Annotated in this window: 57 protein-coding genes and 3 pseudogenes (1 of these 60 only partly in view); 36 read left to right on the plus strand and 24 right to left on the minus strand. The window is 62.2% G+C overall.

Features of this window, described 5'->3' with window-relative positions:
- The 5 genes and pseudogenes from uvrB to EN990_RS09445 all read left to right on the plus strand — a co-directional run.
- The coding region (uvrB, locus tag EN990_RS09425) for an excinuclease ABC subunit UvrB (RefSeq protein ID WP_281056250.1) at positions 1-3020 on the plus strand (3020 nt) is incomplete at its 5' end.
- A gap of 344 nt (positions 3021-3364) precedes the next feature.
- Positions 3365-4891, plus strand: coding sequence for an ABC-F family ATP-binding cassette domain-containing protein (locus EN990_RS09430; protein WP_127384779.1), 1527 nt, complete (start codon positions 3365-3367; stop codon positions 4889-4891).
- A 128-nt stretch (positions 4892-5019) separates the two neighbouring features.
- Positions 5020-5299: pseudogene (locus EN990_RS09435) on the plus strand (type II toxin-antitoxin system RelE/ParE family toxin).
- Positions 5300-5311: 12 nt separating this feature from the next.
- Positions 5312-5545 (plus strand): annotated as a pseudogene (locus EN990_RS36075) (HigA family addiction module antitoxin); the annotation flags it as partial.
- Between the two features lie 209 nt (positions 5546-5754).
- Positions 5755-5913, plus strand: coding sequence for a hypothetical protein (locus tag EN990_RS09445; protein ID WP_013530026.1), 159 nt, complete (start codon positions 5755-5757; stop codon positions 5911-5913).
- 16 nt (positions 5914-5929) lie between these two features.
- Here the strand turns inward: EN990_RS09445 and EN990_RS09450 are convergent, their stop codons facing one another.
- Positions 5930-6544 carry a glutathione S-transferase gene (locus EN990_RS09450; protein WP_127368779.1) on the minus strand — a complete coding sequence of 205 codons (615 nt, stop codon included), beginning with the start codon at positions 6542-6544 and terminating at the stop codon, positions 5930-5932.
- 237 nt (positions 6545-6781) lie between these two features.
- On the opposite strand from EN990_RS09450, the gene EN990_RS09455 reads away from it, so the two are divergent.
- Both EN990_RS09455 and EN990_RS09460 read left to right on the plus strand, forming a co-directional pair.
- Positions 6782-7210: a glyoxalase/bleomycin resistance/extradiol dioxygenase family protein gene (locus tag EN990_RS09455; RefSeq protein WP_013530024.1), complete on the plus strand. Its 429-nt coding sequence runs from the start codon at positions 6782-6784 to the stop codon at positions 7208-7210.
- Between the two features lie 74 nt (positions 7211-7284).
- A complete protein-coding gene (locus tag EN990_RS09460) occupies positions 7285-7638 on the plus strand; it encodes a DUF1428 domain-containing protein (protein ID WP_127384780.1) in 354 nt (117 codons plus the stop codon).
- A gap of 145 nt (positions 7639-7783) precedes the next feature.
- On the opposite strand, the gene EN990_RS09465 is transcribed toward EN990_RS09460, so the two are convergent.
- On the minus strand, positions 7784-9406 hold the full coding sequence (locus EN990_RS09465; RefSeq protein ID WP_245460944.1) for a sulfotransferase: 1623 nt from the start codon (positions 9404-9406) through the stop codon (positions 7784-7786).
- Positions 9407-9601: 195 nt separating this feature from the next.
- Here EN990_RS09465 and EN990_RS09470 point away from each other — a divergent pair.
- A pseudogene (locus EN990_RS09470) lies at positions 9602-10028 on the plus strand (EAL domain-containing protein); the annotation flags it as partial.
- A 45-nt stretch (positions 10029-10073) separates the two neighbouring features.
- On the opposite strand, the gene EN990_RS09475 reads toward EN990_RS09470, so the two are convergent.
- Complete coding sequence (locus EN990_RS09475) at positions 10074-10493, minus strand: Kazal-type serine protease inhibitor domain-containing protein (protein WP_013530021.1); 420 nt, start codon at positions 10491-10493, stop codon at positions 10074-10076.
- A 501-nt stretch (positions 10494-10994) separates the two neighbouring features.
- Between EN990_RS09475 and EN990_RS09480 the strand changes: the two genes are divergently transcribed.
- From EN990_RS09480 to EN990_RS09490, 3 genes are all read left to right on the plus strand, one after another.
- Positions 10995-11207 (plus strand): cold-shock protein, encoded by a 213-nt coding sequence (locus EN990_RS09480; protein WP_006202520.1) that lies wholly within the window; start codon positions 10995-10997, stop codon positions 11205-11207.
- Positions 11208-11527: 320 nt separating this feature from the next.
- The gene (locus EN990_RS09485; protein ID WP_013530020.1) at positions 11528-11740 is read left to right on the plus strand and encodes a cold-shock protein; all 213 of its coding nucleotides are present in this window, start codon (positions 11528-11530) and stop codon (positions 11738-11740) included.
- Positions 11741-11923: 183 nt separating this feature from the next.
- Complete coding sequence (locus EN990_RS09490) at positions 11924-12355, plus strand: BA14K family protein (RefSeq protein WP_127368778.1); 432 nt, start codon at positions 11924-11926, stop codon at positions 12353-12355.
- A gap of 127 nt (positions 12356-12482) precedes the next feature.
- Here the strand turns inward: EN990_RS09490 and EN990_RS09495 are convergent, their stop codons facing one another.
- From EN990_RS09495 to EN990_RS09505, 3 genes are all read right to left on the minus strand, one after another.
- Positions 12483-13121: an MBL fold metallo-hydrolase gene (locus tag EN990_RS09495; RefSeq protein WP_024505622.1), complete on the minus strand. Its 639-nt coding sequence runs from the start codon at positions 13119-13121 to the stop codon at positions 12483-12485.
- A 137-nt stretch (positions 13122-13258) separates the two neighbouring features.
- The gene (locus tag EN990_RS09500; RefSeq protein ID WP_013530017.1) at positions 13259-13576 is read right to left on the minus strand and encodes a hypothetical protein; all 318 of its coding nucleotides are present in this window, start codon (positions 13574-13576) and stop codon (positions 13259-13261) included.
- 145 nt (positions 13577-13721) lie between these two features.
- The gene (locus tag EN990_RS09505; RefSeq protein ID WP_013530016.1) at positions 13722-14615 is read right to left on the minus strand and encodes a branched-chain amino acid aminotransferase; all 894 of its coding nucleotides are present in this window, start codon (positions 14613-14615) and stop codon (positions 13722-13724) included.
- 246 nt (positions 14616-14861) lie between these two features.
- On the opposite strand from EN990_RS09505, the gene EN990_RS09510 reads away from it, so the two are divergent.
- From EN990_RS09510 to EN990_RS09530, 5 genes are all read left to right on the plus strand, one after another.
- Positions 14862-15395, plus strand: a complete 534-nt coding sequence (locus tag EN990_RS09510) for a MarR family transcriptional regulator (protein ID WP_024505623.1) — start codon at positions 14862-14864, stop codon at positions 15393-15395.
- Positions 15382-16101, plus strand: a complete 720-nt coding sequence (locus EN990_RS09515) for a response regulator transcription factor (RefSeq protein WP_013530014.1) — start codon at positions 15382-15384, stop codon at positions 16099-16101. Before EN990_RS09510 ends, EN990_RS09515 begins: the two co-directional genes overlap by 14 nt.
- Positions 16102-16150: 49 nt before the next feature.
- Positions 16151-17566, plus strand: a complete 1416-nt coding sequence (locus tag EN990_RS09520; protein WP_013530013.1) for an ATP-binding protein — start codon at positions 16151-16153, stop codon at positions 17564-17566.
- A gap of 220 nt (positions 17567-17786) precedes the next feature.
- Positions 17787-18809: a glycosyltransferase family 1 protein gene (locus EN990_RS09525; RefSeq protein ID WP_027162148.1), complete on the plus strand. Its 1023-nt coding sequence runs from the start codon at positions 17787-17789 to the stop codon at positions 18807-18809.
- Between the two features lie 288 nt (positions 18810-19097).
- Entirely contained in the window at positions 19098-20672 is a 1575-nt protein-coding gene (locus tag EN990_RS09530) for a hypothetical protein (protein ID WP_127369482.1), read from the plus strand.
- A 115-nt stretch (positions 20673-20787) separates the two neighbouring features.
- Here the strand turns inward: EN990_RS09530 and EN990_RS09535 are convergent, their stop codons facing one another.
- The 3 genes from EN990_RS09535 to EN990_RS09545 form a co-directional block, all read right to left on the minus strand.
- Positions 20788-21147: a tRNA-binding protein gene (locus tag EN990_RS09535; protein ID WP_013530010.1), complete on the minus strand. Its 360-nt coding sequence runs from the start codon at positions 21145-21147 to the stop codon at positions 20788-20790.
- 27 nt (positions 21148-21174) lie between these two features.
- Positions 21175-21675 (minus strand): YbjN domain-containing protein, encoded by a 501-nt coding sequence (locus tag EN990_RS09540; RefSeq protein ID WP_013530009.1) that lies wholly within the window; start codon positions 21673-21675, stop codon positions 21175-21177.
- Between the two features lie 344 nt (positions 21676-22019).
- On the minus strand, positions 22020-22322 hold the full coding sequence (locus tag EN990_RS09545; RefSeq protein WP_013530008.1) for an accessory factor UbiK family protein: 303 nt from the start codon (positions 22320-22322) through the stop codon (positions 22020-22022).
- 169 nt (positions 22323-22491) lie between these two features.
- On the opposite strand from EN990_RS09545, the gene lgt reads away from it, so the two are divergent.
- The 6 genes from lgt (at position 22492) to EN990_RS09575 (ending at position 28328) form a co-directional block, all read left to right on the plus strand.
- Complete coding sequence (lgt, locus tag EN990_RS09550; protein WP_082827483.1) at positions 22492-23346, plus strand: prolipoprotein diacylglyceryl transferase; 855 nt, start codon at positions 22492-22494, stop codon at positions 23344-23346.
- Positions 23343-24431 (plus strand): class I SAM-dependent methyltransferase, encoded by a 1089-nt coding sequence (locus tag EN990_RS09555; protein ID WP_127388289.1) that lies wholly within the window; start codon positions 23343-23345, stop codon positions 24429-24431. The genes lgt and EN990_RS09555 overlap by 4 nt, the downstream gene beginning before the upstream one ends.
- A gap of 105 nt (positions 24432-24536) precedes the next feature.
- Positions 24537-25331 (plus strand): peptidoglycan editing factor PgeF, encoded by a 795-nt coding sequence (gene pgeF, locus EN990_RS09560; RefSeq protein WP_127370313.1) that lies wholly within the window; start codon positions 24537-24539, stop codon positions 25329-25331.
- Positions 25331-26482 (plus strand): Xaa-Pro peptidase family protein, encoded by a 1152-nt coding sequence (locus tag EN990_RS09565; protein ID WP_013530004.1) that lies wholly within the window; start codon positions 25331-25333, stop codon positions 26480-26482. Before pgeF ends, EN990_RS09565 begins: the two co-directional genes overlap by 1 nt.
- Positions 26483-26525: 43 nt before the next feature.
- Positions 26526-27155: a hypothetical protein gene (locus EN990_RS09570; RefSeq protein WP_063168841.1), complete on the plus strand. Its 630-nt coding sequence runs from the start codon at positions 26526-26528 to the stop codon at positions 27153-27155.
- A 237-nt stretch (positions 27156-27392) separates the two neighbouring features.
- Positions 27393-28328 (plus strand): ribose-phosphate pyrophosphokinase, encoded by a 936-nt coding sequence (locus tag EN990_RS09575; protein ID WP_013530002.1) that lies wholly within the window; start codon positions 27393-27395, stop codon positions 28326-28328.
- Positions 28329-28340: 12 nt separating this feature from the next.
- On the opposite strand, the gene EN990_RS09580 is transcribed toward EN990_RS09575, so the two are convergent.
- Positions 28341-29225 carry a helix-turn-helix transcriptional regulator gene (locus EN990_RS09580; RefSeq protein ID WP_013530001.1) on the minus strand — a complete coding sequence of 295 codons (885 nt, stop codon included), beginning with the start codon at positions 29223-29225 and terminating at the stop codon, positions 28341-28343.
- A 151-nt stretch (positions 29226-29376) separates the two neighbouring features.
- Here EN990_RS09580 and EN990_RS09585 point away from each other — a divergent pair, with 151 nt between their 5' ends.
- Positions 29377-30618 carry an MFS transporter gene (locus tag EN990_RS09585; protein ID WP_063170320.1) on the plus strand — a complete coding sequence of 414 codons (1242 nt, stop codon included), beginning with the start codon at positions 29377-29379 and terminating at the stop codon, positions 30616-30618.
- 68 nt (positions 30619-30686) lie between these two features.
- Here EN990_RS09585 and EN990_RS09590 read toward each other — a convergent pair whose 3' ends face one another.
- Entirely contained in the window at positions 30687-31544 is an 858-nt protein-coding gene (locus EN990_RS09590; RefSeq protein ID WP_127368923.1) for an alpha/beta hydrolase, read from the minus strand.
- Between the two features lie 151 nt (positions 31545-31695).
- Here EN990_RS09590 and EN990_RS09595 point away from each other — a divergent pair, with 151 nt between their 5' ends.
- A complete protein-coding gene (locus tag EN990_RS09595; protein ID WP_013529998.1) occupies positions 31696-32124 on the plus strand; it encodes a MarR family transcriptional regulator in 429 nt (142 codons plus the stop codon).
- Between the two features lie 43 nt (positions 32125-32167).
- Here EN990_RS09595 and EN990_RS09600 read toward each other — a convergent pair whose 3' ends face one another.
- The gene (locus tag EN990_RS09600) at positions 32168-34174 is read right to left on the minus strand and encodes an EAL domain-containing protein (RefSeq protein ID WP_032808605.1); all 2007 of its coding nucleotides are present in this window, start codon (positions 34172-34174) and stop codon (positions 32168-32170) included.
- A 295-nt stretch (positions 34175-34469) separates the two neighbouring features.
- Between EN990_RS09600 and EN990_RS09605 the strand changes: the two genes are divergently transcribed.
- From EN990_RS09605 to EN990_RS09640, 8 genes are all read left to right on the plus strand, one after another.
- Positions 34470-35504, plus strand: a complete 1035-nt coding sequence (locus EN990_RS09605; protein ID WP_127368922.1) for a class I SAM-dependent methyltransferase — start codon at positions 34470-34472, stop codon at positions 35502-35504.
- A 248-nt stretch (positions 35505-35752) separates the two neighbouring features.
- On the plus strand, positions 35753-36394 hold the full coding sequence (locus tag EN990_RS09610; RefSeq protein WP_013529995.1) for a 50S ribosomal protein L25/general stress protein Ctc: 642 nt from the start codon (positions 35753-35755) through the stop codon (positions 36392-36394).
- Positions 36395-36417: 23 nt separating this feature from the next.
- The gene (pth, locus tag EN990_RS09615; RefSeq protein ID WP_127385019.1) at positions 36418-37143 is read left to right on the plus strand and encodes an aminoacyl-tRNA hydrolase; all 726 of its coding nucleotides are present in this window, start codon (positions 36418-36420) and stop codon (positions 37141-37143) included.
- 89 nt (positions 37144-37232) lie between these two features.
- Entirely contained in the window at positions 37233-38336 is a 1104-nt protein-coding gene (gene ychF, locus EN990_RS09620; protein WP_024505635.1) for a redox-regulated ATPase YchF, read from the plus strand.
- A gap of 66 nt (positions 38337-38402) precedes the next feature.
- Positions 38403-39074 carry an HAD family phosphatase gene (locus EN990_RS09625; RefSeq protein ID WP_032808607.1) on the plus strand — a complete coding sequence of 224 codons (672 nt, stop codon included), beginning with the start codon at positions 38403-38405 and terminating at the stop codon, positions 39072-39074.
- A gap of 189 nt (positions 39075-39263) precedes the next feature.
- Positions 39264-40238: a magnesium/cobalt transporter CorA gene (gene corA / locus EN990_RS09630; RefSeq protein WP_013529992.1), complete on the plus strand. Its 975-nt coding sequence runs from the start codon at positions 39264-39266 to the stop codon at positions 40236-40238.
- Between the two features lie 123 nt (positions 40239-40361).
- Positions 40362-40838 (plus strand): MaoC family dehydratase, encoded by a 477-nt coding sequence (locus tag EN990_RS09635; RefSeq protein WP_013529991.1) that lies wholly within the window; start codon positions 40362-40364, stop codon positions 40836-40838.
- Positions 40835-41305, plus strand: a complete 471-nt coding sequence (locus tag EN990_RS09640; RefSeq protein WP_027162159.1) for a MaoC family dehydratase — start codon at positions 40835-40837, stop codon at positions 41303-41305. The genes EN990_RS09635 and EN990_RS09640 overlap by 4 nt, the downstream gene beginning before the upstream one ends.
- Before the next feature lie 45 nt (positions 41306-41350).
- Here the strand turns inward: EN990_RS09640 and EN990_RS09645 are convergent, their stop codons facing one another.
- The 6 genes from EN990_RS09645 to petA all read right to left on the minus strand — a co-directional run bounded on the left by EN990_RS09645 (position 41351) and on the right by petA (position 46831).
- The gene (locus EN990_RS09645) at positions 41351-41896 is read right to left on the minus strand and encodes an adenine phosphoribosyltransferase (protein ID WP_013529989.1); all 546 of its coding nucleotides are present in this window, start codon (positions 41894-41896) and stop codon (positions 41351-41353) included.
- 9 nt (positions 41897-41905) lie between these two features.
- Positions 41906-43051 carry an alpha-hydroxy acid oxidase gene (locus EN990_RS09650; protein WP_164766102.1) on the minus strand — a complete coding sequence of 382 codons (1146 nt, stop codon included), beginning with the start codon at positions 43049-43051 and terminating at the stop codon, positions 41906-41908.
- 176 nt (positions 43052-43227) lie between these two features.
- The gene (locus tag EN990_RS09655; RefSeq protein WP_013529987.1) at positions 43228-43923 is read right to left on the minus strand and encodes a phosphatase PAP2 family protein; all 696 of its coding nucleotides are present in this window, start codon (positions 43921-43923) and stop codon (positions 43228-43230) included.
- Positions 43924-44050: 127 nt separating this feature from the next.
- The gene (locus EN990_RS09660) at positions 44051-44923 is read right to left on the minus strand and encodes a cytochrome c1 (RefSeq protein ID WP_127369323.1); all 873 of its coding nucleotides are present in this window, start codon (positions 44921-44923) and stop codon (positions 44051-44053) included.
- A gap of 28 nt (positions 44924-44951) precedes the next feature.
- Positions 44952-46253, minus strand: coding sequence for a cytochrome b N-terminal domain-containing protein (locus EN990_RS09665; protein ID WP_013529985.1), 1302 nt, complete (start codon positions 46251-46253; stop codon positions 44952-44954).
- A 17-nt stretch (positions 46254-46270) separates the two neighbouring features.
- On the minus strand, positions 46271-46831 hold the full coding sequence (gene petA / locus EN990_RS09670) for a ubiquinol-cytochrome c reductase iron-sulfur subunit (protein ID WP_013529984.1): 561 nt from the start codon (positions 46829-46831) through the stop codon (positions 46271-46273).
- Between the two features lie 314 nt (positions 46832-47145).
- On the opposite strand from petA, the gene EN990_RS09675 reads away from it, so the two are divergent.
- Positions 47146-47490 carry a cupin domain-containing protein gene (locus EN990_RS09675; protein ID WP_013529983.1) on the plus strand — a complete coding sequence of 115 codons (345 nt, stop codon included), beginning with the start codon at positions 47146-47148 and terminating at the stop codon, positions 47488-47490.
- A 3-nt stretch (positions 47491-47493) separates the two neighbouring features.
- On the opposite strand, the gene EN990_RS09680 is transcribed toward EN990_RS09675, so the two are convergent.
- From EN990_RS09680 to EN990_RS09700, 5 genes are read right to left on the minus strand one after another with little or no spacing between them, the layout of a single operon-like run.
- Complete coding sequence (locus EN990_RS09680) at positions 47494-47805, minus strand: DUF6665 family protein (protein WP_013529982.1); 312 nt, start codon at positions 47803-47805, stop codon at positions 47494-47496.
- A 1-nt stretch (position 47806) separates the two neighbouring features.
- Positions 47807-48286 carry a GNAT family N-acetyltransferase gene (locus EN990_RS09685; protein WP_013529981.1) on the minus strand — a complete coding sequence of 160 codons (480 nt, stop codon included), beginning with the start codon at positions 48284-48286 and terminating at the stop codon, positions 47807-47809.
- 4 nt (positions 48287-48290) lie between these two features.
- Positions 48291-50174, minus strand: a complete 1884-nt coding sequence (locus EN990_RS09690) for an ABC transporter ATP-binding protein (protein WP_032808649.1) — start codon at positions 50172-50174, stop codon at positions 48291-48293.
- Between the two features lie 10 nt (positions 50175-50184).
- Entirely contained in the window at positions 50185-52071 is a 1887-nt protein-coding gene (locus EN990_RS09695) for an ABC transporter ATP-binding protein (RefSeq protein WP_013529979.1), read from the minus strand.
- A gap of 29 nt (positions 52072-52100) precedes the next feature.
- Positions 52101-52496 carry a hypothetical protein gene (locus EN990_RS09700; protein WP_013529978.1) on the minus strand — a complete coding sequence of 132 codons (396 nt, stop codon included), beginning with the start codon at positions 52494-52496 and terminating at the stop codon, positions 52101-52103.
- A gap of 443 nt (positions 52497-52939) precedes the next feature.
- Between EN990_RS09700 and EN990_RS09705 the strand changes: the two genes are divergently transcribed.
- Complete coding sequence (locus EN990_RS09705; protein WP_127368690.1) at positions 52940-53398, plus strand: tRNA (cytidine(34)-2'-O)-methyltransferase; 459 nt, start codon at positions 52940-52942, stop codon at positions 53396-53398.
- Positions 53399-53530: 132 nt separating this feature from the next.
- Positions 53531-54004 (plus strand): redox-sensitive transcriptional activator SoxR, encoded by a 474-nt coding sequence (gene soxR, locus EN990_RS09710; protein WP_063168847.1) that lies wholly within the window; start codon positions 53531-53533, stop codon positions 54002-54004.
- A 103-nt stretch (positions 54005-54107) separates the two neighbouring features.
- Here the strand turns inward: soxR and EN990_RS09715 are convergent, their stop codons facing one another.
- Entirely contained in the window at positions 54108-54365 is a 258-nt protein-coding gene (locus EN990_RS09715) for a hypothetical protein (RefSeq protein WP_013529975.1), read from the minus strand.
- Positions 54366-54479: 114 nt separating this feature from the next.
- Here EN990_RS09715 and hemF point away from each other — a divergent pair, with 114 nt between their 5' ends.
- On the plus strand, positions 54480-55059 hold the 5' portion of the coding sequence (gene hemF / locus EN990_RS09720; protein WP_024504549.1) for an oxygen-dependent coproporphyrinogen oxidase. It continues 335 nt past the right edge of the window; 580 of the gene's 915 nt are visible here — the first part of the coding sequence; it begins with the start codon at positions 54480-54482; the stop codon falls past the right edge of the window.

Consider the following 55059-nt stretch of genomic DNA (forward strand, 5'->3'; position numbering starts at 1 on the left):
GCGTCGCCGAGATGCCGCAGCCGGAGCTCTCTGGCACGCCGCTGACCGGTTCGATCGCGGATTGGGCCGAGCAGATCGAGCAGGAAGCCGAAAACGAAGGACGTCTTGTCGCCAAGGGTGACGGCGGCAAATCGCCGAAGCCGTCGAAGAAGATACCCGAGCGCTCAAGCTCGCCGGGGCGCAGTTCGCGCGGCACCTCGATGGGTGGCGCGGCGTCAGCCAGGGAGCGCACGGCAGCCGGCCTCAATCCGGTCGCCGGCCTCGACATCTCGCTGGAGGACGCCGAGACCATGGCCTCGGGCAGCGTCACCGCGACGGTGGCGGCACTGTCGGCGCTGATCGAATCCGGCAATCCGCTGCACAAGGACGGCGTGCTGTGGACGCCGCACCGCCCTGCCCGCCCCGAAAAATCCGAAGGCGGCATCGCCATCAAGATGGTGTCGGAGTTCGAGCCGGCCGGCGACCAGCCGACCGCGATCAAGGATCTGGTCGAAGGCGTCGATAACCACGACCGCACCCAGGTGCTGCTCGGCGTCACCGGCTCAGGAAAAACCTTCACCATGGCCAAGGTGATCGAGGAGACGCAGCGCCCTGCCTTGATCTTGGCGCCGAACAAGACGCTTGCCGCGCAGCTCTATTCCGAGTTCAAGAAATTCTTCCCGGAAAACGCCGTTGAGTATTTCGTCTCTTACTACGATTATTACCAGCCGGAAGCCTACGTCCCGCGCACCGACACTTTCATCGAGAAGGAATCCTCGATCAACGAGCAGATCGACCGCATGCGCCACTCGGCGACGCGTTCGCTGCTTGAGCGCGACGACGTCATCATCGTCGCCTCGGTGTCCTGCATCTACGGTATCGGCTCGGTCGAAACCTATACGGCGATGACCTTCCAGATGCAGATCGGCGACCGGCTCGACCAGCGCGCGCTGCTCGCCGATCTCGTCGCCCAGCAGTACAAGCGGCAGGACATCAACTTTGTCCGCGGCTCGTTCCGCGTGCGCGGCGACACCATCGAAATCTTCCCGGCCCACCTGGAAGACCGCGCCTGGCGCATCTCGATGTTCGGCGACGAGATCGAGCAGATCACCGAATTCGACCCGCTGACCGGCCAGAAGACCGGCGAGCTGAAAAGCGTCAAGATCTACGCCAATTCGCACTATGTGACGCCGCGCCCGACGCTGAACCAGGCGATCAAGTCGATCAAGGAAGAGCTCAAGCACCGGCTGGTCGAACTGGAGCGGGCCGGCCGCCTGCTTGAGGCACAGCGGCTGGAACAGCGCTGCCGCTTCGACCTCGAAATGCTGGAAGCCACCGGCTCGTGCGCCGGCATCGAGAACTATTCGCGCTATCTCACCGGCCGCCAGCCGGGCGATCCGCCGCCGACGCTGTTTGAGTACATCCCTGACAACGCACTGGTCTTCATCGACGAAAGCCATGTCACCGTGCCGCAGATCGGCGGCATGTATCGCGGCGACTTTCGCCGCAAGGCGACGCTGGCCGAATACGGCTTCCGTCTGCCGTCCTGCATGGACAACCGGCCGCTGCGCTTCGAGGAGTGGGATGCCATGCGTCCGCTTTCGGTCGCGGTCTCGGCGACCCCTGGCGCCTGGGAGATGGAACAGGCCGGCGGCGTCTTCGCCGAGCAGGTCATCCGTCCGACCGGCCTGATCGATCCGCCGGTCGAGGTCCGCCCGGCCAAGAGCCAGGTCGACGATGTCGTCGGCGAGATTCGCGATACCACCAAGGCCGGCTACCGCACCTTGGTCACCGTGCTGACCAAGCGCATGGCCGAGGATTTGACCGAGTATCTGCATGAGCAGGGCATCCGCGTCCGCTACATGCACTCCGACATCGATACGCTGGAGCGCATCGAGATCCTGCGCGATCTGCGCCTCGGCGCCTTCGACGTGCTGGTCGGGATCAATCTTCTGCGCGAAGGCCTCGACATTCCCGAATGCGGCTTCGTCGCCATTCTCGACGCCGACAAGGAAGGTTTCCTGCGATCGGAAACCTCGCTGATCCAGACCATCGGGCGCGCCGCCAGAAACGTCGACGGCAAGGTCATCCTCTATGCCGACCAGGTGACCGGCTCGATGGAACGGGCGATGGCCGAAACCAACCGTCGCCGCGAAAAGCAGATGGAGTGGAACGCGGCCAACGGCATCACACCGGAATCGGTCAAGTCGCGCATCTCCGACATTCTCGATTCGGTCTACGAGAAGGACCACGTCCGCGCCGATATCTCGCAGTTCACCGACGGTGCCGGCGCCATGATGGGCAACAACCTCAAGGCCCATCTCGACGCGATGGAAAAGCAGATGCGCGATGCCGCGGCCAATCTCGACTTCGAGAAGGCGGCCCGCATCCGCGACGAGATCAAGCGCCTGCGTGAGATGGAACTGTCCATCTCCGAAGACCCGCTGGCCAAATACGCCGACATGGAAAGCCCGGCCTCCGGCCGCGAAAAGGGCAAGCACAACAAGGGCGTGGCCAAACATCGTACAGCAGAGGAACAGGAGCGTTTTCGCAAGCTCGACGCAGCGCGTGCCGCCGAAGAGGCAGCCAAGGCTGCCCGGCCCAACCTCTTCCGCAAGCCTGATCTCGACGAGATGGGCGCCGATGGCACTGTGCCGGTGAAAAAGCCGCTGTTTTCGAAACCCTCGATCGACGACATGGGTCCAGGTACCGACATGCCGACGCCGGCCGGCGCGGTGTCGCGCTCGCTGTTCAAGAAACAGTCGGCATCCGAGGCACATGGTTCCGATTTCGGCATTCCCGGGGACGCCACAAAGCCGCTGTTCAAGAAGAACTCGCTGGACGAGATGACGGTGCGGCGGACGGAAAAACCGATCGAAGGAAAAGTGCCGGCCAAGCCGCAGCCAATCTCCCCCCTCGTGGGGGACGAATCCGCCAAGCCAGTTGTTCGCCAGCGAACAGGCATTGGCTCCTACGAAGACCCCGCCGACGCCCGTCGGGAAAAGCGCCGGCCGGGTAAGACGGGTAGGCCGGGAAAGTAGCGCCTTCCCCTTCTCCCAGAAGGGGAAGGGAAGCGCTCCGCCGCCGCCGCATTCCGCCGACCCACTTGCCACCAGCCCCGCCTTTGGTGTAATCGCTCCCCACACTCGAACGTCTTGAAAGGAGGGCTCACGTGTTTACGTTTCATCGTCACCATCGTCAGCGTGGCCCGATTTCTGCCCTGCGAGCTTGCTTGCAGGGCTGACCAGGGACGGTCCGGGTTTTTCCCGCTTCGATTTTTTGGTCTGCCCTTCGTGGTGTTGCAACGCCGAGCCTGATGGCCAGCCTGCGCACCGTCAAAGTGCATTGAACCGGACTTTTCCTCCGGCAAGACCAGAGAAATCAAATGGCCCTGATCAGCCTCAAATCCCTCGGCGTCACCATGAGTGCGCCGCTGTTTGCCAATCTCGACCTCACCATCGGCACCGGCGACCGGCTCGGCATTGTCGCCGCCAATGGCCGCGGCAAGTCGACTTTGCTGAAATGCCTGACCGGCGGGATGGAGCCGACCTCCGGTGACATCACCCGCACGCGCGGCCTGCGCGTCGGTCATGTCGAACAGTCGGTTGCCCCGGTCCTTCTCACCCGTACGTTCCGGCAGGTGGTGGCGGATGCCTTGCGGTCCGAGCAGGCCGAAAGCGAGATGTGGCGTGTCGACGTGGTTCTGGATTCACTCGACGTGCCCGAGCCGATGCGCGAGCGGCCAATGCAGGCGCTGAGTGGCGGCTGGCAGAGGCTTGCGCTAATCGCACGCGTCTGGGTCACCGATCCGGACGTGCTGTTGCTCGACGAGCCGACCAACCATCTCGACCTTGTCCGCATCAGCCAGCTCGAAACCTGGCTGAACACGCTGCCGCGCGAGGTGCCCGTCGTCATCGCCAGCCACGACCGCGCCTTCCTCGACGCCACCACCAACCGGACCCTATTCCTGCGCCCGGAACAGTCGCCGGTGTTTGCCCTGCCCTACTCCCGCGCCAGGCAGGCGCTCGACGAGGTCGATGCTTCGACCGAGCGCAAGTTCCAGCGCGACATGAAGGTGGCGCAGCAATTGCGCCGGCAGGCGGCCAAGCTCAACAACATCGGCATCAATTCGGGCAGCGACCTTTTGACGGTGAAGACCAAGCAGCTCAACCTGCGGGCCGAAAAACTGGAAGAAGCGGCCGTACCGGCGCACCGCGAAAAGTCGGCGGGTGCCATAAAACTGGCCAATCGCGGCACCCACGCCAAGGTGCTGATCACGCTCGACGACGCGGCTGTGGAAACACCCGACGGCACCCCGCTGTTTCGAACCGGCAAGCGCCATATCTGCCAGGGCGACCGCATCGTGCTGCTCGGCCGCAACGGCGTCGGCAAGTCGCGCTTCGTCACCCTGATCCGCAATGCCATTGTCGAACCGGACACGGTGCCGAATGTGAAGGTGACGCCGTCGACGGTGCTAGGCTACAGCGACCAGGCGCTGTCGGGCATCAGCGGCGACGACACGCCGCTGATGCTGGTCTCGCGCCGCTACGATGTCGGCGAGCAGCGTGCCCGCTCGCTGCTGGCAGGCGCCGGCGTGGTCATCGAGATGCAGGAGAAAAAGATCGGTGCGCTGTCCGGCGGCCAGAAGGCGCGGCTGATGATGCTGGCGCTGAGGCTCGCCAATCCCAACTTCTATCTGCTGGACGAGCCGACCAACCATCTCGACATCGACGGCCAGGAAGCCCTGGAAGCGGAACTGCTGGCACATCAGGCAAGCTGTGTGCTCGCCTCGCACGACCGCTCCTTCATCCGCGCCATCGGCAACCGCTTCTGGCTGATCGAGAAACGGCGGCTGACCGAAGTCGAAGACCCAGAGGATTTCTTCCGCTCGGTGGCGGAGGGCGCTGGCTAATCGGTGAACAAAACTGCCGATGAAGTTCCGGCCTGTCGAGCGCAGGCCGGAGTTTCGTATCATGTTACGAGACGTCTTCTTGACTTCCGAAGCGTATCATGCCATGGTACGCCACTCGGGTCGGCAAGATGATACGCTCCTTCAAAGACAAGACCAGCGAAGCCGTTTCGAACGGCAAGGCTCCGAAGGGCTTCCCATCGGACCTTGTCCGCTCAGCCCAGCGGAAGCTGTTCATGATCGACAACGCCGCCGAACTGTCGGATCTGAAGACCTCCCGGCAACAGGCTTGAGCCGCTGAAAGGTAACCGTGCGGGCCAGCATTCGATCCGCATCAACGATCAATTCCGCGTCTGCTTTCGGTGGGTGGAAGGGCAAGCGGAGGATGTTGAAATCACCGACTATCATTGAAGAGGGTTCAAAATGCTGAACATCAACCCACCTATCCATCCCGGAGAAATTCTCCGTGAGGAATATCTCGTGCCGCTCAATCTGAAGCCTTACACGCTGGCCAAAAAGCTGCATGTGCCCCGCACACGCATCGAGCGCCTGGCCAGCGAGACGACACCGGTAACGCCCGACACCGCTTTGCGCCTTGCGAAGTTCTTCGGAACCACGCCGCAGTTCTGGATGAATATGCAGGCGAGCTACGACCTCGCCGTAGAGGGAGAGGCGAAGAAGGCCGATCTTGAAACAATCGAACGTCTACAACCGCGGCCTGAAGTAATCGCGTTAGCAACAACCCGCTTCAAGCAGGCTGCGGAGCTAGCGATAAAAAAATCTCGGCGGTCTGTCGGATAGCCTCAGCCCGTCGCGTCCTTGGGATGCCGACACGATGATGCCGGCCCAACCCAGGGAGAATTATCATGTCGGTTCTTTCGTCCATCGGTCGCATCGCAACCCGGTATGCTGCAGCGCGCGCTCGTCACCGCAGCGAACGCGTCCTGCGTTCACTGCCTGCCTCGCTGCGCAAGGATATCGGGTTTCCGGACGTCTTCGATGCGCAAAACGGCCGCCGCCCCTGACCTCGCGGGGCGCCAGTCAGTCATGCGTATCGCCCGAAAGCGGCGTCGCCTGCATCGATACGCGTTTTTCGAAAGCCTCGAACCAGCGCGTCAGCAGTGCCCGTGAGCGAAAAGGCGGAAGGTGACGGAACGCCATCCAGGACAGCGTGGTGGCCAAGGCAATGTGGCCGATATGGAGCGGCGCCTCGTCGTCCAGCGTGCTCTCGATCCAGTCGTAGCTCGCCTCGATCTTTTCCCGGTATCCGTCGGCGAGAGCACCATAGCGCAACTTTTCGGGTCTCCTTTCCGTCTCCCAGCGCAAGGCTATACCCGTCTGCGCCAGGCCCTGGGCGACCGCCTGCAACCGCAATGCCTGCCAGCGCGCCTCGCCGTCGTGCGGCACCAGCTTGCGACCGTCATGCAGCGTGTCGAGATAGGCGCAGATGACATCGGAATCGAAGATCGGCGACGCGTCGGGCCGCAACAGCACCGGCACTTTGCCGAGCGGGTTTTCGGCGTAGACGTGGGCATTGCGCAAAGTCGGACTGGTCTCGTGATGAATGACCTCCAGCCGATCGGCAATGCCAACCTCGTGGGCGAAGACGAGCGCCTTGCGCGCGAAGGGTGAGTGGGTCTGATAGTAGAGGATCATTGTCGTCCCAGGATTTGAAGAGGCGTTCGCCTGATCCATCTGTTCTAGCCTGCGAGCCGAGAGAATTGCGCTCTGATTGGGCGCGGTCGACGCAAGTTCGTTTCACGCCTCTCGTCCAACTGCGGCTGCGTGGCCTGTCCAGGGCCGGTCGGCCAAAAAAATCTGCCGGCCATGTAGGAACGCCGGCACCTCATCCGTCCTTTGGCTCGCAAGGCCAAACGCAAAGAGGAACAACAGATGACCGATCAGACCCCCGTTCAGCCCGCGGCCAAAGTGCTCGGCGGATTGACCCCCTATCTGCAGCTGGATGGCGCCTTCAAGGCTGCCGAATTCTACAAGAAGGCCTTTGGTGCCGAGCAGGTCTTTGCCTATCCGGCGGACGAAAAAGGCCGCACCATGCACATCCACCTCCACATCAACGGCTCGACGCTGATGCTCTCCGACTTCTATCCCGAAAACGGCATGCCTGCCGTCAAGCCGCAGGGTTACACCATGCAGCTTCACCTCGGCAGCGACGACATCGAAGCCTGGTGGAAGCGCGCCGTCGATGCCGGCTGCGAAGTCGCCGTGCCGCTCCAGATCATGTTCTGGGGTGACCAGTGGGGCAATATGCGCGACCCGTTCGGCGTCGAATGGGCGATGAATGCGCCGGTCAAGAAAGCCTGATCTATCGCCAATGGCGAAGTCCCTCACCGGCTGGCGTCGGTGAGGGATTGTGAACTTCCAGGAGGAGACCCACAATGTCCTATGTCGATGGCTTCGTGCTTGCCGTGCCCAAGGCAAATCTCGATGACTACAAGAGGCTGGCCAATCTCGCAGGCCCTATATGGAAGGAACACGGCGCGCTCGCCTATGTCGAATGCATCGGCGACGACGTGCCCTATGGCGAGGTCACTTCGTTCCCGCGCGCCGTGCAGGCCAAGGACGACGAGATCGTCGTCTTCGCCTGGGCCGTCTATGAGTCGCGGGAGAGCCGCGATGCCGTCATGGCCAAAGTGATGGCAGATCCGCGCCTGAAGGCCGATTGGGCGGACATGCCGTTCGACGGGAAGCGCATGATCTTCGGTGGCTTCAAGCCATTCATAGAGCTTTGAGCAGCCGGTAGCAGATTGGCAGAAGCCCCTCAGCTTCGTCATCCTAGGACGAAGCAGGAGCAAAGCTCCGTCGCGAAGGCCTTAGGATGACGACGCGGGTGCTTAGGCCAATCTCTAAGGCCACGATCAGCTAGAGAGCGTTGCGCTAATCCAGCCTGTCCAGAAGCGGCTTCAGCCGGTCACCATAGCGCTTCCATAGATCGACCGACCCCTGATACATCGGCTGGCGCACCTGTGCGGCTGAAGCCGTGCGCACCGGTCGGTCGGTCTCGTGGAACGATAGTGCCGCGTCGTCCCAGGGCAGGCCGAGATGGGCGATCAATGCCCGCGTCTGGCCTTCCTGGTCGGCGACAAAATCCTCGTAGCGTACATCGTGCACGACGCCTGGCAGCACCGTGTGCCAATGCTTCATGATGTCGGTGTAGAGATTGTGGAAGTCGGCGAGCTCGCCGAGATCGTAGCCATAGCGATGGCTGTCACCGCGGAAATGCACCTTGTAGATCGACAGGCAGGTGGCCGCCGCATCGCGCGCGCAGTGGATGATCCTGGCCTTGGGCATCATCATGTGGATGAAGCCGACAAGCAGGAAGTTGCCCGGCATTTTGTCGGTGACGTGGCGCATGTTCGGATAGCGGGCATGGAGCATGTCGAGATAGGCTTGGCCTGCCTCGGCAAAATCCGAATCGCCCGTATCCGATACGCCCCATGGGAAGCCACCCGGCATAGTCGCCGGGAACTGCCTGCCGACCGCCTTCTTCAATATGCTGAGCTCGCCTGCGCCATAGACCTGCGGATGGCTGGCAATGATCTGCTCGACCAGCGTCGTGCCCGAACGCGGCATGCCGACAATGAAGATCGGCGTGTCGTCGCTGATTGAGCTGGGACTGTGCTTCTCGAAGAAGCCGGCATCGAAGGTGGCCTTCATCGCCTCGAACTCGGCCCGCGTCCTGGCCTGGTCGTAGTCGATGCCTTTGCGGCGGATCGCATTGCCCTCGGCGAAATAGTCGAAGGCCCGGCCATAATCCTTGAGATCGTCATTCGCCTTGCCGAGTCCGAAGGACAGCTGCATGCGCGCCAGGCTGTCCTGCGGCGCCTTGGTATGCTGGGCTTCCATGCCCCCAAGCTCGCTGTCGCGCTCCTTCTGGCGCTTGACCTGCGTCAGCATCAGCCAGGCTGTGGCCATGGCGGGGTTGATCGCCAACGCCTGCCGGAACAGGTCGGCCGCCTCGTCGAGCTTGCCCTTTTCCATCAACCCGACGCCGAGCCCGTGCAGCAGGTCGGCATCCTTGGGTCGGATCGCCAGCGCTTCGCGGAAGGCAGCCAGCGCCTCATCCAGCCGCCCGGCTTCCTGCAGGGTTTCGGCAAGCCCGATGCGGGCGCGCACATGAAATGGGTTGCGTGCAACCGTGCCGCGATAAATCTCTTCGGCCTCTTCGAACTGGCCGACCTGTTTCAGCGATGAGCCGAGATTGTCGCGCGCCGCGAGTTGGTCCGGCCGCAGATCTACTGCGCCGCGAAAGAAATCGATGGCCGCAGCAGGGCGGCCGAGGTCGCGCATCACCGTACCGAAATTGTTGAGGAAATCGGGATTCGTCGGCTGCAGGCTCACCGACCGTTCGATGAGATCCAGCCCTTCTTCGCTGCGCCCGGTCTGGTGGAGCAGCAGTCCCAGGAAATGCGCCGCGGCCGCGTGCTTGGGCTGACGCGCCAGCACCTGCCGGTAGATCGTCTCAGCCTCTTGCCGGCGCCCGGCCTGATGCAGTTGCAACGCCTGCTGCACATACTGGTCGAGGCCCAGCGGCGGCTGTCCGCCTGCGCCAGACCTGGCTCCCGCACCCGCCGCTCGTCTTTGATCTCTGTTGATGGGAAACCTACCGTGTTTTATCCGCCTGTGGCGATCTAGGCCATCGGCGCCGCAGGTTCAAGGCTTCGCTTGCTGTCTCATCCTTTCGTCGGTGCGGAAAGATCAAATCAGCACACCGCGATCCGGCCCCAGCAAATCTGGCTCGAGGCCACGGAGCGCGCGTTCATCGATATCAACTCGGCCCGCTCAACGCTCGTTCGTGCCCGCGAACTTGGCCACGCAGTGGCAATCGACGACTTCGGCACCGGCTACTCCAGCCTGTCCTATCTCGAGGGGCTGCCGCTCGATGCGCTCATAATCGACAAATCGTTCATCGATACGATCAGCACGAATTCCGCCACCAATTCCGTCACCGCGCATATCATCGACATGGCCAAGACACTAAAGCTGAAGATCATTGCCCGAAGACGGGGAAACGCAGGCGCAGGCCGACTACCTCGCGGCGCGCGACGTCGACTACGGCCAGGGCCGGCTGTTTGCCAGACCCATGCCCGCGTCCGAGTTCGTCGCCGACTGTCGCCGGTGAAACCGACGGCTTGATGATTGTCGTCCTCAACGAGGCGCAGCGTTCTCAGCACGGCCCGTCGCCAACGACGCGATAGTCCGCGGCACGGGCTTCGCAGGAATTGGGGAAGGTGCGCATTTCGCCATGCCGGCGCGCGCACACCGGCGCATATTCGCGGGTGCAGAACGTCTGCTCTTCACCACCGCCGCCGCCGCCACCGCCGCCACCGTCGCGGCACGGACCGTCGCGCACGATGCGGTAGCCGGCCCGGTCGGCAAGACAGGCATTGGCGAAGGTCTGGCGATCGCCGCCGCGCCGGGCACAGACCGGCTCGTACTGCTTGCTGCAATATTGCGGTTCCGGCCGGGGCGGACGCGGACGCGGCCCTGGTCCGTCATCGACGACGACGGTGCAGGCGGCAAGAAGTGCCGACAGCAACAGGATGACAAAACCCTGCCGCGAAAAGATTGCCGCCAGATATTTCATGATGATCTCCCACGATCGCGTCCCCGGTTGCCGATCCTCGCCATTCCCTTGCCAAATGCAACCCCCGTTTGCAGCCCTTTCAGTCGGAAACGCGCTGGGGCTGTAGGCGGCGTCGACCTCCTCGGCCACCTCGTCATCTGGCCCATTCGTGGCCCGGTTCTGGCCGATGACCCGGCCGGCAAGCAAGCCTATGCCGAGCCCATCGATGCTCAGGTCAGTCGATTGATGCGTCGGGACGCGCCAGTACGGCGGCCCGCGGCGGTATCTTGCAACCATCACGTTTCCGTGCGATAAATTCCGTGTTCGGGCATTTGCGACCCGGAGAGCGGAACGTTTTGGACGACCTTTCCCCGATACTGTGAATCTCTGACGGCCCCGTTTTCGGCGGGGGGTTTGACCATGCGCCAATGCATGACTGCCGAAGCAACCACCGGGAACTGCCCTTTGCGCCAGGCGGCGGGCGGGACCACCAAAGACTGAACGGGTGAAGGAGTTTCCCCAATGGCCCAGACCGGCACCGTTAAATTCTTCAACGCGACCAAAGGCTTCGGTTTCATCACGCCCGATGGTGGCGCCAAGGATGTGTTCGTCCATATCTCCGCGATCGAAGCTTCCGGCTTGCGCACGCTCGTTGACGGCCAGAAGGTCACCTTCGACGTCGAGCCGGACCGCATGGGCAAGGGCCCCAAGGCCGTCAACCTCCGCGCAGCCTGAGCCATCGGCGCGCCGCATGTCACTCAGACGTGCGACGGAGGCTCCATGCCTGCACCTGGCCTGGAGAGGGATCTGAATTTTGAAAGGCGCGGCGATCTTCGTCGCGCCTTTTCCTTATCGAAGGCGCGGGCCAGTGATGTCGCCCAAGCGGCCGGGTTCTGGGCAACGACTTGCATAAAAACAAAGACCCGAAGCATGCCGCAACGTGCTTTAGACGCCCGCAAAACTTTCTCTTGCCGATGACGCTAAAATAAAGGACAAATTTCCACTCGGGCATTTGCCGGCCCGAGACTGGAGTTTATGGGACAAAGGAGCTTCCCATGCCGCAGACCGGCACCGTCAAATTCTTCAATCATGCCAAGGGCTTCGGCTTCATCACGCCCGATGATGGCGCGAAGGATGTTTTCGTCCATATTTCAGCTGTGCAGGCGTCCGGTCTTCCCGGCCTCGAGGATGGGCAGAAAGTGTCGTTCGATACCGAGCCGGATAAGCGCGGCAAGGGTCCCAAGGCCGTCAACCTGTCGGTCGGCTGAGCCGGCTTCGAACCGGCGCTCCCGGGCAGATCGCTCCCTTGAGAGCCTGTGATTTTTGACGACCGTTTTGAATAAACACGTTAAAATCCGTTCAGCCCCCGTTCAGCCACGGTCGCATATTAGTCTTCGGTAAAGCCGGACCGCATCCCCGAAACTGCACGGGCCGGAACGAAGGAGACCGACATGAACCGAATTTTCAAAACCGCCGTCCTGGCCGCTGCCGTGGCCGCCACCACGCTCACGGCCTTGCCCGCCGCCAATGCGCGCGACTGGCGCCGTCATCATGGCCATCATAGCAATGGCGATGCCATTGCCGCGGGCGTGCTCGGCCTCGCGGCCGGGGCGCTGATCGGTGGCGCATTGGCCAATGACCGCCCGCCGCCCGACGCTGACCGCTACTACGATGACGGTTACTACGATCGTGACGTCGTGGTGCGCCCGGCCCCGGTCCGCCGCTATTATGCGGAGCCGCGGGTGGTCTACGCCAATCGTTATGCCGAACCGTGGACGCGTGACTGGTACGAATATTGCTCGGACCGCTACCGCAGCTTCAATTCCCGTACCGGCACGTTCACCGGCAATGACGGCGAACAGCATTTCTGCACTGCCAACTAACCAAGGGCTTCCCTGCCCCAAAACAGAAAAGCGCTGACCGCAAGGCCAGCGCTTTTTTGTTGTGGTCTCTACAATGTCAACGGTCTGCTTGAGGCTGATGAAAAACAGCTACGGTTCCGAGCCTGGTTCAAGTCAAAAAAGGATTGGTCCGCCTCTCCTCGCCAAAACGTCCGCCGGGACCGTGGCCACAGATGAAGCCGATGTCGTCGCCGAGCGGCAGGAGCTTGTCCTTGATCGAAGCGATCAGCGCCGCGTGGTCGCCGCCCGGCAGGTCGGTGCGGCCGACCGAGCCGCGGAACAGCACGTCGCCGACATGGGCGAACTTGGCTGCGCGGTTGTAGTAGACGACGTGACCGGGCGCATGGCCGGGGCAGTGCAGCACCTCGAACACATGGCCGCCGAACGACACGGTCTCGCCTTCGGCCAGGAACCGGTCGGGCACGCAGTTGCGCGCTCCGGCGATGCCGTAGCGCTTGCCCTGGTTTTCCAGATTGTCGAGCAGCGACTTGTCGGCCTCATGCGGACCGATGATCTCGACGCCGAGCGCCTCCTTCAACTCCATTGCACCGCCGGCATGGTCGATGTGGCCATGCGTTATCCAGATAGCTCCGGCTGAGATCGCATTGTCCTTCAGCACCGCCAGTACCTTGTCGATATCGCCGCCCGGATCGACGACGACGCCATGCTTGTCATCCATGTCGAACAGGATGGTGCAATTCTGCTGGAACGGTGTGACCGGCACGATGCCGGCATTGAGCTGACCCATGATCGTCCTTTCGATGTTCACGGGTGATGTAGAGGTGCCGACAAAGGGCGTCCACCCTCGAAAGACGAACAGTCAGTAGCCCCAAAACGGAAATGGGCGGCCGAAGCCGCCCATTTGAAAAGACCGAAACGGCCTGCTTACTTCTTCATGGCGCCCATGACCGCGCCGAGAATGGCGGTCAGGATCGCGCCGCCGCCGGCGCCGCCGACGATGTTCTGCAGGTTCAGCGCGCTGCCGAGACCGCTCGTTGCTGCTGCCGCAGCCGCCGGATCGACCGCACCGCCACCCAGCAGGCTGCCGAGGATCGCCGCACCACCGACGCCGCCAATGGCTCCGCCCAGGATTTTGGGAAGCTGACCCATCGCCGCCGTCTTGAGCGCCGCACCGACCGCCTGACCACCGATGATGCCAGTAATCACCTGTATGATGATCGGAAGAAGCGTGTTCATGTCCATATGATTAGTCCCTCCATAGCTATCAGCCTCCCGGGCCGACACCATCATGAGACGCCGAATTGGACGAAAGTCAAATGCAGAAACGCTGAAATAAAAGGGGCGGCCCGAAAACCGCCCCTACTTCCTAAAAAAGCTGTGGCTTTCGTTATTCTGCGGCGATCGCGTGCTTGGGCTGAACGGCCGCAGAATAGTCATTCATAAGATTCTTGGCTATTTCGCCGACCTCGAATCGGTAAGGCCCGATCTCCGAAACCGGCGTCACTTCCGCTGCCGTCCCGGTCAGGAAGCACTGCTCGAAGCTTTCCAGCTCTTCCGGCAGGATGGCGCGTTCAATTACCTCCAGGCCGCGATCCTTGGCCAGCCCGATGACCGTGCGGCGGGTGATGCCGTCGAGGAAGCAGTCGGGCTTGGGTGTGTGGATCTTGCCGTCCTTGACGAAGAAGATGTTGGCTCCGGTCGCTTCGGCGACCTGGCCACGCCAGTCGAGCATCATGGCGTCGGCATAGCCCTTGGCCTCGGCGGCGTGCTTGGACATGGTGCAGATCATGTAGAGCCCGGCGGCCTTCGACTTGGAAGGCGCGGTGCGCGGGTCGGGCCGGCGCCATTCCGCCACATCGAGACGGATGCCTTTCAGCTTCTGCGCAGGATCGAAATAGCTTGGCCATTGCCAGATGGCGATGGCGCAGTTGATGCGGTTGTTCTGCGCCGAGACGCCCATCTGCTCACTGCCGCGCCAGGCGATCGGCCGGACATAGGCGTCCTGGAAACCCTGCTTCTTGAGAAGCGTGGAAGAGGCGTCGTTGAGCTCGGCCACCGAATAGGGGATCTTGAAACCGAGCAGGCGTGCCGATTCATGCAGGCGCTCGGTGTGTTCGTTGAGCTTGAAGATCTCGCCGCCATAGGCGCGCTCTCCCTCGAAAACAGCGCTGGCGTAATGCAGCCCGTGCGTCAGCACATGGATCTTGGCGTCACCCCATTGGACGAATTCGCCGTTCATCCAGATGAAGCCATCGAGTTGATCGAAGGGAACGGATGCCATGGTAACCTCCCACGGGCGGCAGCCCGGATAGTTGTATCGTTGTGTGTTTCGTGTCGGCCGCCCAAAGCGGCTTTTATGGTGGAGCGTAGGCGGATAATTGCGCTCTGGCAAACTTAGGAAATTCCGGAAAAACCGCCTTCCCTTGCCTTTTCGTTCGCAATCCGCCCAAAAGCTTGTCAAAAATTACCATTGCAGGGAAATTACGTCAATAGTACTGACATAATCTCTCTTTCCCACGGAGAAATAATGACGGATCGAAGCCCAGCCGCCGGAAAACCGATCAGGACCGCAATGTCGGTCGAGGACGGCATCGACTTCGCCATCATCGAGCTGCTCTTCTTTGCCTATCGCGACTTCACCTCCGATCCGGACCAGATCCTGGCCGATTACGGCTTCGGCCGGGCCCACCACCGGGTGCTGCATTTCGTCAACCGCAGGCCGGGCCTGACGGTCGCCGAACTGCTCGACGTGCTGAAGATCACCAAGCAGAGCCTGGCCCGTGTGCTCAAGCAACTGATCGACACCGACCATATCGTGCAGTTGCAAGGTCCGCGCGACCGCCGCCAGCGCGAACTTTATCCGACAGCCAAGGGCCGTGCGCTGGCGCTGGCGCTGGCGCGGCCACAGTCGCGCCGCATCCATGCTGCATTGGGGGATTCCGGAGTAACCGAACGGACCTTGGTGGAACGGTTCCTCGAAGCGATGGTCAATCCGGAACTGAGGGCGCAGATCGACGTTGGGTCCGCAAAAATGTCAGGGAAAAGCCATGGAGAGCACTGAACGGGTCGATCACGCGGCCGCGCCGGACGACGACGCGCCGCATCTGCTTGTCGTCGACGACGACACCCGCATCCGCAATCTTCTCAAGCAATATCTGACCGAAAATGGCTTTCGCGTCACCGTTGCCGGCAATGCCGGCGAAGCCAGGCGCAAGCTTGCCGGCCTCGACTTCGACCTTCTGGTGCTGGACGTCATGATGCCCGGCGAGACGGGGGTCGACCTGACCAAGTCGCTGCGGGCCGAAAAGAACGTACCGATCCTGATGCTCACAGCGCTGTCGGAGACCGACAGCCGCATCTCAGGGCTGGAGGCTGGCGCCGACGACTATCTGCCAAAGCCGTTCGATCCGCGCGAGCTGATCCTGCGCATCAACAACATCCTGCGCCGCGGTGGCCCGGCGACCACGCCCAAGGTCGAGCAGTTGGTCTTCGGCCCCTACACGTTCCAGATCGCCCGGCGCGAATTGAAGCGTGGCGGCGAGGCGTTGAAGCTGACCGATCGCGAGCAGGAGATCCTGGCGATCTTCGCCGCGCGAGCGGGCGAGACGATACCCCGCCACGAGCTTGTCGGCGACGATTCGGAAGTCGGCGAGCGCACCATCGACGTCCAGATCAACCGGCTGCGCCGCAAGATCGAGCGCGATCCGTCCAATCCGGTCTGGCTCCAGACCGTACGCGGTATTGGGTATCGGCTCAGCGTGGAATAGAATGCCGCCTGCGGCCGGCTGAACGGCTGCGGGCAAGCGAAAAGAGCGAATGGCAACCACGGAACTGGAACAGCCGGGCAATGGCGGCTTGAGCGCACGCGCCGCGCGGACGCTGAAGGCGGTGCCGCGCGCCTGGAACCGCTTCTGGCGCCTCGTCTCGCTCTATATGCCCAAGCGGCTCTATGCCCGCTCGCTGATCATCGTCATCGCGCCGATGATCCTGCTGCAATCGGTCGTCGCCTTCGTCTTCATGGAACGTCACTGGGCAACCGTGACGCAGCGCCTGTCGCAGGCCACCGTGCGCGACATCGCCGCCATCATCGACCTGATCGAGACCTATCCGCGCGATGCCGACTACACCAACATCATCCGCATCGCCCAGGACCGCATGCAGCTGAAGGTCGACCTCTTGCCGCCCGACCCACTCCCCGCGCCCGGTCCAAAGCCGTTTTTCTCGATTTTGGATGATGTTCTCTCATCCGAGATCACCCGCCAGATCAACCGCCCGTTCTGGATCGACACGGTCGGCAACTCCAACATCGTCGAGGTGCGCGTGCAGCTCGAGGGCAAGGTGCTGCGCGTCTTCGTGCGCCGCAGCCAGGCCTATGCCTCGAACACCCATATCTTCCTGATCTGGATGGTCGGCACCTCGCTGGTGCTGCTGATGATCGCCATTCCCTTCCTGCGCAACCAGATCCGGCCGATCCTGATGCTTGCCGAAGCCGCCGAAAGCTTTGGCAAGGGCCGGCCGATGCCGCGCGATTTCCGGCCGCGCGGCGCCGAGGAGGTTCGCCGCGCCGGCTTTGCCTTCATGCAGATGCGCGAGCGCATCGAACGCCAGATCGAACAGCGCACCGCCATGCTGACCGGCGTCAGCCATGACCTCAGAACCATCCTCACTCGCTTCAAGCTGCAGCTGGCGCTTTCCGGCGGCAAGGCCGAGACCAAGGCAGCGCTCGACCAGGACATCGACGACATGCAGTCGATGCTCGAAGGCTATCTGTCCTTTGCCCGCGGCGAAGCTTCGGAAGACGCCGGACGGTTCGATCTCGAGGCCTATTTCGAAAAGCTCGACGAGGAAGCCAGGCTGCGCAAGCGTAAGCTGTCGACGACGCTTGCCGGCGATCACGATGTGCATGTGCGGCCCAATGCCTTTGCCCGGCTGATGTCCAACGTCATCGGCAACGCCTTCCGCTATGCCAAGACGGTGGAGGTCAACGCCACCCATGGCCGCGGCTCGCTGCTGGTCACCATCGATGACGATGGTCCGGGCATTCCCGCCGATCGACGCGAAGACGTGTTCAAGCCTTTCGTGCGGCTCGACGAGGCCCGCAACCTCGATGCCAGCGGCACCGGGCTCGGCCTGTCGATCGCCCGCGACATCGCCCGCTCCCATGGCGGAGACATCACTCTTGAAGACAGCCCGCTCGGCGGACTGCGCGCCATCATCAAGGTTCCGGCATAACCGGGCACGATTCCGAAAAGTGGAAACGGCTTCATCCGCCCGTCATGAAACCATGATCAAGAGCGCGCATGAAGCGCGCGACCTCAATTGATTCGGCCTTGCCGCCTCACTTCGACCCCGTACCTGTCCGGGTGCGCTGGAGCGAAGCGAGAGCAGCAGGCTGGTCGCCGTTCCGGCATCGTCTCAAGGCAACCGTCGACCTTTCAAGCAAAGGGCCGCCATGCGCATACTGATGGTCACCGATGCCTGGCGCCCGCAGGTCAACGGCGTCGTCCACACGCTGGAGCGGCTCACCGAGACGCTGAAGTCCTTCGACGTCGCGGTGGATTTCCTGACGCCCAATATCTTTCGCACCCTGCCCTTGCCGACCTATCCCGACATCAGGCTGGCGCTGACCACGCCCGGCCATGTCGCGCGCCTGATCGACGCCGGCAAGGCCGACCACATCCACATCGTCACCGAAGGACCGCTGGGCATCATGGCGCGGCGCTATTGCCGCAATGCCGGCCGTCCATTCACCACCAGCTATCACACGCGCTTTCCCGAATATCTCAGCGCCCGCCTGCCGGTGCCGGAAAGCTGGGCCTATCGCTGGCTGCGCGATTTCCATAATTCCGGCCAGGGCACGCTGGTCGCCACCCAGTCGCTCGCCGACGACCTTTCCGCGCGCGGCTTCACCAAGCTGCGGCCATGGACGCGCGGCGTCGACACCGACCATTTCCGCCCGGACAGGAAGAAGGACCTCGGCTTCCCCGGCCCGATCTTCCTCTGCGTCGGCCGCGTCGCCATCGAAAAGAACCTGGGTGCTTTCCTCGACCTCGACCTGCCCGGCAGCAAGGTGATCGTCGGCGAAGGCCCCGAGCTTGCCAGGCTGAAGGCGAAATATCCGCAAGCGCATTTCCTCGGCCATCGCCCCAACGACGAACTGGCCGAGATCTATGCCTCGGCCGACGTCTTCGTCTTCCCGAGCCGCACCGACACGTTCGGCAACGTCATCATCGAGGCACTGGCCAGCGGCACGCCGGTTGCCGCCTATCCGGTGACCGGGCCGATCGACATTGTCGGCGATGGTTTTGGCGGCGCGGTCTCCAACGATTTGCGCGAGGCCTCACTCGCCGCGCTCAACGTCGACCGTGCCGAAGCCCGCGAACGCGCCATGCGCTACAGCTGGAAGGCCTGTGCGGAAATGTTCCTCGATACGGTCGAGGAAGCACTGGGCACACCGCGAAAGCTGGCGGCCTGATCGTGCTTTTCGTTATCCAAGGGCGAAGCTGACACACCGCCACGAATGACAAAGCGCGGCGACGCACAATCAACCGTTAGTCTGCCACGGCACCTTGTTTCAAAGGGATGTTCGGCATGACGTATTGTGCGACTTCGAAGCCATGACCAAGTCAGAGTGACAACGCAGTTCAGGGCTGCGTAGTCATCCATACTTGAGCCGCGCCGTCATCTCGCCCTCCCAAAGACATGGAGAATCCTTGGCAATTGTCGGCGACTCAAAATTTACCATTTCTACCTACATTGCGGCATGCTCGAAGCAACAGTCAGCAAAAAAATCAACAGTTACACGAGCCATTTCATCAGGCCCGAAGGTACCTTGCTGATAGTTCTGCTGGTGGTGGCTTTCTTGCCCGTACTGCTCGTCGACATACCCGCTATGGCAGACTATCCAAATCATCTCGCAAGAATGTCGATCCTGATGCGCGCCGGTACGCCCGAAGCCCATCCCTACTATGAAGCCGCGTGGGCACCCTACCCTAATCTAGCCATGGATCTCGTCGTCCCGTTCGCTGGGCGCTTGATCGGGATCGAGCTGGCATCAAAGCTTTTCTATCTAGTCTCGCAAATGCTGGTCGTCAGCGGGGCAATGGCCGTCGGAGCGGCCGCACAGGGGCGTGTGATCCTCAGCGGCTTCGTCGCTTCGCTCTTCCTCTACGCCATGCCTTTCGCTTTCGGATTCGTGAATTTTGAATTTGGACTCGGGATCGTTCTTTGGTCCATCGCGGTTTGGATTTGGCTTGCGGAAAGACCTTTGCCGCTGCGCCTTGCGATCCACGCCGTCTTCGTCGTGGTTCTGTATATCTCTCACCTATTTGCCCTCGGCCTGTATGGCATTGTGGTGGGGCTGTACGAACTCTCCCGCTGGCCAGACCATATTGAGAATTGGAAACGCACGATCTTGCTGGTTGCCGGAATGGCTGCTCCGGTCGTCGCAGTTGGCGCCCTGGCGCTCGCCTACGGCGGCAAAGTGGGTGGCGAAGGAACCGAATGGGCCCTGTCGGCGAAATTGTTGGCGCTGGTTCAAGTCAACGGCTTCAGCAGATACACTTCCTCAGCCGTGACCGTGGTGCTGGTCATTCTCAGTTACCTTGCGGTGAAGCACAGGATGGTGGCGGTCTCTCGCGTCGGCTGCTGGATAGGCTTTGGGCTCTTGTGCCTGTTCATTGTCATGCCGTTTCGCGTTGCGGACACGGCCTTTGTCGACGGGCGCGTCCTTCTGGCGCTTGTTCTGATCCTGCCAGCCTTCGTCACGATCAAGCGTCCGCAAGGCTCGCGTGGAACACTTCTCGTCGCGCTGGCGTTTGGCGCCGGGCTTGCAAACAGTGGCATCGCGATCTGGGCCCAATTGTCGTGCCGCGGCGAATATCGTGCCCTTATGACCGCGTTCGACGCCATTCCAATGGGTTCGCGAATCCTTACCGGCCAGAATGGCCTCCCAGACGACCCGCCAACGAATCTGCTCCTTTATCCAATGTACAATGCTGCCGCGTTGGCCGTAGTCACACGCAATGCACTGATGCCAACGCTGTTCACCTATCCGGGAAAACAGCCGGTGAGGCCCCGGCCGGAAGTGGCAAACCTGACCGTACCGCAAGGCGGGCCTATCCCGATGTCTGAGCTGGAGGCCTACGCCGCCGGTGCTTCCCCACCGGTCGAGGCGGCGTATGCAGCGCATTGGACCCGTGACTTTGACTATCTGCTGGTAATCGCGCCGGAGCGCAGCCCGCCACGACACGGCAACCTTGAATTAATCGCCGAAGGCAAACAGTTCAAATTTTACAGAATAAGGAAATTGGTCGACGCGGACAGGAAAAGCGGATGATGTCCGCGCGCGACACTCCTGTCACGACATGGCATGAAATTCATGCTGAAGCATCTGCCGAAAGGATTATCAATCCATCCCGGTTCGCGGGGGATTCCGATCCCCAGTCGAGACCCTAAAACAACCGCCCGCCATCCGGCACCTTACGCTCGATCGCGCCGAGCACCACGGCGCCCTCTTCGTCGGGAAAGCCGAGAGTGAGCACTTCCGACATGAATGGACCGATCTGGCGCGGCGGGAAATTGACCACCGCGAACACCTGCCGGCCGATCAGCGTCTCCGGTGTATAGTATTTGGTGATCTGCGCCGACGATTTCTTGATACCGATGCCGGCGCCGAAATCGATCTTCAGCTTGAACGCGGGCTTGCGCGCCTCGGGAAACGGCTCGGCCTCGACGATCGTGCCGGCGCGGATGTCGACACGATCGAAATCGGCAAAACTGATCTCGGGCTTGCGCTCGGTGTTCGAACTCATCTTGGTCTTGTCTGCCTTAACGGGGACTCAGGCGTTGCCGTAGGTCTCGAACAGCACACCGGCCAGGGCATCCTTGGCCGAGGTTCCCGACCAGACGACGAACTGGAATGCCTGGAAATAGCATTCGCAGGCTTCCAGCGCCGACGACAGCAACACTTCGACCTGCTGGCTCGACGGCTCGACCCCGCCGGCCAGCAGCAGCGACTGGCGGAACATGATCGCGCCCTCCTGCTCCCAGAGGTCGAAATGGCCAAACAGCATCTGCTCGTTGATCAGCGACAAGAGCCGCATCACTTCCAGCGTGCGGGTCTCCGGCACCTTGATATCGAAGGCGCAGGCCAGGTGCAGCGCCTCGAAATCCTCCATCCACGAAAAGGAGACGTGATAGTCGGTCCAGCTTCCGGCAACCGAGATCGAAATCTCGTCGTCGCCGGCCCGCTCGAAGGACCAGTCGTTGTTGTGGGCCACCTGCTCGATAACATCCACCGGATGGATTTCGCGGGAGAATTCGAGTTCGAGAAGTTCCATGGAATGCTTCCTGTCGTTCTGTACGAGCGCCGCCACACGCTCCGCGGGAGGGCACACACAACGAACAATCTTGTCTAGAACTCGGACGGCCAGGACTTTCTTCGCGCAAAGACGACTTCTCGACGCAAAGACCCCAGACCGGACCCCACCGCCCGGTCGCATGATCCTGCTCCGAATCATGCAACAAATTCAGTCTATTGATCGGGAGTCGCGTGAACAGCCCAATTTTTCGCACTGCGTCATTCGCATGTGGAAAGCCGCTGTCACAAAGATTCATGCAATGCCGTTAAGCGATTCACGGCAAAGCGCTTTTCAGGATCGGGCTATGTGGAAAAGTTTAACGATTATTTTTTTGTGCGCGGCTTGGCGGCCGTCGCTGGTGTGGCGTCGCCGGCCAGTTCTGCAAGCTTCGCCTCGAGCGCCTCGATGCGGGCGGCAAGGCGGGTATTCTCTTCCCGCGCTTTGGCGGCCATCTCGCGCGCGGCTTCGAACTCTTCGCGCTGCACCACGTCCATCGTATTGAGAATGCGCTCGGCCTGCCCCTTGAAGGCGGTCTCCACCTCACGGCGCACGCCCTGGGCGGCGCCGGCGGCGTCGGTCATCAGCTTGGCGAATTCATCGAGAATGCGGTTCGGTCCGGTCGACATGGCAAATCCTCGCGCTTGCACAAAATTGACGTAGTGGCGCCGCGCGTCGAATGCAAGCTTGTTGCACCTTGCTGCGGCATCAAGTCGAGTGCGCCCACCTTGCCTTGACCCTGCCAAAACCCTGCCGCATGGTCCGCGCCCAAACACGCTCGCAACCGAGAGTTCCCCGTTGAACGAATATTTCCTGCTGCCGCTGGCCTCCCTGCCCTTCCCCAACATCAACCCGATCCTCATCCAGATCGGGCCGCTGGCGGTGCACTGGTATGGCGTCGGCTATATCGTCGGCATCCTGTTCGCCTGGTGGTATGCCAAGCGGCTCGCCGCCAATGCCAGGCTGTGGCCGAACGGCGTCCTGCCGATGAAGCCGGAGGATCTCGACGATTTCATCGTCTGGGCGGCCATCGGCGTCGTGCTCGGAGGCCGCACCGGCTATGTGCTCTTCTATGATCTGGCGCGCTACATCGCGCACCCGCTCGATATCTTCGCCGTGTGGCAGGGCGGGATGTCGTTCCATGGCGGCCTGCTCGGCGTCATCCTCGCCATGACGCTGTTTTCCATCAAGCGCGGCATCCGCACCTGGTCGCTGTTCGATGTCGTGGCGGCCGGCGTGCCGGTCGGCCTTGGCCTGGTGCGCGTCGCCAACTTCATCAATTCCGAACTGTGGGGCCGACCAACCGACGTGCCCTGGGCGTTCGAGTTTCCCAATGGCGGGCCGTTTGCCCGTCATCCGAGCCAGCTTTACGAGGCGCTGCTCGAGGGTGTGGTGCTGTTCCTTGTGCTGCGCATTCTCACCCATTCGCGCCTCAGGCTGAAGACGCCGCGCTTCGTCGGCGGCGCCTTCATCTGCGGCTACGGCCTGTCGCGCATCTTCGTCGAGTTCTTCCGCGAGCCTGACCAGCAGCTCGGCTATCTCCTCGGCACCAACTGGCTGACCATGGGCATGATCCTTTCTACCCCGATGGTGCTGGCCGGCATCTGGGCGATGCTGACCGCCAAGCCGGTGGCACAGCCGCAGCCGGCATGACACGGCTGAAGACCCGCATCGTCGACCTGATCGAGGCCCTTGGGCCGCTTCCCGTCAACGAGTACATGGCGCTCTGCCTGTTCGACCCGGCGGACGGCTACTACACGACGCGCGAGCCCTTTGGTGCGGGCGGCGACTTCATCACCGCGCCGGAGATCAGCCAGATGTTCGGCGAACTGGTCGCGGTCTGGGTGTACCAGGTCTGGGCAGCGAGCGGCCGGCCACTGCCGGTCACCATCGCCGAGATCGGACCCGGCCGCGGCACGCTGATGAAGGACATGCTGCGCACGCTGTCGCGGCTCGATCCTGACCTGGCCAACGGCGCCACCTTCGCCATGATCGAGACAAGCCCGCGCCTGACCGAGGTGCAAAAAAAGACGCTTGGCGTCACACCCTTCGCGGTTGGCTGGCACGAAACCATCGAGACCTTGCCGCAACAATCGCTGTTCATCGTCGGCAACGAACTGTTCGACGCGGTGCCCATCTGCCAGTTCATCCGCGCCGGCGCCGGCTGGCGCGAGCGCATGGTCGGCCTCGACGAGACCAACGATCTTTGCTTCTTCGCCGGCGCCGGCTCGGTCGACCCGATGCTGCTGCCCGCCGATGCCGCTGACGCGCCGCAAGGTGCGATCGCCGAAGTGGCGCCTGCCCGCACCGCGCTCATGGCAACAATCGCCGAGCGCATATCCAGGCATGGCGGCGCCGGCCTGTTTCTCGACTACGGCCATCTCCAGCCGGGTGTCGGCGACACGCTGCAGGCCTTGCGCAGCCACGATCACGAAGATGTGCTGGCCAATCCCGGTGAGGCCGACCTCACCTCCCACGTCGATTTCGCCGCCCTTGCCGCGATCGCGCGTGCACATGGCCTCGAAGCCCATCTCACGACACAGGGCGACTTCCTGCTCGGCATGGGCATCCTCGAGCGCGCCGGCCGCCTTGGCGCCGATGCCGGCCAGGCGGCGCGCGAAAGGATCGCCGGCGACGTCGAGCGCCTCGCCGGGCCGCAAGCCATGGGCGGGCTGTTCAAGGTGCTTGCGGTGCTGCCTCGCGGCGTGGCGGTTCGGCCCTTTGCCGAGGCGGATTGACTTTTTACCGCCGCCCCTCCCAATCTCCCGTCCGCGCTTTGCAGCCTGTTCTCGACCAAGCACCTTCTTCTTGACGAAACCGCCCACACGGACAACAACGCCCGCATGCTGAATCAGACCAAACCGGATCCCGTTCGGTCGCCGCTGCTGGACAAGGCGCAGGCACAAGGCATCCGCCACGGCTATTTCACCCGCGTCGGCGGTGTTTCCGGCGGCATCTATCAGGGCCTCAACATCGGCACCGGATCGAATGACGACCAGGCGCTGGTTGCCGAGAACCGCAGCCGCGTCGCTGCCTGGATGGGCGTGCCGGCAAGCCATCTGTTGACCGCCTGGCAAATCCATTCGCCCGATGTCGTCATCGCCAGGGAGCCCTTTGCCGGCGAGCGCCCCAAGGCGGACGCTATCGTTACCGACCGGCCGGGCATCGCCATCGGCGCCTCGACCGCCGATTGCGGTCCCGTGCTGTTCGCTGATGCGCAGGCGCGCATCATCGGCGCCGCGCATGCCGGCTGGAAAGGCGCGTTCACCGGCGTGCTCGAAAACACCATCCTGGCGATGGAAAGCCTCGGCGCCCGGCGCCAAAACATCGTCGCCGTGCTAGGCCCCTCCATCGGCCCGCGAAACTACGAGGTCGGCCCGGAATTCGTCGCCCGCTTTGTCGAAGCCGACGCCGAAAACATCCTCTATTTCGCTCCGTCCGCCAATGCCGGCCATGCGATGTTCGACCTCAACCGCTACACGGTTGACCGGCTGGCCAAGGCAGGCGTGACGGCTGAGGGCCTAGACCGCTGCACTTACGCTGAGGAAGGCCTGTTCTACTCCTATCGGCGCACCACGCATCGCAAGGAGCCCGATTACGGCCGGCAGGTTTCGGCAATTGTCTTGGAGAGGGAATAATGGCGCTGCATTTTGAACGATCTGAATTTGACGCGCGGCGCGACCGGCTGATCATCGAGATGGCCGAAAAGAAGCTCGACGCCATCCTGCTGTTCGCGCAGGAAAGCATGTATTGGCTGACCGGCTACGACACGTTCGGCTTCTGCTTCTTCCAGTGCCTGGTGGTCAAGGCCGACGGTTCGATGGTGCTTCTGACCCGCTCGGCCGACCTGCGCCAGGCGCGTCAGACCTCGATTATCGACAACATCGTCTTGTGGACCGACCGCAACGGCGCCAATCCTGCGGTCGACCTGCGCAATCTGCTCAACGAACTCGACCTGCTCGGCGCCCGCATCGGTGTCGAATATGACACCCACGGCCTGACCGCCTTCAACGGCCGCCGCCTGGACGAGCAGTTGCAGACCTTCGGCCAGATCGCCGATGCGTCCGGCATTGTCGGCCGGCTGCGCCTGTTCAAGAGCCCGGCCGAGATAGCCAAGGCCGAGAAGGCCGCCAATCTCTCCGACGATGCGCTCGACGCGGCACTGCCGCTGATCAAGCAAGGCGGCGACGAAGCTCTGATCCTGGCCGCCATGCAGGGCGCGATCTTCGCCGGCGGCGGCGACTATCCGGCCAACGAGTTCATCATCGGCTCCGGCGTCGATGCGCTGCTGTGCCGCTATAAGGCCGGCCGCCGCAAGCTCACCAAGAACGACCAGCTGACGCTCGAATGGGCCGGCGTCTTCAACCACTACCATGCGCCGATGATGCGCACGGTGCTGACCGGCAAGGTGTCGAAGCGCCATCAGGAACTGTTCGACGCCGCCCGCGCAGCACTCCTGGCTGTCGAGAAGGCGATGATGCCGGGCAACAGCTTCGGCGACGTCTTCGATGCGCATGCCCGCACCATGGAGGCACACGGCCTGACCAAGCACCGGCTGAACGCCTGCGGCTATTCGGTCGGCGCCCGCTTCACCCCGTCCTGGATGGACATGCCGATGTTCTACCAGGGCAATCCCGAACCGATCGCGCCCAACATGACGCTGTTCGCCCATATGATCATCATGGACTCCGACACCGAGACGGCGATGACGCTTGGCCGCACCTACCTGACCACCGAATCCCAGCCCAGGCCGCTGTCCCGCCATGATCTCGACTTGATCGTAAAGTGAATCCACAGTGGGAGGCGTTCTTCGCCAAGGAGTTAGAAGGCAAATGAGACGATCGCATGTGACGACCGTGTCATTGCTTGTGGCATTGGCTCTTGCCGCCTGCACCAACGCAAAGGACGTGCTCGAACCGTCGGCGATCACCCCGCCGGCGACGTCGACCCAGACGCTGCCCGCAACGTCAGGCAACACGGCGGCAACGGTTCCGGCCGGACCCGCCACCAGCACGTCTGGCGCTCCCGCAACCGCCGCCGCACCGGTCACATCAGCCCAAAGCGCTGCCATCCTGTCGAAGACCCGCTTGCAGATCGCGCCGATCGTAGGCGCTTCGGTGGAAGCTGCGACACCTCTGACGGCGGAGTTGCAGACCCGTGCCAGGCAGCGCGGCATCACTCTCGCCGGCAGCGCCGACCAGACCGTGACACATGTGCTGAAGGGCTATTTCTCGACGATGTCCGAAGGCGCCGACACCACCGTCATCTATGTCTGGGACGTCTATGACCCCGCTGGCAACCGGCTGCACCGCATCAATGGCCAGCAGAAGGCTCCGTCGGTCAATTCCGGCGCCAGCGCGGGCGGCGACAGCTGGAAGGGGATCTCGCCGGCCACCATGCAGGCGATCGCCGACCAGACCATCGACCAGTTCGCCGCCTGGCTCGGCGGCAAGGCGGGCTAGAGGCATCGGACCCCAAAGTGGAGACGGTTTTGGGAAAATCCGATGCCCAATGAGAAGAAGAACCAGCACAAGTCCCCTGCTCCCTGTTGCAGTCCGGCGATGGCGCGGAGCTTTCTTGAGTTTAGCCGGCGGATTCCCGATCTCGGCGCTTGCAATACCAGCGCGGGCCGCTAAAAGCCCGGTTAAAGGGCGCAAGCGAGTCCGTCAGGCCTCATCATCCTCCACCAGGAACCGTGCATGAAACTCTTCGCGGGCAATTCCAACAGGGTGCTGGCCGAAGCAGTCGCCCGGTACCTCAACGTCCCGCTGGGCAAAGCCACGGTCAGGCGCTTCGCCGACCAGGAAATCTTCGTCGAAATCCAGGAAAACGTGCGCGGCGAGGATGTCTTCATCCTGCAGTCGACCTCGTTTCCGACCAACGATCATTTGATGGAATTGCTCATCATGATCGATGCCTTCATGCGCTCCTCGGCCAAGCGCATCACGGCGGTCATCCCTTATTTCGGCTACGCCAGGCAGGACCGCCGCGCCTCCGGCCGCACGCCGATCTCGGCCAAGCTGGTTGCCAACATGATCACCCGCGCCGGCGTCGACCGCGTTCTGACGCTCGACCTGCATGCCGGCCAGATCCAGGGCTTCTTCGACATCCCGACCGACAATCTGTTTTCCGTGCCGGTCATGGCCCGCGACGTGAAGGCCAAATACAAGCAACTCGGCAACGTCGTGGTGGTTTCGCCCGACATTGGCGGCGTGGTCCGCGCTCGTGCGCTGGCCAAGCGCTTCGATGCGCAACTGGCCATCGTCGACAAGCGCCGCGAACGGCCGGGCGAATCGGAAGTGATGAACATCATCGGCGCGGTCGCCGGCAAGGATTGCCTGCTGATCGACGACATCGTCGATTCCGGCGGCACGCTGTGCAATGCCGCCGATGCACTGCTGGCCAACGGCGCCACCAGCGTCACCGCCTATATCACCCACGGCGTGCTGTCGGGCGGTGCCGTTGCCCGCATCAGCGGCTCGAAGCTGCAGGAACTGGTGATCACCGATTCCATCCAGCCGACCCAGGGCGTGCTCGACGCGCCCAACATCCGCGTCATCTCGATCGCCGACCTGATGGGCGAAGCCATCTCGCGCACGGCGACTGAGGAATCGGTGTCGAGCCTGTTCGACTAAACCCGCCTGCCCTTAAGGCGCGGAGCTTTCCAACCGAACCGGGCCGATCAGGCGACGAGCGACCTCGACGTTCTCGCGTGCGCCGCGCATATAGCCGCGCGGCGAGGTCCCCAGCATGCGCTTGAACATGGTGATGAAGGCCGGCACGCTGTCATAGCCGAGATCAAGCGCCACCCTGGTGATCGGCTCGCCGTCCGCCAGCCTGGGCAGCGCCGCGAACAGGCAGGCCTGCTGGCGCCATGTCGACAGCGACAGGCCGGTCTGGCGCTGGAAGGCGCGCGTGAAGGAACGGCGGCTCATGCCGGCTGCATCGGCCCACTCGTCGATGGTCGCATGCGGCGACGGTGCTGCGACGAAGCGTCGGCACAGCGCCGACAATCTTGGATCGGACGGAAATGGCAGCCCGAGAGGCCGTTCCGGCAAGGTCGGGATTTCGTGCAGCAAAAGGTTCATGATCAGCCCACCGCGTCCTTCCAGAACGCCGCCTTGCGGGAGCTTCTCCGATTCCACGATCAGGCTGTGCATCAGGTCGGTGACGCCCACAACGCGCAAGCCTTCGGGCAGCCCCGGGATCGCCTGTGGCATGACATAAACCGAACGCATCGAGACGTCGCCCAGCATCTCGACGGAATGCTCGGTGCCGGCTGGAATCCACATCGCGTGGTCGGGCGGCACCATCCAGCGCCCGTAGCGTGTCGTCACCAGCACCACACCGACAAGCGCATGCAAGAGCTGGCTGCGGCTGTGGCGGTGCTGTGGCACGCGGTAGCCGTCAGGATATTCGGTCGGCAATGCCACCGCCGGCCCGGCCACTTGCTCAAGCCACTGCCAGCGGCTCTCGTGCAACTGGCCGAGATTGGCATTGCCAGCGTGAAAGACTTCTTTGCCGTGCGGCATCTAGTTATGGCCCAGTTGCGAAACTATTGGACCAAACCACGAAAGAAGTCGTCTCGCAAGCGGCTTATAAGGCACCGTCCCTAGGGTGGCCGCAAGGAGCGTCCGCCAGTTGCCTGCGGGCGTGCCCGCCAAAAAGACCACGGAGCCTACCTTGACCGATACGACAGCAGCCAGCGTCGCCCCACCGGCGAGCGCCAGTCACGCCTCAGCCCAGGCGACGGCCTTCACGGTCATCCTGGCGGTGAGCTTCTGCCACTGCATCAACGACATCATGCAGTCGCTGCTATCGGCCATTTACCCGCTCCTGAAAGAGAATTATGGCCTCGATTTCTGGCAGATCGGCTTGTTGACCTTCACTTTCCAGGTGACCGCATCCTTGCTGCAGCCGCTGATCGGCATGATCACCGACAAGCGGCCGATGCCCTATTCGCTGCCCTACGGCATGGCGTCGTCGCTGATCGGCCTGATCGTGCTCGCCTATGCCGGGCATTATTCGCTGCTGCTGATCGGCGCCTCGCTGATCGGCATCGGCTCGGCGATCTTCCACCCGGAATCCTCGCGCATCGCCCGCTTCGCTTCCGGCGGCCGCTTCGGCCTGGCGCAGTCGCTGTTCCAGGTGGGCGGCAATTTCGGCCAGTCCATGGGGCCGCTGCTGGCGGCCTTCATCGTCGTGCCGTTCGGCCAGACCAGCATTTCCTGGTTCGCCGTCGGCTCGCTGATCGGCATCATCGTTTTGTGGCAGGTCGGCGGCTGGTACAGCCGGCTGCGTGCCGCGCAGGGCACCCGCAAGGCGGCGAGCTTCGTTTCGCCCTTCCCGCGCCGCAAGGTGATGAATGCATTGATCGTGCTGACACTGCTGGTGCTGAGCAAGAATGCCTACATCGCCAGCCTCGCCAGCTACTACACCTTCTATTCCATGCATAAGTTCGGCGTTTCTGTGCAGATGAGCCAGGTCATGCTGTTCCTGTTCCTCGGTGCCTCGGCGCTGGGCATCCTGCTCGGCGGCCCGTTCGGCGACCGCTACGGGCAAAAGGCGATGATCTGGTTCTCCATCGTCGGCGTGCTGCCCTTCACGCTCGCCCTGCCCTACGCCAATCTGGAATGGACGATGGTGCTGACGGTGCTGATCGGCCTGATCCTCTCCTCGGCGTTCTCCAACATTGTCGTCTTTGCGCAGGAGCTCGTGCCGGGTCGCGTCGGCATGATCGCCGGCATCTTCTTCGGCTTCGCCTTCGGCATGGGCGGCATCGCGGCGGCCGTGCTCGGCGTCGTCGCCGACATGAAGGGCATCGATTTCGTCTTCCAGATCTGCTCCTATTTGCCGTTCCTTGGATTGCTGACCGTGTTCCTGCCCAACATGAAGGAAGCGCGCAAGGCGCAGGCGGCCGCCTAGATCAGGCCTGAAACCCACGCAAGGAAAAGCACCCGCCGGACGGCGGGTGCTTTTTTCGTTCCAACGGCCTATGCTTTGAAGAAGGCCAGCAGGTCGGCATTGACGATGTCTGCATGGGTCGTGGCCATGCCGTGCGGGAAGCCCTTGTAGACCTTGAGCTCGCCCTTCTTGAGCAGCTTGATCGTCAGCAGCGCCGAGTCCGCGATGGGAACGATCTGGTCGTCGTCGCCGTGCATGACCAGCACAGGCACGTCGATCGCCTTCAGATCCTCGGTGAAGTCGGTTTCCGAAAAGGCCTTGATGCAATCATAATGCGCCTTGGTGCCGCCCATCATGCCCTGGCGCCACCAATTGTCGATGACGCCCTGCGATACCTCTGCGCCCGGGCGGTTGAAGCCGTAGAACGGACCTGATGGAACGTCGCGGAAGAACTGGGCGCGATTGGCTGCCTGCGCGGAGCGGAAGCCGTCGAACACTTCGATCGGCAGGCCGCCGGGATTGGCGGCAGTCTTGAGCATGATTGGCGGCACCGCGCCGATCAGCACCGCCTTGGCGACACGGCCGCCGGCGCCATACTTGGCGACATAACGCGCCACTTCGCCGCCGCCGGTCGAATGGCCGACATGGATGGCGTTCTTGAGGTCCAGATGGGCTGCGAGTTCCGCGACGTCGGCGGCATAGGTGTCCATCTCGTTGCCGATATCCGTCTGGGTCGAGCGGCCATGGCCTCGGCGATCATGGGCAATGACACGGTAGCCCTGTGACACGAAGAACAGCATCTGGGCGTCCCAATCGTCGCTGCTCAACGGCCAGCCGTGATGAAAGACGACAGGATGCCCGGTCCCCCAGTCCTTGTAGTAAATCTGCGTTCCGTCCCTGGTGGTGATCGTACCGCTGCCGGAGCCGGGCTTGGTTTGCGAGGTCATCTCAATCTCCTTCTGGTTATTTTCGCGATAAACAATATCGCGATAACGACATAGCTAACGCGGCCTAAAACCCTTGTCCACACAAATATGTATCGCGATATCATTTTTCGTGGTATCGAAATGATGCCCACATTGGCAAAAGGAATGCGCCGTGCCTCTCCCGTTGGACAATCAGCTCTGTTTCACGCTCTATGCCACCAGCATGGCGATCAACCGCACCTACAAGCCGATGCTGGACGAGATGGGCATCACCTATCCGCAGTACCTGGTGTTGAACGCGCTTGGAGAGGCCGACGGCATGTCGGTCGGCACCATCGCCCATCGGCTCGCTTTGGAATCGAGCACCGTCACGCCGCTGGTGAAGCGAATGGAGCAGGCCGGGCTGGTGACCCGCCAGCGCAGCCAGACCGACGAACGCCAGGTGCAGGTCGATCTGACATCAGCCGGGCGCGCACTGCTTGTCCAATGCAACTGCCTGAACGAAGCCTTGGTCGAACGCTCGGGCATGACGCTGACTGAGCTCGATGCGCTGAACCGGCAGATCCAGGCGTTACGCGCCGCGTTGACCGGCGACCGCTAGCACGGCTTGACGACGGCTAGCCAAACGTCGGAAGAGGCCACCATCATGCGGACTTAAGCACGGCAAATGGCCGTTTGCGCATGGCTCGCTTTGCCTGGAAACTGACGGCGGGAGCGGGACGGCCGACATGGAAGCCCTGGATCTTGTCTATGCCGAATTCGCGCATAAGGGCCATCTGCTCGTCTGTCTCCACCCCTTCGACCAGGATTTTGTGGCCGCGATTTCGAACCAGGGTGATAATGTCCTGCAGCATCGCCTTGCCGCTCGGAGAGCTGCAGTCATGCAGAAACGAGCGATCGATCTTCACCGTATCGAAATCGATCAGGCGAAGCCACGAAAGGCCCGCAAAGCCGGTCCCGAAATCATCAAGCCAGATCTTGATCCCGAGCAGCTTCAGGTCGCTGATGCAGCGCAGGATGTCGGAGTGCATCTCCATCTCCAGCCCTTCGGTGATCTCGAAGGCCAGCCTGCTGCCTGCGACACCCGTCTCGCCCAGAATGGTCGCGACCGACGTCGCGAAGCCCGGTGTCTTGAGCTGGATCGGGGAGACGTTGACACTGACGACACGGACGTGGTCGTCCGCCAGCAGTTCGGCGCACACTGTCCTTATCGCCCAGCGCCCGAGTTCCAGGATCGCACCGGTCCGTTCGGCGACCGGAATGAACAGGCTCGGCGGAACCGATGTGCCGTCGAGCATCTTGAGGCGCATCAGAGCCTCCACCGCTTCAACCCGGTCCGATTTGACATCCTGGATAGGCTGGTAAACGAGTGAAACGAGATTCTGGCCGATCGCGATCTTCAGCAAAGCCGCAATGTTCTCGCTCTCGTCACTGCTTTGCGGGTCGGTTGGATCGAACAGCCGGGCACAATTTCGGCCGCCGGCTTTTGCCAGATAGAGAGCGCGATCGGCCTCGTGAATGATTTTCTCCAGCTTGGCCCCGGTCTGCGTCCGGGTGAATGCGGCGCCAACGCTTACCGTTACGATCGAGACGCCGTCGCGCCGCAGTTCGTGCGTCAGAGCCAGGTTCTCCACCGTGCTGCAAATGGCTTCCGCAATGTCCAGGATCTGCTCCTTTTTCTCCATGCGAGCCAGGACGATGAACTCTTCGCCGCCATAGCGGCCGATGGAGCCATTATACTGTTTGATCATATCGCTAAGGGCATTGGCGACATGGATCAGGCAGCGGTCGCCTTCCTGATGGCCGTAGCAGTCATTGAACTTCTTGAAGAAGTCCACGTCGATGAGGATCGCCCCAAAGCTGGTGCCGACCTTTTGCCAATCGTTCCAGTAGTCTCGCAGCTTCTCGTCGATCGCGCGCCGGTTCTCCAGACCCGTGAGCGGATCGGTCCGCGACAACCTCAGCAGGGCCTTGCCGCGTTCGGTCGCCTCATTGTGCTGGATCTTGGCTTCCAGGGCGTTCAGGAAGACGTTGTAGCGTTCCTCGTTCAGTTTCCAGTTCACATATGAGGTGAACGTGAAACAAGAAACATAGAAAGCCCCAAATACCATTTTGTATATGAGGGTTGATGGAACAAAGTAATTTACGATATAAAGTATACATAAGATTATTGTCGAGGTTACGATAGAAAGCTTGAAATTGAATGTAAAGAAAAGATTGGCGCTCATCATGAATATGGTCCCAAAGACCATATAGTAAGAGACGCTTTCCTTGTCCGCGCCCATAATCGCCGGACACAGCCAACCAACATAGCCAAAGATGATGGCCCCGGCGCAGGTCACGTCGAGCCATTCCGTCCCGACGCCGTGGCGAAGCTGCGCTTCCAGGATCAAAAGCGCGCTCAAGCCGACCGCGAAGCGCGCCGTGATCGTATAGGCGGCCACATCCGGGATCAGCAGCAGATCCGTTGCCGAAAACAAGAGATAGATCGCAACTGCGATCCAAAGCCCTGGCCTGGCTTCCCCTCTTCGCGTCGCCCGGGCTTCGGTGCGGTAGAGGGCGCGAAGTTCGTCGGCCCCCAGTTCGTAGCGCGGCTCGTACGGCTCAGCATCAACCGTATCGGCCAATGCGGATGACACGTGTTCGTTCATCACAATCGACCCCTTTTGAAAGGGATTTTGTTTTCCGAACTCATTTCCAGCTTCTGCCCCCACGCGGGCCGGCTCCTTGGGACGCGACGGCGATTGCGAACGCCGGGCAAACAAATGCAATCGCGCAAGACAAGTTTCCGTTAACTCGAACCCGGAATCCGGCTCGGAAGCTGATTAACCAACGAACATGGTTGGCGGGAAATTAATCATAAACCTAAAATGCCGTCGGCCCGACATTGGCAAAGGGAGCATTCTACGCAATAAGTTAACCGACTGTTAACTATGGAGTGATGGCGTGCAGACCGTTCTTGATGGCAAAAGCTTGATTACTGCCGAGATGCTCGCCGGCACGCTGCCTCGGGGAAAGATCGAGCATCATGGCGAAGCGTTCGAAACCGCGCGCGCGGAGCTTGCCCTCATTCTCCACGCGACACAGGAGCAGGTCGAACAGGACAAGAACCCGGCCGAGATCGTCGGCCGCTTGCTGTCCTTCCTCAATGGCCTGCATTCCAAGGTTCATCCCGACGTCTGGCATGCGTTGATACCGGTCGCGCAGAACCATCCGATCCTGAAGTATTTTCTCGAGGATCCACTGACGCACTGGTCCTTCACCAAACCCAGGGGCTATTCCGGCGACGCGCAGTTGCTCGACTACATCTATTGTGATCCGCACGTGGCAGAGAGCGTGGCGAACGCCTCGGAGGTCGGCAAAGCACTCTATAGCCATACCCAGAACGTACCGTCATGCGTCGCGGCCCGGGAACGACGCGACCTCCTGACCCGATATGTCGACGAGATCGCGGCCAAGAACGGACCGGAAACCGAGGTTCTGGCGATCGCGGCCGGCCATTTGCGGGAAGCCAATCGTTCGGTCGCCCTGACGGAGGGCCGTCTCAAGCGCTGGGTTGCGCTCGACCAGGATCCCCAGAGCGTTGGGCTGATCTCGCGCGACTTCCAGGGCACCGCCGTCGAAGCCATCGACGGCTCGGTGCGAACCGTGCTCACGCGGGGCCACAAGCTCGGCAAATTCGACTTCATCTACGCCTCCGGCCTTTACGACTACCTCGCCCACAACGTCGCGGTGAAACTCACGAAGACCTGCCTGCAGATGTTGAAGCCGAACGGAACATTCCTGTTCGCCAACTACGCCGAGGGCACCCCCGACGCGGGGTATCGGGAGACGTTCATGGACTGGGTGTTGCTGCTGCGATCGGAGGTCGATATGTGGAACATCGTCAATGCCAGCGTCGACCGCAACACCGTCGAGGCGCAGGTATTCTTCGGCGAGAACCGCAACGTGCTCTATGCCGTCATCGAAAAGCGCGGATAGGGCCGTCTGGGCTGCACCAGGCCGGTCGTGCCTTTGGCTTGCACCTCCGGCCGCCTTCCGCTATAGAGCCGCCACCCGCGTAGACACCCTTGGAGGCAACGCGGCGGAAGGCCGCCTTCCCGCATGATCCCGAAAAGTGGATTCCGGTTTTCGGACCAGATCATGCATGGGTATGTCGGCTTTCGACGTTTACGGTCCAGGCACTCTGCCCACCGTGAGCGCTCCAGAACAAACCGAAAGGAAATGCCATGAGCCACGACACTTACGAGCTCAAGGCCGAAGCACGCGAACAGGTCGGTAAGGGGTCCGCCCGTGCAGTTCGCCGCAACGGTAAAGTGCCTGCAGTAATTTATGGTGACAAGCAGCCTCCCCTGGCTATCGCGCTCACCTACAAGGACATCTACTACAAGATCCATGGCGGCGGGTTCCTGACCACGATCGCCACGATCGATGTCGATGGCAAGAAGATCCAGGTCCTGCCGAAGGACTTCCAGCTCGACCCGGTCAAGGATTTCCCTGTCCATGTCGACTTCCTGCGCATCGGCAAGGACACCGAAGTCAATGTCGACGTGCCTGTCCACTTCATCAACGAGGACAAGTCGCCCGGCATCAAGCGCGGCGGCGTGCTCAACATCGTGCGTCACGAAGTCGAGTTCCACTGCCCGGCCAATGCGATCCCGGAATTCATCACCGTCGATCTCACCGGCGCCAACATTGGCGATTCGATCCACATCTCGGCGGTCAAGCTGCCGGCTGGGGTCAAGCCTGTGATCTCCGACCGCGACTTCACCATCGCGACCATTGCCGGTTCGTCGGCGATGAAGCCGGAGACGGAAGAGACGGCTGAAGCGGCTGCACCTGAAGCGGCTCCTGCCGCCGAAGAGAAGTAACTCTTTCACGCCCGGAGCAGGCGATGCTGCTGTTTGCAGGTCTCGGCAATCCGGGCGCGAAATACGCCGGCAATCGGCACAATGTCGGTTTCATGGCGGCGGACGCAATCGCCCGCCGCCATTCCTTTTCGCCCTGGTCGAAGAAATTTCAGGGCCTGATCGCCGAGGGCTCGCTCGGCGGCGAAAAAGTCGTCCTGATCAAGCCGCAGACCTTCATCAACCTGTCCGGCCAGTCGGTCGGCGAAGCGCTGCGCTTCTACAAGCTCGAGCTTTCCGCGCTCACCGTCTTCTATGACGAGATCGATCTTGCCGAAGGCAAGCTGCGCATAAAGACCGGCGGCGGCGCCGGCGGCCATAACGGCATCCGTTCGATCGATGGCCATGTCGGCAACGCCTATCGCCGCGTACGCATCGGCGTCGGCCATCCAGGCGTCAAGGAAATGGTCCAGCACCATGTGCTCGGCGATTTCGACAAGGCGGACCGCGAATGGCTTGACCCGCTGCTCGACGCGATCGCCGACAACGCCGCCATGATCGCCAAAGGCGACGAATCCGGCTTCATGAACAAAGCCAGTCTCGCCGTCCAGGGCAAGGCCGGGCCGGAGCCCGAAAAATCGGCACCTAAGCAGCCGGCGCAGAAGCAGCAAAGTCACGTCCGCCAAGCACGGCCCCAACAGCCCCTGGCCAAGCCGCCGGAAAGCGGTCCGATGGCCGCCATGCTGAAGAAGCTGTTCGGCGGCAAGGACTGAGCATCAAGGGAACCGAAGGGCTTGACGTTGATCACCCCTATCGCCCATAGCCCTGATCAAATTTCTATTTCCCGATAGGACCGGACAAAATGGGTTTCAAATGCGGCATCGTTGGCTTGCCCAACGTCGGCAAGTCGACGCTTTTCAACGCGTTGACCAGAACGGCTGCGGCGCAGGCCGCCAACTATCCGTTCTGCACCATCGAACCGAATACCGGCGAGGTCGCGGTGCCCGATCCGCGCCTGCAGAAGATCGCGGCGATTGGCAAGTCAAAGGAGATCATCCCGACCCGCATCTCCTTCGTCGACATTGCCGGTCTGGTGCGCGGCGCCTCGAAGGGCGAAGGGCTGGGCAACCAGTTCCTCGCCAACATCCGCGAGGTCGACGCCATCGTGCATGTGCTGCGCTGCTTCGAGGATGACGACATTACCCATGTCGAGGGCCGCATCGACCCGGTGGCCGATGCCGAGACGGTCGAAACCGAGCTGATGCTCGCCGACCTCGACAGCCTCGAGCGCCGCATCGTGCAATTCCGCAAGCGCGCCGGCAGCAAGGACAAGGAAGCGACGTCAGTGCTGCCGATGATGGAGGCAGCGCTAGAACTGCTGCAGGCCGGCAAGCCGACCCGCATCCTGCTCAAGGATATTTCGGCCGAAGATTTGCGCATCCTGCAGGGCCTGAACCTTCTGACCTCGCATCCCGTGCTCTATGTCTGCAACGTCGCCGAGGCCGACGCAGCCACCGGCAACGAGCACACCAGGGCCGTGGAAAAGATGGCGACCGCCCAGGGCGCCGGCACCGTGGTGATCTCGGCCGCCATCGAAGCCGAGGTCGCACAGCTCTCCGATGAGGAAGAGATGGAATTCCTGTCCTCGCTCGGCCTCGACGAGCCCGGCCTCAACAAGGTCATCCGCGCCGGCTACGATCTGTTGCACCTCATCACCTACTTCACCGTCGGGCCGAAGGAGACGCGCGCCTGGACCATCCATAAGGGCGACAAGGCCCCCCAGGCCGCCGGCGTCATCCACACCGATTTCGAGCGCGGCTTCATCCGCGCCCAGACCATCGCCTACAATGACTTCGTCACACTGGGCGGCGAAGTGGCGGCCAAGGAAGCCGGCAAGGCCCGCGACGAAGGCAAGGAATATGTCGTCCAGGACGGCGACATCCTGCTGTTCAAGTTCAACACGTGATTTGATGGAAGTCCTTCGAGACTGTCCGCGGGCCGGCTGAGCCGACCACCAGATATCAGGCCCAAAGTGTCGCCTATAAAGCTGATAATATTTGATTGTGACGGCGTCCTCGTGAACAGCGAGGAGATATACCAGGCAACCGAGCTTGAATATCTGGCGGCGGCCGGCATCACGTTCGAACCAAGCGCCTATACGCAAGCCTTCATGGGATTGTCTCCCGCTATGTGGCAGGCGAAGCTCGAAGCGATCGGCCAAGAGCGAGCCAAGCCGCTCTCTCCGCTCTTTTTTGAACAGCTTGCCGACCACACCAACGAACGCTTGCGTAAGAATCTGGCGGCCTTACCCGATGCACGGAATGTGATTGGCCGGCTCGCCGCATGGAGATGTGTGGCGTCAAGCACGCCGCTGGCCCGATTGCGTTGGAAACTCGAACACACGGGCCTTGTCGACCTTTTCGATCCTAATATTTTTTCATCGGACATGGTCGTCAATGGAAAGCCGGAACCAGACCTGTTCTTGCATGCGGCGGACACGATCGGTGTTCATGCAAAGGAGTGCATCGTGGTCGAGGACAGCGTGAATGGCGTCCTGGCGGGCAAGGCAGCAGGTATGCGCGTGATCGGATTTACCGCTGGCAGTCATTGCACCGGCACTCATGGCGATGCTCTGTTGCGACATGGCGCGGATGCCCTCGTCGGCGCATACGAGGACTTGGAGGTCACTCTAGCCAGTCTTTAGATCGATCCGCTGACGCGGCTTCCGAGCCGCGAGGGCCGTCCCCCGGCCCGATTCGGGCTTGTCTTGATTTTGTCACGTCACAGGTCTAAGCGGCAGACGCACGGTCGGCGCTGGCGCCGGGAACCGTGCAATCCAACACGACGCGTCAATCCGAACACACCCTTTGGCCCCAGCAAGGGATATCAGGCGATGATCAAGGCCTTCGTCGTGGACAATGATCGCCTGCGCCTCGTCGACGATCTCCTGGCAAACAGCGAGACCATCGTCTGGGCGGACCTGTTCAACCCGACAAAGGAAGAGGAAGCGACGATCGAGAGCTGGCTCGGCGTGGCCATTCCGACACGCGAGGAGATGGAGGAGATCGAGATTTCGAGCCGCCTCTATGTCGAGGACGGCGCCTACTTCATGACCGCAACCCTGCCCGCCCAGACCGAGGTCGACGATCCCTTGATGTCGCCGGTCACCTTCGTGCTCGCCGGCACAAGGTTGATCACTGTGCGCTACCACGAGCCGAAGGCCTTCAAGACCTTTCCGCAGCGCGCCGAGAAGGTGGCGACCGGCTGCACCAGCGGCGACACCATCCTGATCGGCTTGCTGGAGGCGATCGTCGACCGTCTCGCCGACATTCTGGAGCGTGCCGGCCGTGACATCGAGGCGATCTCGCGCGATATCTTCGAGGCGCGATCGACCAAGGTTTCCAAGCGCAATCGCGACTTCCAGGAATTGTTGAAAGCCATCGGCCGCAAGGAGGACATCGCGTCTTCGATCCGCGACAGCCTGATCTCGCTGCAGCGCCTGGCGGGCTTTTTCGCCCATGCCTCGACCCGCACCAAGATGAGCAAGGACACCAAGGCGCGCATCAAGACGCTGTCCCGCGACGTGCTGTCACTCGCCGACCACGCCACCTTCCTATCGCAGAAGATCTCTTTCCTGCTCGACGCGACGCTCGGCATGATCTCGATCGAGCAGAACGCCATCATCAAGATATTTTCGGTCGCCGCCGTCATCTTCCTGCCGCCGACTTTGGTCGCCTCGATCTACGGCATGAATTTCGACGTCATCCCCGAGTTGAAATGGGAACTTGGCTATCCCTTCGCCATCGCCATGATGGTGCTGTCGGCGATCCTGCCCTTCTGGTATTTCCGCCGCCGCGGCTGGCTCTGAGTGGGCCTGTCGATCGGCTGCCACAGGCTGGCGCAGTAGAAATCGCTTGACCAAATGAACGCCGGCCTGCATCCGGAAACCCCGATCCTGGGGATCGTGGGTCGACAAGCCGGATTCCAGACCATGACCGCAGAGATAAAAACATGGGCCTATGAGGACTTCATCGAGGGTGCATCGATCGACCTCGGCTCGAAGCTCGTGAGTGCCGCCGAGATCGTCGAATTCGCCGGAGAATTCGACCCGCAGCCGATGCATCTCGACGAGGAAGCCGGCAAGGCCAGCATCCTCGGTGGGCTGGCGGCGTCGGGCTGGCACACCTGCGCCATGTTCATGCGCATGCTGTGCGATGCCTTCCTGTTGGACTCGACCTGCCAGGGCGCGCCCGGCGTCGATCAGGTCAAATGGAAGAAGCCGGTCCTGGCCGGCGATCAACTGACCGGCACCCTGGTGGTCGTTGCCAAGCGCCTGTCCAAATCGAAGCCACAACTCGGCTTCGTTACAATGCGCAGCGAACTGTTCAACCAGCGCGGCGAAAGCGTCTTCGAGCTCGAGAACTCCGCCATGTTCCTCACGCGCGATGCCGCGGGGAGCCAAGCATGACACTGGACGAGTTCTTTCGTATCGGCACCACGGTAACGCTCGGCTCGCACACATTCGAGCCCGAGGCGATCAAGGCCTTCGCCCGCAAATACGACCCGCAGATCTTCCATACCGACGAGGAGGCCGCGAAGAAAAGCGTGCTCGGCGGGCTCTGCGCATCCGGCTGGCACACCGCCGCCACCTGGATGAAACTCAATCTCGAAAACCGCATGGACGCCGAGATCGCTGCGTGGAGCGGCCCCGGTCCGGTGCCGGAATTCGGCCCCTCGCCTGGCTTCAAGAACCTGAAATGGCTCAAGCCGGTCTATGCCGGGCAAACCATCACCTTCACGCGCACCGCGCTGTCGCACCGCCCGATTGCCTCACGCCCCGGCTGGCGGCTGCTGGCGCTGCGTTCGGAAGCTTTCGATTCGACCGGCGACAAAGTGCTCGAGTTCGAAAGCGCCGTGCTGGTGAAGGCCGAGTAGAGGCGGCGCTTCTTCCTTCTCCCATGTGGGAGAAGGGAAGAACACTCAATGCCCCTCGAACCCAATCAGCGTCCGCACCGGCACGCCAAGCGCCTCCAGCTTGGCACGGCCGCCGAGGTCCGGCAGGTCGATGACGAAACAGGCGGCGAGGATGTCGGCACCTATCTGGCGCAGCAGCTTGACCGCCGCTTCAGCCGTGCCGCCGGTGGCGATCAGATCGTCGACCAGGATCACTTTCTCGCCCGGAGCAACACCGTCCTTGTGCATCTCCATTTCGTCCAGCCCGTATTCCAGGCTGTAGGCGACGCGCACCGTCTCGTAGGGCAGCTTGCCTTTCTTGCGGATCGGCACGAAACCGGCCGAGAGCTGATGGGCGACGGCGCCGCCAAGGATGAAGCCGCGCGCCTCAATGCCGGCGATCTTGTCGATCTTCTGGCCGGCATAGGGATGCACCAGTTCGTCGATGGCGCGGCGGAAGGCGCGCGCATTGCCAAGCAGCGTGGTGATGTCGCGAAACAGGATGCCGGGCTTGGGATAGTCCGGAATGGTGCGGATCGCGGCAAGCAGCGTGTCTTCGAGCGAGGATTTCATGGGGCGAGATTACCTGAAACGAAGGTTATTGCGCGACAATTGTTCGATCGAGCTGCAGCCCATCAGCTTCATGCCGCGTTCGATCTCGACCCGCATCTGTTCGAGCGCCCGTTCCACGCCGGGCTGACCGGCCGCCGCGAGCGGAAACAGATAGTAGCGTCCGACGCCGACGGCCTTGGCGCCGAGCGACAGCGCTTTCAGCACGTGTGTGCCGCGCTGCACGCCGCCATCCATGATGACGTCGATCCTGTCGCCAACGGCATCGACGACCTCGGCAAGCTGGTCGAACGCCGCCCGTGAGCCATCCAACTGCCGCCCGCCATGGTTCGACAGCACGATGCCGCTGCAGCCGATGTCGACAGCGCGTTTGGCATCCTCCACCGACATGACGCCCTTGAGGCAGAACGGACCCGACCAGAGCTTGACCATCTCGGCGACGTCGTCCCATGTCATCGACGGATCGAGCATCTCGGTGAAGTAACGGCTGATCGACATCGTGCCGCCGCCCATGTCGACATGCTCGTCGAGCTGCGGTAGCTCGAAGCCCTCATGGGTGAAATAGTTGATCGCCCACGCCGGCTTGAGCGCGAACTGCGCCATTCCGGCGAGATTGAGCCTGAAGGGAATGGCAAAGCCGGTGCGTTTGTCGCGTTCGCGGTTTCCCCCGGTGATGCTGTCGACGGTCAGCATCATCACCTCGACGCCGACCGCCTTTGCCCGCTGCATCATCGCCCGGTTAAGACCGCGATCCCGGTGGAAATAGAACTGGTAGACCTGCGGGCTGCTGCTGATGCTGCGCGCCTCCTCAAGGCTGACGGTGCCCAGCGACGACACGCCGAACATGGTGCCGTATTTGGCGGCGGCCTTGGCGACCGCGCGCTCGCCCTGGTGATGGAACAGGCGCTGCAAGGCGGTCGGCGAGCAATAGAACGGCATCGCCAGCTTCTGGCCCATGACCGTCACCGACATGTCGACCTCGCTCACCCCGCGCAGCACGTTGGGAACCAGGTCGCAGGTCTCGAAGCTTTCGGTGTTGCGGCGATAGGTGACCTCGTCGTCCGCCGCGCCGTCGATGTAGTTGAAGATCGGTCCCGGCAGCCGCTGCTGCGCCATGCGGCGGAAATCGGAAAAGTTGTGACAGTCGCTGAGCCGCATCATCGAATTCCAAAGGCCATGGCGGGACAAGTTTCTCGCCACCGTTCGATGCATCGAATATCAACCTGTTGTCGGCGTGCCAACGGACTATTTTTCGAGCTGCCCTCCGGACATGGCCATGAGCAAAAAAAGGGACGCCGAAGCGCCCCTTTCTGGTCTAATCCGATTGACGAAGATTACATGCCGAGATCCGAACGAAGCTCGGCCCTGGCCACTTCATACTCGGCCTTGAAGTCGTCCCGGTTGAGCAGGACCGCGGCGATGACGCTGCCGGAAATCCTGCCCATCTCGACGTCGGACGCATAGTGGATGCCGCCGACCTCGCGGTTGTGGGCGTATTCGGCCGCACGCGCCATGATCTCTGCGCGCTTTTCAGGAACCATATCGGACAGGATAATGCCCATCATGGTGCCGACGGTGGCGTGGCCGGACGGCCAGGAACCGGAGCTCGACAACTTGACCGCCGGCTTGACGAGGTCGCTGAGCTGGTGCGGACGCGGGCGCTTCCAGATATCCTTGGCCGGATCGACGACGGCGCCTTCGGTGGCCACGACGCGGTCGAAGAAGGCGCTGAATTTGGGCAGCGTTTCCTTGTTGAATTTCGGCCCCATGACGTTGGCGAAGCGCCAGACATTCTCGTCGGCATCGGCGACGGCGCTGGCTACCATCTCGGGCGTGCGTGTCACCTGCAGCATCAGCACCTCGCCGAGTTCGGCCTTGGTCTGCGCCGAATCGTTTGCCGGCGGCGGCGGCAGGATCATCGTCAGGTCGACATCCTTGTTGGTGACGAAAGGCTGGGCGTCCTCCGCTTGCGCGGCCGAGCCGACGATGAGCAGCAACAGGCCTGCCGCGAGCGATGCGTATCTTTTCATGGGTGCGATCCTTTGATGAGAGCAGCACAGGATCGCCGGATGCGGTGACGGCCATGTGACATGGCCGGCTTCTGGAAATGCAAAAGGGCGCCTCTCGGCGCCCTTCGTGATCACTTGATCGTGTGGCTTAATGCGCCACGCCTTCCCACACCTTGCGCTTGGTGAGATAGACCAGCGCGCCGAACAAAAGCAGGAACACCAGAACGCGAAAACCGGTCTTCTTGCGGTCTTCCATATGCGGCTCGGCCGCCCAGGCCAGAAAGGCGGAGACGTCGCGGGAATACTGGTCGATGGTCTGCGGCGCACCGTCATCATAGGTCACCTGGCCGTCGGAGAGCGGCTTGGGCATCTTCAGCGACACGCCGGACATGAAGTACGGATTGTAGTGGGTGCCTTCCGGGATGACCATGCCGGCCGGCGGCGTCTGGTCGTAGCCGGTCAGCAGCGAGTGGATATAGTCGGGGCCGCCCGCGTCGTACTGGGTGAAGATATCGAAGACGAACTGCGGAAAACCGCGTTCGACACCGCGAGCCTTGGCCAGCAGGGACATGTCTGGCGGAGCAGCACCGCCATTGGAGGCAGCGGCGGCTTCCTCATTGGCGAAGGGCGGCGGGAAGTGGTCGGACGGCTTGCCGGGACGGTCGAACATGTCGCCGGCATCGTTGGGACCGTCGTGGATGGTGTACTCGGCCGACAGCGTCTTGATCTGCGCATCGGAATAGCCGAGGTCCGACAGCGTGCGGAACGCCACCAGGTTCATCGAATGGCAGGCCGAGCAGACTTCCTTGTAGACCTTGAGGCCGCGCTGCAGCTGCGCCTTGTCATAGGTGCCGAATGGGCCGGTGAAACTCCAGTCCATTTCCTTCGGCTCGTCGATCGGGAAATGCGTCGGATTGGACACATTGTGTGCCTCTTCGGCGGCGATCGCCCGAGTGCCCGCGGCCCCAGCGGCGACGGCCACAAGGCCGATCAGCGCCAGCGAGGTGAGAATCTTTTTCATGCCAAATCCCCTTAGATTCTCTACCCGCTCAGCCTTTGGTTTCCGGAGCCGCCGTAGCGCCCGCCGGATGTCCGCTGCCGCCCTTGTTCTTCTCGAGCACCGCCTCGGTGATCGAGTTCGGCAACCGTCGCGGCGTCTCAATCAGGCCGAGCACCGGCAGCGCGATCAGGAAGAAGGCGAAGTAGAACAATGTCGCCATCTGCGCCATGAACACATAGCTGCCTTCCGCCGGCTGCGAGCCCAGCCAGCCAAGCAGGATGGCATCGGCCACGAACAGCCAGAAGAACAGCTTGTACCAGGGCCGGTAAACCGCCGAGCGCACCTTCGAAGTGTCGAGCCACGGCACCAGGAACAACATGACGATGGCGCCGAACATGCATAGCACGCCGCCGAGCTTGGAGTTGATCGGCCCGACATTGAAGGTGATGGCGCGCAGGATCGCGTAGAACGGCAGGAAGTACCATTCGGGCACGATGTGGGCCGGCGTCTTCAGCGGGTTGGCGACGATGTAGTTGTCGGGATGACCGAGATAGTTCGGCAGGTAGAAGACGAAATAGGCGAAGAAGAACAGGAACACGATCATGCCGAACGCGTCCTTGATGGTCGCGTAGGGGGTGAAGGCCACGGTGTCGGTCTTCGACTTGACCTCGATGCCCGTCGGGTTCGACTGGCCGACGACATGCAGCGCCCAGATGTGCAGCACGACAACGCCGGCGATCATGAACGGCAACAGATAGTGCAGCGCAAAGAAACGGTTCAGCGTCGGGTTGTCGACGGCAAAGCCGCCGAGCAGCAGCTGCTGGATCCAGTCGCCGACCAGCGGAATGGCGCTGAAGAAGCCGGTGATGACGGTGGCGCCCCAGAAGCTCATCTGGCCCCATGGCAGCACGTAGCCCATGAAGCCGGTCGCCATCATCAGGAGATAGATGATGCAGCCGAGGATCCACAGCAGTTCGCGCGGCGCCTTGTAGGAGCCGTAATAGAGGCCACGGAAGATGTGGATGTAGACGGCGACGAAGAAGAACGAGGCGCCGTTCGAATGCATGTAGCGCAGCAGCCAGCCCGAATTCACGTCGCGCATGATCTTCTCGACCGAGCCGAAGGCCAGATTGGTGTCGGCCGTGTAATGCATGGCCAGCACGATGCCGGTCAGGATCTGCGCCACCAGCATGATCGACAGGATGCCGCCAAAGGTCCATGCATAGTTGAGGTTGCGCGGCACCGGATAGGCAACGAAGCTGTCATAGACCAGCCGCGGCAGCGGCATGCGGGCGTCGAACCAGCGTCCGAGACCGGTTTTGGGCGTATAGGTCGAGTGTCCCTCGCTCATCGAAATATCCCCCTGCCTCAACCGATAAGGATCTTGGTATCGGAAATGAACTTGAATACCGGAACCGCCATGTTCTCCGGCGCCGGGCCTTTGCGGATGCGGCCGGCGGTGTCGTATTGCGAACCGTGGCACGGGCAGAACCAGCCGCCGAAATCGCCTTCCTGGCCAAGCGGAATGCAGCCGAGATGCGTGCAGACCTGAACCATCACCATCCAGGCTTCCTTGCCGGGCGTGGTGCGATTGGCGTCGGTCGCCGGTGCGTCGGCCGGGAGATTGGCGTTGCGGGCGATCGGATCCTTGAGATCGGCCAGCTTGACCGCCTCGCCGTCCTTCATTTCCTGTTCGGTGCGGTTGCGGACCACGACCGGCTTGCCACGCCATTTGACGATCAGCGACATGCCCGGCGTCAGCGAGGCGACGTCGACTTCGACCGAGGCGAGCGCCAGCGTCGATGCGTCAGGGCGCATCTGGTCGATGAACGGCCACGCGAAAGCACCCGCGCCGACCACTGCGGCCATGCCGGTGGCGACGTAGAGAAAATCACGACGGTTGGGATCCTGGGTGTCGGTTGCGCTCACGGGTGCCTGATCCTTTCGCCTCTTCCGTGCCGGTGGCTGAGCCTTGTTCCCCGCTCAATTACGCCAACCCGACAGCGCATGGCGAACAGGCTTGCGAATTCCTCCGGCATTTGGACTTCGGTTTATGCGTGAAGCCCGTTTTTGTCCAGACGGGTGAAGGCACAAGGGCAGATTGTCGCGGGGACAAAATCCGCCGCCGGTCAACACGACGCCGGATAGCCGCCAACCATCACTAAACAATCGGGAAACACCCGCAAATCCGACGCCCTTGTTCGGCTCGACACAAGGCCCCAGCCGGGTCTATCCTTGTCATTATGGCACACGTCATAGACCGCGACACCTGGGCCGTTCGCTCGGACCATTGGAAGGGCGAGTTGCAATGTGGCGCCTACGGCTCCAACTCCTGCCTGATCTTCAACTATCTGCCTGATGTCGGCGGCGGCCCGCGCCTGCACACACATCCCTACGCGGAGATCTTCATCATCCGCCAGGGCACCGGCCTGTTCACTGTCGGCGACCAGGAAATCGAGGCATCCGCCGGCCAGATCCTGATCGTGCCACCCAATACGCCGCACAAATTCACCAATCTCGGCCCAGGCCCACTGGAAACGACCGACATCCACGAGAATGGCAGCTTCATCACCGAATGGCTGGAGTGATCCCTATTTCGCGCCGAGCCTGGCCAGCACCGCTTTCGGGATGTTGTATTCACGAATGACGGCATCGTGCTTGCGCAAGCCGCACAGCTCGCGCTGGATGAAATAGCCATGCACCGCCTCGGCGGCATCCTTGAGCAGAAGGGGGCGCAGTTGCTCGTCGGCATTGTCGCGCAGCCTGGCCAGCGTTTCCTCTACCCGCTGGCCGGCGCGGCCGAGTGCTGCCGCCTTTTCCGCCAATATTTCATGGCCGAGCGCGTCGAAGGCGGCTTCGGCGGCCGAGGCGCCGGCAAGATGAGATGGCGGACGCAAGGACATTTCAGCCTCCTTTCCCGAAAACCATGCGGTGTGTGACGAACTCTTCGCCTGCTACGCGCTGAAAGCCAAGCCGTTCATAGAAACCGAAGGCTTCTTGCGGCGCGCGGGTGTTCAGCATGGCGAAATGGTGACGTGCCCTGTCGACAACGGTTTCGACCAGCATCCGGCCAAGGCCGGCGCGACGGTGGCGCGCGCTCACAAACAGGTGCCGGACCCGGCCGTGGCCCCTGCCCTCGAAATAGGGATCGATGTTCAACCCGCACACGCCGGCGAGTTCCCTTCCATACCATGCTCCGTACAGCGCCTCCCCCCGTTTCAGGAACTTGTTGCGGCCACTTGCCCAGCCATCCGCAAGGCGTACCAGCATCCAGTAGCCTTCCAGCCGGCTCTCTTCCTTCAGCGTGTCGAAGGCCGGCATGGTCGGCCGGAGCCGCTTGAGCACGTAGCCGACCTCTGGGATGGCGCCTGTCGATCCACCCATGGAGCTACTCCGCCGGGCGCGTCTCTTCGAGCACGCTGTCTTCGTGATAGAGAAAACCGCCGGACTGCCGCTTCCACAGCCGCGCATAGAGCCCGTCGAGCGCCACCAATTGGTCATGCGTGCCTTGCTCGACAATGCGGCCGCCGTCGAGCACCACCAGACGATCGAGTGCTGCGATCGTCGACAGCCGGTGGGCGATGGCGATGACCGTCTTGTTTTCCATCAGCCGCGTCAGATTCTCCTGGATCGCCGCCTCGATGTCGGAATCGAGTGCCGAGGTCGCCTCATCGAGAATCAGGATCGGCGCATCCTTGAGGAAGACGCGGGCGATCGCCACGCGCTGGCGCTGGCCTCCCGACAGTTTGACGCCGCGCTCGCCGACAAACGCCTCGTAGCCGGCGCGGTCCCTGTTGTCGCGCAAGGTCAGGATGAACTCGTGCGCCTCGGCCTTTTTCGCCGCCGCGATCACCTCCGCATCGGTCGCGTCAGGCATGCCGAGCTTGATGTTGTCGCGCAGCGAACGGTGGAACAGCGCCGTGTCCTGGCTGACGACGCCGATATTGGCGCGCAGCGAATTCTGCGTAACTTTGGCGACATCCTGGCCATCGATGGTGATCGACCCGCTCTCGAGATCGTAGAGGCGCAGGATCAGATTGGCGAGGGTCGTCTTGCCGGCGCCGGACGGTCCGACCAGCCCTACCTTCTCGCCTGGCCTGACGACAAGGTCGATGCCGTTCAGCACGCCGAAACCTTTGCCGTAGTGGAACTCGACGTTCTTCACCGCGATACGGCCGCCTGCCACGACGAGTTCCTTGGCGTCGGGCGCATCGGTGAGGCCGAGCGGCTGCGAAATCAGCGCCTTGGAGTTCTCCAGCACGCCGAGGTTTCGCAAGATGCTGTTGAGCTGCATCATCAGCCGGCCGAGCAGCATGTTGAGCCGCAGCACCAGCGACAGGGTGAAGGCGACCGCGCCGACGGTGATCGAGCCCTCGACCCAGAGATAGACGGCAAAGCAGCCGATCGCCGTGATCATGATGCCTGACAGCGTGGTCAGCGCCATGCGCACGCCGGTCAGCCGGCGGGTGAACGGGCGCAATGCGTCGAGATAGATGTCGAAACCGTTCCTGATGTAGCGGTCGTCGCCATCGGCCGAGAACAGTTTCAGCGTCTGCACGTTGGAATAGGAATCGACGATGCGGCCGGTGATCATCGAGCCGGCCTCGGCTGTTTCCTCGGCATGCTTGCGGATTGCCGGCAAATAGAGCTTGGCCAGCCAGCCGAAGGCGGAAATCCAGATCACCACCAGAACCGCCAGCCTGAGATCGAGGCCTGCGACCAGCGCCAGCGTCGTCACCGTGTAGACGATCATAAACCAGACGACCTCGATGAAGCTTTCCATCAAGTCGCCGGTCGCCTGGCCCGCCTGCCAGACCTTCGTCGCGATGCGGCCGGCGAAATCGTTCTGGAAAAAGGCGTAGGACTGGCGCGAGACATGCCGGTGCGCCTGCCAGCGCACCAGATTGTAGAAGCCCGGCGTGATCGTCTGTTCGTCGACCAGCGCCGACAAGCCGACGACGACGGTGCGGATGACCAGCACCACCACGGCCATGAAAACCAGTTCAGGGCCGGCGGCGGCCCACAGTGCGTGCCAGCTGCGCTCGGCGGGAAGCTGGTCGAGAATATCGACCAGCCGCCCGACGAAGTAGAACAGGCCGGCCTCGACCAGCGGCGCGATGCCGCCGATGACCAGCATGGCGAAGAAGGCGAACTTCGCCTGGCCGACATAGTGCCAGAGAAAGCCGCCGACACTGATCGGTGGCCGAAGATTCGCCGGCTCCCTGAACGGATAGACCCAGTTCTCGAACCAGCGATAGACGGCTGTCATCATGCGGCGGCCATCATTCTGCGGCTTGCCTCTTTGCAAGTGCGTCGTTGGCGGCGTCGGCGGGACCGTCCTCAAGCAGGAACCCGCCCGACTGGCGCTGCCAGAGCTGCGCGTAGAGCCCGCCCTTGGCGACGAGTTCTTCGTGCGAACCTTCCTCGATGACACGGCCCTTGTCCATCACCACCAGCCTGTCCATCGCCGCGATGGTCGACAGCCGGTGCGCGATGGCGATGACGGTCTTGCCTTGCATGAGCTTGTAGAGATTCTCCTGGATCGCCGCCTCGGCTTCGGAATCAAGCGCCGAGGTCGCTTCGTCAAGGATAAGTATAGGTGCGTCCTTCAACATAACGCGAGCAATGGCGACGCGTTGCCGCTGGCCACCGGACAATTTGACGCCGCGGTCACCGACATGGGCATCGAAGCCCTTGCGGCCGCTGGCATCCGAAAGCCCTGATATGAAGTCCAGCGCCTCGGCGCGCCGCGCCGCCTCGACAAGCATCTCGTCGGTTGCATCGGGCCGGCCATAAAGGATGTTCTCGCGCACCGAACGATGCAGCAGCGAGGTGTCCTGCGTGACCATGCCGATCTGCGCACGAAGCGAATCCTGCTTCACAGCGGCGATTTCCTGGCCATCGACCAATATCTGCCCGGCTTCGAGGTCGTAGAAGCGCAGCAACAGGTTGACCAGCGTCGACTTGCCGGCGCCGGAACGGCCGACGATGCCGACCTTCTCGCCCGGCTTCACCGCCAGCGACAGGCCCTCGATCACACCCTTCTGCTTGCCGTAGTGGAAGCGAATGTCCTCGAAGCGGATCTCACCCCTGGAGACGCTGATCTCCTTCGCGTCCGGCCGGTCCTCGACAAGGCGCGGCAGCGAGATCGAGGCGATACCGTCCTGCACCGTGCCGATGTTCTCGAACAGGCCCGACATTTCCCACATGATCCATTGCGACATGCCCCACAACCTGAGCACAAGGCCGATGACCACGGCGACCGCGCCGATCGTCACTGCTTGCCCCAGCCACAGCCACAGCGCCATCGCGGTCACCGAGAACAAGAGCAGCGCGTTCAGTATGTAGAGCGAGCCGAAAAGCACTGTCACCAGGCGCATCGACCGGTAGACCGTTTCGAGAAAGCCGGACATACCGTCTTTGGCGAATGACGCTTCGCGGCGTGCATGGCTGAACAGCTTGACCGTCTGGATGTTGGAGTAGCTGTCGACGACCCGGCCCGTCATGATCGAGCGCGCATTGGCCTGTTCCTCGCCGACCTTGCCCAGCCGGGGAATGAAAAACCGCAGCAAAAGGATATAGCCGACCAGCCAGACGCCGAGCGGCGCGGCCAGCCGCCAGTCGGCCGAGCCGACGATGAGCAGCATGCCGAGGAAGTAGACGATAACGTAATTCAGGACGTCGATCACCTTGATGACGCATTCGCGCACGGCGAGAGCCGTCTGCATCAGCTTGGTCGCGATGCGGCCGGCGAACTCGTCCTGGTAGAAACTCATCGACTGCTTGAGCAGATAGCGGTGCACCTGCCAGCGGATGCGCATGGGATAGTTGCCCATCAGCGTTTGCTGGTTGAGGAGCGAATGCAGCCATACGGTGCCCGGCAGTGCGAACAGCACGATGAAGGCCATGCCGGCAAGCTTCCAGGCTTCCGTCTGCAGGAAGGTTTCGCGATTCTGCCCCGACAGCCAGTCGACGATGCGGCCGAGGAAGCCGAACATCCACACTTCCGCGATCGCGATGGCCGTCACCAGCACTGCATCGAAAAGGATATAGGGCCAGGCGCCGCGCGTATAATGCACGCAGAAGGCAACCAGCGTCTTGGGCGGCTCGACCGGTTCCGCCGCGGGGAACGGATCGAGCCTTTTTTCAAACCAGCTAAACAACAACATAGGTCATGCCTGTGAAATGTGTTTGCCGCTTACGCGGCACGTGAGCGTACGAAGTCCCCGGAACCCATGGCGTCGAGTGCCGACGGTCCGGAATCACCCGGACCGTCGGCAATGCTTCGCGCAATATAGGGGCTCGCGGGCTTTTCGCCGACAGCTGCGCCAGACGATCCTGACGACACGGTGCCGCCAGCCCGGTTTTTCGCGCCAGGCCGGATCAGCCGGATGATCCGGCGCACCAGCGACGGCCGCCCGGGATCGGGAACCGCGCGCGAAAAATCGACATCCGGCAGCATGCCGCGATGCGGCCGGCGGCGAACCTCGGCGTGAACCGCCGACGAATAGGTGTCGCCGATCAGCAGCGCCCAGGTCGGCAGTCGGTGGATATGCAGGCTCCTCGAGCCCGGTATTCTGTAGGGATCGAACATCGGTCCGTCCTCCGTGTGAAAATCGAGATAAAAAGGCGAAGCAATATCGTCCGCCGGCATTCGCCCGGAGGCACGCATTGCATCGGTCCGGACATGACGAGTGTCGGTCCGGACAGCTTCAGTTGGGGCGTTCAGCCCTTTTGACTTTTTGAAAAACATCGCAGGATTCCTTCGAGTGCCGAAAAATCGTTTCGGCGGGAATCGGTGCGATCAAGTCTTAGAGAGTCAGGAGAATCGTCGTACCGAAACCGCCGGCAGGCAGGTAAGCCCACGAGAGGGGCGCTGGATGTGCATGGTCATCATGAATTACCCCTCCATCGGTTCGGGTTGACAATGCTGGTTGTATACCCGACTTCGCAGAAAATGGCCACCCGCAGGTCCAGCAATTTCCAAAACCGCCAAGCCGCTGTGGCCGATCCGCCACTTATTAGAAGGACGCGGAAATGAACCGTCGTCTCCGCATCGCGCTCTACCAGCCTGACATTGCCGGCAACACCGGAACAATCCTGCGCTTCGCCGCGTGCCTCGGACTTGGCGTCGACATCATCGAACCGGCCGGATTTCCGCTCTCCGACAAGGCGCTCAAGCGAGCCGGCATGGACTACCTCGAAATGGCTGCCCTGACCCGGCATGTCGACTGGCACGCCTTCGAGGAATGGCGCAAGGCTGGTTCGCACCGGCTGGTGCTGCTGTCGACCAAAGCCACGACGGCCTACACCAGCTTCAGCTTCGCGGACGGTGACGTCCTCCTGTTCGGCCGCGAATCCGCAGGCGTGCCGGATCCTGTCCATCAGGCGGCGGATGCGCGCCTGACCATCCCCATGCAGGGTACGGCGCGCAGCATCAACGTGGCGCTCTCCGTCGCCATGGTGGTGGGCGAAGCCATCCGGCAACTCGGATAACGGCACTCCGTCTCCCGACATCTTGACCCAGGCGCACATCGCCTTCTCCTTCGTTTGCACATCCAGGGTTTCTTCGCTACAAGCTCAACTTAACTTGAGGTCAAGCAGAAAAATCGGGACGGAAAATCAGACATGGCGCCTGTAACGGAATTAACGGTTGGCCAGGTGGCCATGCGCAGCGGGGTGGCGGTGTCGGCGCTGCATTTCTACGAGGCCCGCGGCTTGATCCGCAGCCACCGCACGTCGGGCAACCAGCGCCGCTACGGCCGCGACGTGCTGCGGCGCGTGGCGATCATCAAGGTTGCACAGGAGGTCGGCATCTCGCTGGCCGAAATCGGTGCCGCACTTGAATCACTGCCCGAAAGCCGCACGCCGACGCGCGACGACTGGAACCTTTTGTCGACCGCCTGGCGCGACGGGCTCGATCACAAGATCGCCCAGTTGAAGAAACTGCGCGAAGGGCTGACCGACTGCATCGGCTGCGGCTGCATGTCGATCGACAAATGCCCGCTGCGCAACAAGGGTGACCGGCTGGCACGCGAGGGAACGGGGGCAAGGAGGCTGGTCGCTCTTCCTTCTCCCCGTTCACGGGGAGAAGGTGCCTGAACGCAGTGAAGGCAGATGAGGGGCGGCGCCAGCATTGAGAGGTTCGCGCCGCCCCTCAACCTGCCTGCCGGCACCCTCTCCCCGTAAACGGGGCGACGAAGTCCTAGTCGGCCGCAGGCAACCGCCTGATGGTGAACTCGATCAGGTCGCCCGGCCGCTCGAACCAGCTTTCGATCTCGGTCCAGTAGGCCTGCTTGGGAAAGCGCTCGAACCATTCCTTGGCCTTGAGCCGGGCATCGGAGCGTGGCAGCACGAAGGTCTCGCGCAGGAAACCGTCGCGCGGCATACGCACGCGCTCGGCACGGCTTTGGTCGAGCCTTTTCTTTAGGCCATCCAGCGGCGGTCTTGCCGGGGTGCGCACGAAACAACTCCTTGCACCGTAATGACACTTGACCCTGTCCCCTAAGAGATTAGGGATCGCGCCGGCAAAAGACGAGTCATTTGTGGGACTCGCCGCCCCAACCGGAGACGGCATTTGGAACGACCAGAAATACCGGCGGGCCTGCCCGCCGACATCGAACAGAAGAAGATGAAGGCGCGCCTCTGGTTCGAGGCGCTGCGCGAACGCATCTGCGCCACCTTCGAGCAGATCGAGCAGGATCTTGGCGGGCCGCTGGCCTCGTGGTCGCCCGGCCGCTTCGAAAAGACGCCATGGGAACGTGACGAGGGGCGCGGCGGCGGCGGCACCATGTCGATGATGCACGGTCGCGTCTTCGAAAAGGTCGGCGTCCACACATCGACCGTCCATGGCGAGTTCTCACCCGAATTCAGGAAGCAGATGCCCGGTGCCGAGGAAGACCCGCGCTTCTGGGCATCCGGCATTTCGCTGATCGCGCACCCATGGAATCCCAACGTTCCGGCCGTGCACATGAACACGCGCATGGTGGTCACATCCAGCCAATGGTTCGGCGGCGGTGCCGATCTGACACCGGTGCTCGATCGCCGCCGCACCCAGGACGACCCCGACACGGTCGCCTTCCACCGCGCCATGCAATTCGCTTGCGAGAAGAATGTCGCGGTGGCCGATTACCCAAAATTCAAGGCCTGGTGCGACG

The organism is Mesorhizobium sp. M7A.F.Ca.US.005.03.1.1 (assembly GCF_003997975.1).
In the GTDB taxonomy this organism is placed as follows: domain Bacteria; phylum Pseudomonadota; class Alphaproteobacteria; order Rhizobiales; family Rhizobiaceae; genus Mesorhizobium; species Mesorhizobium ciceri.

What these genes read in the sequence shown, in the direction of transcription:
- pgeF (WP_127370313.1), top strand. Translation starts at nt 24,537, where the DNA reads ATGCTGAATCAGACCAAACCGGATCCCGTTCGGTCGCCGCTGCTGGAC.
- EN990_RS09540 (WP_013530009.1), bottom strand. Translation starts at nt 21,675, where the DNA reads ATGGAACTTCTCGAACTCGAATTCTCCCGCGAAATCCATCCGGTGGAT.
- EN990_RS09495 (WP_024505622.1), bottom strand. Translation starts at nt 13,121, where the DNA reads ATGGGTCAGCTCAATGCCGGCATCGTGCCGGTCACACCGTTCCAGCAG.
- EN990_RS09675 (WP_013529983.1), top strand. Translation starts at nt 47,146, where the DNA reads ATGGCACACGTCATAGACCGCGACACCTGGGCCGTTCGCTCGGACCAT.
- pth (WP_127385019.1), top strand. Translation starts at nt 36,418, where the DNA reads ATGCTGCTGTTTGCAGGTCTCGGCAATCCGGGCGCGAAATACGCCGGC.
- corA (WP_013529992.1), top strand. Translation starts at nt 39,264, where the DNA reads ATGATCAAGGCCTTCGTCGTGGACAATGATCGCCTGCGCCTCGTCGAC.
- EN990_RS09680 (WP_013529982.1), bottom strand. Translation starts at nt 47,805, where the DNA reads ATGTCCTTGCGTCCGCCATCTCATCTTGCCGGCGCCTCGGCCGCCGAA.
- EN990_RS09645 (WP_013529989.1), bottom strand. Translation starts at nt 41,896, where the DNA reads ATGAAATCCTCGCTCGAAGACACGCTGCTTGCCGCGATCCGCACCATT.
- EN990_RS09475 (WP_013530021.1), bottom strand. Translation starts at nt 10,493, where the DNA reads ATGAAATATCTGGCGGCAATCTTTTCGCGGCAGGGTTTTGTCATCCTG.
- EN990_RS09520 (WP_013530013.1), top strand. Translation starts at nt 16,151, where the DNA reads ATGGCAACCACGGAACTGGAACAGCCGGGCAATGGCGGCTTGAGCGCA.
- EN990_RS09600 (WP_032808605.1), bottom strand. Translation starts at nt 34,174, where the DNA reads ATGAACGAACACGTGTCATCCGCATTGGCCGATACGGTTGATGCTGAG.
- EN990_RS09510 (WP_024505623.1), top strand. Translation starts at nt 14,862, where the DNA reads ATGACGGATCGAAGCCCAGCCGCCGGAAAACCGATCAGGACCGCAATG.
- EN990_RS09590 (WP_127368923.1), bottom strand. Translation starts at nt 31,544, where the DNA reads ATGACCTCGCAAACCAAGCCCGGCTCCGGCAGCGGTACGATCACCACC.
- EN990_RS09490 (WP_127368778.1), top strand. Translation starts at nt 11,924, where the DNA reads ATGAACCGAATTTTCAAAACCGCCGTCCTGGCCGCTGCCGTGGCCGCC.
- EN990_RS09635 (WP_013529991.1), top strand. Translation starts at nt 40,362, where the DNA reads ATGACCGCAGAGATAAAAACATGGGCCTATGAGGACTTCATCGAGGGT.
- EN990_RS09705 (WP_127368690.1), top strand. Translation starts at nt 52,940, where the DNA reads ATGAACCGTCGTCTCCGCATCGCGCTCTACCAGCCTGACATTGCCGGC.
- EN990_RS09690 (WP_032808649.1), bottom strand. Translation starts at nt 50,174, where the DNA reads ATGATGACAGCCGTCTATCGCTGGTTCGAGAACTGGGTCTATCCGTTC.
- EN990_RS09650 (WP_164766102.1), bottom strand. Translation starts at nt 43,051, where the DNA reads ATGCGGCTCAGCGACTGTCACAACTTTTCCGATTTCCGCCGCATGGCG.
- EN990_RS09455 (WP_013530024.1), top strand. Translation starts at nt 6,782, where the DNA reads ATGACCGATCAGACCCCCGTTCAGCCCGCGGCCAAAGTGCTCGGCGGA.
- EN990_RS09480 (WP_006202520.1), top strand. Translation starts at nt 10,995, where the DNA reads ATGGCCCAGACCGGCACCGTTAAATTCTTCAACGCGACCAAAGGCTTC.
- EN990_RS09695 (WP_013529979.1), bottom strand. Translation starts at nt 52,071, where the DNA reads ATGTTGTTGTTTAGCTGGTTTGAAAAAAGGCTCGATCCGTTCCCCGCG.
- EN990_RS09530 (WP_127369482.1), top strand. Translation starts at nt 19,098, where the DNA reads ATGCTCGAAGCAACAGTCAGCAAAAAAATCAACAGTTACACGAGCCAT.
- EN990_RS09525 (WP_027162148.1), top strand. Translation starts at nt 17,787, where the DNA reads ATGCGCATACTGATGGTCACCGATGCCTGGCGCCCGCAGGTCAACGGC.
- EN990_RS09545 (WP_013530008.1), bottom strand. Translation starts at nt 22,322, where the DNA reads ATGTCGACCGGACCGAACCGCATTCTCGATGAATTCGCCAAGCTGATG.
- EN990_RS09445 (WP_013530026.1), top strand. Translation starts at nt 5,755, where the DNA reads ATGTCGGTTCTTTCGTCCATCGGTCGCATCGCAACCCGGTATGCTGCA.
- EN990_RS09700 (WP_013529978.1), bottom strand. Translation starts at nt 52,496, where the DNA reads ATGTTCGATCCCTACAGAATACCGGGCTCGAGGAGCCTGCATATCCAC.
- soxR (WP_063168847.1), top strand. Translation starts at nt 53,531, where the DNA reads ATGGCGCCTGTAACGGAATTAACGGTTGGCCAGGTGGCCATGCGCAGC.
- EN990_RS09515 (WP_013530014.1), top strand. Translation starts at nt 15,382, where the DNA reads ATGGAGAGCACTGAACGGGTCGATCACGCGGCCGCGCCGGACGACGAC.
- EN990_RS09505 (WP_013530016.1), bottom strand. Translation starts at nt 14,615, where the DNA reads ATGGCATCCGTTCCCTTCGATCAACTCGATGGCTTCATCTGGATGAAC.
- EN990_RS09460 (WP_127384780.1), top strand. Translation starts at nt 7,285, where the DNA reads ATGTCCTATGTCGATGGCTTCGTGCTTGCCGTGCCCAAGGCAAATCTC.
- EN990_RS09580 (WP_013530001.1), bottom strand. Translation starts at nt 29,225, where the DNA reads ATGCCGCACGGCAAAGAAGTCTTTCACGCTGGCAATGCCAATCTCGGC.
- EN990_RS09640 (WP_027162159.1), top strand. Translation starts at nt 40,835, where the DNA reads ATGACACTGGACGAGTTCTTTCGTATCGGCACCACGGTAACGCTCGGC.
- EN990_RS09685 (WP_013529981.1), bottom strand. Translation starts at nt 48,286, where the DNA reads ATGGGTGGATCGACAGGCGCCATCCCAGAGGTCGGCTACGTGCTCAAG.
- EN990_RS09535 (WP_013530010.1), bottom strand. Translation starts at nt 21,147, where the DNA reads ATGAGTTCGAACACCGAGCGCAAGCCCGAGATCAGTTTTGCCGATTTC.
- EN990_RS09555 (WP_127388289.1), top strand. Translation starts at nt 23,343, where the DNA reads ATGACACGGCTGAAGACCCGCATCGTCGACCTGATCGAGGCCCTTGGG.
- EN990_RS09610 (WP_013529995.1), top strand. Translation starts at nt 35,753, where the DNA reads ATGAGCCACGACACTTACGAGCTCAAGGCCGAAGCACGCGAACAGGTC.
- EN990_RS09485 (WP_013530020.1), top strand. Translation starts at nt 11,528, where the DNA reads ATGCCGCAGACCGGCACCGTCAAATTCTTCAATCATGCCAAGGGCTTC.
- EN990_RS09655 (WP_013529987.1), bottom strand. Translation starts at nt 43,923, where the DNA reads ATGAAAAGATACGCATCGCTCGCGGCAGGCCTGTTGCTGCTCATCGTC.
- EN990_RS09660 (WP_127369323.1), bottom strand. Translation starts at nt 44,923, where the DNA reads ATGAAAAAGATTCTCACCTCGCTGGCGCTGATCGGCCTTGTGGCCGTC.
- ychF (WP_024505635.1), top strand. Translation starts at nt 37,233, where the DNA reads ATGGGTTTCAAATGCGGCATCGTTGGCTTGCCCAACGTCGGCAAGTCG.
- EN990_RS09665 (WP_013529985.1), bottom strand. Translation starts at nt 46,253, where the DNA reads ATGAGCGAGGGACACTCGACCTATACGCCCAAAACCGGTCTCGGACGC.
- EN990_RS09570 (WP_063168841.1), top strand. Translation starts at nt 26,526, where the DNA reads ATGAGACGATCGCATGTGACGACCGTGTCATTGCTTGTGGCATTGGCT.
- EN990_RS09565 (WP_013530004.1), top strand. Translation starts at nt 25,331, where the DNA reads ATGGCGCTGCATTTTGAACGATCTGAATTTGACGCGCGGCGCGACCGG.
- EN990_RS09430 (WP_127384779.1), top strand. Translation starts at nt 3,365, where the DNA reads ATGGCCCTGATCAGCCTCAAATCCCTCGGCGTCACCATGAGTGCGCCG.
- EN990_RS09575 (WP_013530002.1), top strand. Translation starts at nt 27,393, where the DNA reads ATGAAACTCTTCGCGGGCAATTCCAACAGGGTGCTGGCCGAAGCAGTC.
- EN990_RS09500 (WP_013530017.1), bottom strand. Translation starts at nt 13,576, where the DNA reads ATGGACATGAACACGCTTCTTCCGATCATCATACAGGTGATTACTGGC.
- EN990_RS09450 (WP_127368779.1), bottom strand. Translation starts at nt 6,544, where the DNA reads ATGATCCTCTACTATCAGACCCACTCACCCTTCGCGCGCAAGGCGCTC.